The following is a 51931-nucleotide window of genomic DNA, read 5'->3' as shown; positions in this document are numbered from 1 at the left end:
TGCTCAGTGGAGTGTGGGATGCCGTCTATGAGAACTGGCTCCAGTCAAAACCGACCGTCGGCGACCTTATCAATTTGGAAACAGCGTGATGCAGGACTCGTCGAGCGCACCAAGCGGATCGCACCCGCCTGGCACGTTCCTACCGTAGCAAGTTTCATGCGGAGTTACCGCATCCTAAAATGGATGCGTTGGTCGAATCGCTTTCGCAATGCTGGGATACCGGGGAGAAGGCTCTGGTTTTTGTCCGCCGGGTCGCCTCCGTTAAGGAGTTAAAGCGAAAACTGGATGACCGCTATAACGAATGGTTGATGAATCGTCTACGCGCCGAACTGCCTCAGCGGATGCAGGAACCGTTGGAGTCCCTGTTCGAGACTTTTCGACAGCAGCGGCTCGCTGCAGGAGCCAAACAACTTGATTCCTCCGCTGATGTTCCTTCGGACCGTGGCAAGGGTTCGGATTCCGGAGGATTGGATACGTTTTTCGCGTGGTTCTTTCGTGGCGAAGGGCCTGAGAACGTTGTTAGCGGCGCGAATATCCAACGTCGGTTTATTCAACGCGGTACCGTCTTGGCTACGTTCTTTTCCGACAACTACGTTGCCGATGTTATGAGATGCGAACCCGCCGAGGTCGAGGGTCGACTCGGCAAGTTGCTTGGGCTCACGCCAGCAGCACTTATCGAAGTGCTGCAAAAGGCGGCTGGTCGATTCCTCAGCGGCGGGGCGAAAAGACAAACTCGCGCTGATCGATTTGAAGCTGTGCAGGCAGCGGCGATTGAATTGCTAAAGGATAAGAAGTGCCATTTCCAAGAGGAAGCGCGCGTTGCATGGCACGAACGTTTTGAACGGCAAGTTCACGCCAACCCCGCTGCGCAAGCGTCTGATATTGACGGTTTGCTTTCTGTCGAAACATTCTTCACCAAGCTGCGCCAACGCCCCGAACTTCGCGCTGCTCTGTGGCCTGATCCGGTCGACGATTGCGCTACGAAACGGTTTCGAGAACGTGAGTGGCGGGGAAGTATGCTTGCGTCGGTGGCTCGGTTGGGTCACGCGTTTATTGATCTGTATGTTTTAGTCGCAGCCCGTCTAAAAAGCCTCGATCAACAATCACAGCAGCGCGGATCCGAAGATGATGTGGCATCCAACACGGACCAAATTTCTGAATATCTCGATCTTCTTGAACAACAGCGGATAACGGATCGAAACGCTAGGGGCTGGCGAGCGTTCGATGAATTGGTCGCTGTTGCGGCGAATTTTGACTTGATCGTCGATGTCAACGCGCCAGACGTTCGTGACCAGCATGTCGATGATGCGGCCAGGGACTTTGGCGGGCTGCTGGGTCGCCAACAGCCTGTAGGCGGAATGTCGGGAAAGGTAAATGAAACATTGGTCCGTCAGTTTCGCATGCCAGGGTATCCGCTGGTCTTGTTTTCTACGGACCTGCTGCAAGAGGGTGAAGACCTTCACACGTTCTGTTCGTCAATACACCACTACGGAATCTCATGGACTCCGTCTTCGATGGAGCAACGGACCGGGCGAATTGATCGTGTTCGCTCTCATTCGGATCGGCGTTTTTCCGACCTGCATGTGGACAGCCTTTGTGGCGACGAGAAATTGCAGGTGTATTTTCCTCACTTGGAGGACACAGTGGAAGTCTTTCAGGTCCACCGGGTGCTGGATCGTATGAACGTGTTCCTGCGGCTCATGCACGAAGGTCTCACTGTCGCCAAAGTGGAACAACGAACGATCAATACGAGCGATGAATTTGCGAAAGCACGGAAACCTCCGGAGCAGATTCGCGGCCGATTGAAAACTGCGTTTCCCGTCCGAGAATCACATTTGATCGGGACCAGAAAAACGCTAGCCGCTACCAATCGAATTCAGAGACAGATTCACGAACGATTCAATGGTCTCGCGCGCCATGAGCTTTCGGGCCTGACGATTCAATGGGAGCCAGCGGTTACAGCAGGTGTGCTAATGGGGACAGCGAAGCTGAAGCAACGCATTCAACCTTTCACTCTTATCCTTGACTCCATCGACCATTTTCCATGCGTCCGGTGCATTAGTCCAGTTGGACGCGTTGATCCCGGATGTGAGATGGAGGCGGTTCTGCACGCCGCGTCTACCAGTCCGATGAAGATTGGGGCAATCGTTAGGAAAGACGATCGCAGCTACGATTTGACGACCGAAGGTGAAGTGCTTCTGGGCGGCAACGATTCGGCGAATCGAAAGCGGGTGGCAGATCTGATTTGTCGAGTAGTGCATGACGCAGATACGCTTGAGTTCGAGCTACTGCCGGGACGAGATGAGTCGCTAGACAAATTTCGAGAAGAACTTCGTAAGGAGATGTCTCATGACGACTGATTGGGTTCAGATGTCAAAGCCGGCAGACTTCAGCATCGAAGGTAGCCAAGTTGAAGTATCGCTCCGTGACGGTCGTAAGCATCGCGTCGAGGTGATTGATAGGGACGGCGAACTCGTACTTAGAGCATTCGTTGTGAAGCAGCAAGTCGTCAAGTCGTCGCCTACGTTACCGTTGACAATTTGGAAGCGGAACAGAAGCGTATCGTTGGTCGCCTTCCGCATCGACCGTAAGAACCGATTGATTGCTGAGTGCCGGGCGCCAGCGTCTGGGCTCACGCCGGAAGAGTTTCAATTCTATCTCCGCACCATTGCGGTCGAGGCCGACCGTCTTGAATTCTTGCTAACAGGACGAGACCAAGAATGACTGCGATTGATGTTTTCTACCGACGCGGACGCTATGCTTTCCTCCAAACCGACCCACATGCGCCAGCAATGGGATTTTAAAGTTGAATGGACGATCTATACGCATCTTTCTCGTCGACGGTGACGCGTCAGGCTTGCTCACTGCCGAGGTTATGAACTGGAGTGGCAAGTTGCTGGTTTCGCCACGAACGAAATTGGCCGAACTGGCCAAGCGTGAAGAGATTACGCGAACAGGCATCTACATTCTCGCGGGACCGGATCCTGAGAATCCGATCGGTGAGGTTGTCTACGTGGGCGAAGGCGACAACGTTTTCACGCGGCTGGCTTCTCACGATAAGGATGAACGCAAAGAATTCTGGACGCGCTGCGTCGCCGTGATCAGCAAGGACTTGAATCTGACCAAAGCCCATGTTCGATACCTGGAAAGTCGCTTGATCTCCTTGGGCTACGCCGCCGGCCGCGCCAAGATCCACAACGGCACCGCGCCGCCGCTGCCACCAATGCCGGAAGCGGACGTCGCCGATATGGAGGGCTTTCTCGAGCATATCGAGTTGGTGTTGCCGGTCCTTGGATTCTCGTTTCTGAAGCCAAAGCCGACGGTTCATTTCACTTCCCCAGGCAAGCCTGAACCAACCGACAGCTCGCCAGTCTTCGAGTTCGCTTCGGGCGAGGCATCAGCAAGAGCGAAAGAGATTGATGGCGAGTTCGTTGTTTTGAAAGGTTCAACCGCGACGCTGGAACCGCGAGCAAGTTGGACAAGCTATCGCGAGCTACGAGCACAACTGGTCGAAGACAAAAAGCTGGTCGAAATTCCTGACAAAAGACTGCTCCTCTTCGCCGAAGACGTTTACCTCAGCAGCCCGAGTGCTGGAGCCGCCATCGTCGCAGCCGGCAACACCAACGGGCGTGCGGCCTGGAAGACAAGCGACACACGCCAAACCTACGGCGACTGGCACCAGGCACAACTGCCAAGCGACGATAGCGAATGAAGATTTATCTCGACGATGAACGAACTACGCCTGACGGCTACACGCGAGTTTACTGGCCCGCCGAGGCGATCGAGTTGCTGACAACCGGTGCGGTCACCGAGATCAGCCTGGACCATGATCTTGGTGGTGACAACCGTGGCACCGGCTACGATGTCGTCCTTTGGATCGAAGAACAAGTGGCGCTACATGGCTTCGTGCCGCCGGCGATGAAGGTTCACTCGGCGAACGTGTCGGCGAGGACGAAGATGGAGAGTGGCATCCGGGCGATCGAGGCAATGGTGAAAAAGCGAACTCCTAATCAAGATTCCCGACCGGCCCAACCAAACCGCCCACCGTCTTGCGATCCTGCGTGCCCGGTTTGCGGTGTGCGATTGATCGACATCCGCGCCAAGTTGCAGTGCTCGGTATGCCACCGGATTTGCGAGACCTGCTGCGAAGGTGATCGCGGCTAGCGATGATGCGTTGTTGACGACGACCTGACGATCCGATCATGCGGTGATGTTGGTCAGCGTCGCCAGTATGACGGCGATGGTTGCTGCTCATGCTCGCGTCGTGACAGGTGGCCGTCCGCTGGCAATGAACTTTGCCGACAGCGTTGACTGCGGTCGTCGATTCTTGTTCAAAACAACATTGACTGCTGGTCGGTCGCGAAGGCCGATTCCGGCGACTCCCCGTTTTTTAGCTCGAGCACGTAAGCTTCGATCTCGCCGACGAAGGGGAACCATCTCGGCATCAGTTTCTCGCTGGTGGATAACCTCCAGGCGTCCGTTTGTTGGATTTGCTGTGCTAGCGAACGGAGCTTCGCGCGGTAACGCCGCTCTTGCGTGATCGCCTCTTCGTCATCCACCGGGTGAATATATTCGATCATCAATTCGAATGGGCAGCCGCACTGCAGCTCGCGCCGGCGACTGGCGACATCGGTCGATCTCCCGACCTTCACGAACTTCGCGCCGAAGCATTCACACGTGATGAAGTAAACCCCTGAATTTTCCAAACCGACGCCTCCAAGTTCTCGACATAATCCAGGCCCATTGTAGTTGCGGATTGGTTTCGGGTGGGATTCGCGCGTGATCCTCTTGCCACGCCGATTCGCTTCGAGTTCGGGTTGGATGGAGACTCCCGTGCCACCATTAGTTGTTCCATGTGATCGTGAACTGCAGGACGCTCGCGATCGTGACCCAGATGAGGTACGGGATCTGGGCAACGGCGATCCAGCGATGGTGCGGCCAGATGGCTTTCATGGTCCAGAGGATCGTGATCCAGACGAACGCGATATCGAGCGCAGCGAGGGGCAGGTTCCGCAGGCCGAACTGAATCGGCGTGAAAGCGATGTTGGCGATCAGGTTGATGGCGAACGGGATCGCGACGGGCCACGGAATCTGCCTGCGGGCGACTCGGTAGAAGACGTACGCGAACGTCACCAGGATGACGGGGTAGAGAATCTGCCAGATCAGGCTGATCGTTGACGGCTCGGGCGTCCAAGCCGGTTTATCGAGGGCGTCGTACCAGTCTCGTCAAGTCATGTTTGGAAGTTTGGAATGAGAAGGGCGGGTAGAAGTTGGAAGAGAGAGGGGTGAAGGCTGAAAGATTGGCCACGAAATTTTACGGATGGTGGTCACTGCCGGTCTGTGGTTGATTGGGCGCCGTATCAATTGGTTGAGGTTCGAAGAGTGGGATTGTGCGGTTGCCATCGTTTACTTGCCCGAGATGGCTCGCTCGATCTCGGCTGGAGCCGGCTCGGTTCCACTTTGAGTCTTGGACATAAACTTCATGGCTCGTGCATGCAACTGTTCCCGATCGACATTGCTTAGCCGGTCGCCCATCATCGCGAGCGTCTCGGTCTGAGCGACCGTTGCTGCAAGCGTTGCGTTGATATAACTATTCAGTGAAACACCCTGTTTGCTGGCTAACTCTTGTGCCTTTGCTTTCAGGTCATCTCGCATTCGCAAGGAAAGCGTTGCCATGGTCAATTCTCCAGGTCGTAAAGTGTGGTGAACCCAAGCGGCGTCATCACGCCCCATCCGTGCTTAACGAGATCCAACGGCGTGAAATCGCGAACGTTATCGGTGACGATGATTGCAGTAGCGGCGATGGCAGCCTCGATGAACTTGTTGTCCGCTTCATCGAGCAGGTTCGGTCGCCAACTAAAATGGAGTTGAGTTTGGTGCGACAGCGAAATGAGATCCAAGATCAAATCAGCGTTCTGCTTCACCGTCAGTCCGGTCAGCTTTCTTACAGCCAGCCGCCCCAAAACGTCTGCATACTCAGCCACAATCCCTTCGGTAAGCATGAGTGGAACTTGACGGCCAAGGGCAGCCATCAGCACTCGGTATGCCAAGCCGCCTTCATGTCGACACGCTCCTGCGACCAAAACGTTCGCATCAAGAACGATGGGAGGGTAGGCGTTTTCCAACTTTGAACCTCAACTGCAGCTACCACGCGTGATACCACATTGTGCTACATCAGATTCCTTCCATCAAGCAGATTTGGCGGTAAGCATGCGACGCATGCGTTGCCACCGAATCTGCGAAACCTGCCGCAAAGGCGGTTGCGGCTGAGCGTTGGGAAGCTTGAAGAGTCAGGGGTGAAGTGTGAAATCCTGGGTTATGAAGTCGAAGTATCGCGTGGTGTGCAAGCATTCAGGAGGGGGCGAGAAAAGAACCGTGGCTAACGCCAAAACGGCTAATTTAGGGATGCGTTTACCACATTTTCATAGGAGGGCGGCCAAAGTTCCTTTATGGATAACTTTGTGTGGATAGACCTTTTGAAAGGAGTTCGGTTCCCGCAACTTCTCTGAAAGTTCCAAATGCTTTCAGACCCTGATGTGAACGAAAGGTCGGCATACTCAGCATGCCGGCCTTTTTTCGTTTTCACCCAGTAAATCGCGGTGTTTTCGCGTTGCCGACCGGTCCGCCGCGTTCTTCGTTTCTTGACCCGCGTCATTACCCTGGGTTATGGGATCGGGAACATTTCGGCCACTTTGGGCCGTTTTCTCTGTTTCTTCGTTTCTCTGTCTGTTCGGGTTAAGAGCCGTCCGACTCTCCCAGACGGTCCGGATACGGAAAGGATCTAGCCGGCAAAACGTTGGGTTTTTGGTCTGCTATCGTTTGAGGGGGTAGCCGCTTCCCCGTTTTGCGGCGGTCGAGTTGAGAACGGCTGGGTAATGTGATTTAGAGAAACAGAGAACGAGTTGTTCGACTCACTTGCGGTTCTTTTGGCGGTCCAGATGCAAACCCAATCGATGAAACTTCTGGGGCTCACCGCATTGTCCGACTCGTTCTTTCGATGCCTCGCAAACCCGCTTGGCGAAAACGCAACGCGGTAAAATCGCGTTGCGATTCACCGCTGGCGATTACCCCGCAAACGTCGAGTTGCCAACGCGAATCCCGTGTTCAAGAAAGCTGTCCCTTTCTGTGAAAGATTCTTGATCGCAGTGAGTCTTCTTCGTAGAGGAGCACCTAAGTGCTCAGTTCCTTGCCCTACTCGGATACCAGATGACCGCTAGCCCACCCGAAACGCGAGCCAGCCTCATTCTGCGATTGCAAGATGCGGCTGACATCGCGGCTTGGGAGGAGTTCGCGGAAATCTACGCCCCGGTCATCTACCGGACGGCGCGACGCCTGGGGCTACAAGCAGCGGACGCTGATGACGTTGTCCAGGAAGTTTTGTCGGCCGTCGCTCGCAGCGTCGCTGGCTGGCTGGAGCGAGATGATCGCGGAGCGTTTCGAGCATGGCTGTTTCGGATCGCCCGAAATTTGTCGATCGACTTCTTGACGCGTCGAAAGCATCGGCCATGGGGCGTCGGTGGCGACGATGCTGAGAAACACTTCGACGAAATCGAAGCAGCTCGGGATATTTCAAGCCATTTCGACGAAGAAGTGCAACGCGAAATTTTCATGCGTGCTTCGGCGGTCGTCCGTTCACGCGTGAGTGACGTAACTTGGCAAGCCTTTCAACGCACGGCGGTGCTGGGTGAGTCTATTGAGGACGTCGCAGCAGATCTTGGTATCAGTAAAGGCAGTGTCTATATCGCTCGCAGCCGGGTGATGAAGCGATTGCAAAGCGTGGTCAAATCTCGTAGAGACAATTCTAATGATGAAGTGTGATGACATCGTGTTTGCGGACGTGCTCGACGCTGACGACGACACCGAAACGCATGCCCCGAGATTGCCCACCATTTGGAGCATTGCAAGGTCTGCCAAACTCATCTGGCACACTTGGCCGCCAATGACGAGCAATGGGATGCGGCGCAGCGCTGGCTGTCAACAAGCGAAGAGTCGAACGTTGACTACGCCGAATCAATCGAAGCTCGCGAAAGACGGAAGCGTCCGCTTGCATGGACGGACACGATGGCCGAATCGCTTCTGTCCGACGCCAGCCATCCTGAAATGATGGGAAGAATCGGTCGCTACGATGTCGAACGCTTGATCGGTAGCGGCGGCATGGGCGTTGTTTTCAAAGCGTATGACACCGAACTGAATCGTCCCGTGGCGGTGAAGTGACTGGCACCGTACTTGGCCGGCAGTGGTGCGGCGAGGAGCCGGTTTGCTAGGGAAGCTCGGGCTGCTGCTGCAGTTGTCGATGATCATGTCGTCCCGATTCACAACGTCGAAACAGATGAAGAACACCCGTTTCTTGTTATGAAGTACATCGCTGGCGGTTCGCTGCAACAGCGACTCGATCGTGATGGTCCGCTGGAAGTTTGCGAGGTGCTGCGCATCGGCATGCACGCGGCCAAAGGACTCGCGGCGGCCCACAGCCAAGGCTTGATTCATCGCGAAGTGAAGCCGTCGAACATCTTGCTAGACGAAGGCGTCGAGCGAGCCCTTCTGACGGACTTCGGTTTGGCGCGGGCGACCGATGACGCCAGCCTGACCCGCAGTGGTTTTCATCCCGGCACACCACACTACATGTCACCCGAGCAAGTTCGGGGCGAAGCGATCGACGGACGGAGCGATCTTTTTGGACTTGGTTGTGTTCTCTACGCAATGTGTACCGGCCACCCGCCCTTCCGCAGTGAAACGAGCTATGCCGTTCTGCGAAGAATCACAGACGACACGCCGCGCGGAATCCGCGAAAGCAACTCGGACATTCCGGCTTGGTTGGAATCAACCGTACTGAAGTTGCTGTCCAAAACGCCTGATCAGCGGTTTGAGTCCGCAGGAGGTGTCTTTGGCGAGTCGTTCCAATTCCGCGATATCATCATCAGAAAGCTTTTCGGACTGCACGAGATTGAACAACAGTGTGCGAGTGGCTCCCACGAGATGAGCTGTCGAAGTGAATCGAAACAAAATCGAGACGTCGAACATGCAGGTCTTCCCACACATAGAGACCTCTGTCGAGACTCCAAGTGCAGAAGCATCCGCATATTTTCATCGCCGGAAACGCTCGTGCTGACGGATCGCGGACAATTTTCGCGTTTAGTCAAACCGTGCCTTGAGTAACGCCAAGTCGGCCATTTCATTTCGTTGGGGGTGGAGCCGAGTGTGCACAGTCTTTGCTCATCCTCGACGGTTGGATCGCCAAACGGGTCCATGAGTCGCGTTGGATTGCACTGCTTCGAACGGCCGTCTAGCGGACAAGCGGACAATCGGAATCGGGCTGATTGGCCTCGGCTCGAAGCACGGTCGCGTGCTCGCTGCGGGGGGTGCCGGCGGCTACGAGCGTGTCGCTCGCGTTAGATCAGTACTGCGCTTTCTGCGAAAAATCTTCGATTCTCTGCAACCTTTCTATCGCTGAAGCAACTTCCTATGGTCATCGGGACACGCCGGCGATAACGCGATAGCCAGATCGAGTAAGCAATTGACCGCATCTTTCACGCCCGGAACTGCAGAACGCCTCCGCAGGGGTGATTCCGAGGCGATTGAGTCGGTCGTCGAAGCATTCTTCGCGCCGGTCTATCGGTATTTGCTGTGTCGCGGATGCTCACAACCGGAGGCCGAGGAATTGACCGCGGAAACCTTCTTCCAAGTCCTGAAAAGCGTCTCTGGCTTTCGCGGGGGTGAAGATCAAATTCGTGCATTCGTTTACGCGACCGCGAGACATGTTCGCGCTGGCCACTATCGAGCGTGTTCAAGAACGGCGGCGAGCGATGTGACCTGGTCGACCATGGAATCAGATGGGGAATCGCCGCAGGATTCGCTGCTAAAGGATGAACAGAAACTGCAAATCTCATGCGCGATCGCAAAGCTGGAAGAGCCAACAAAAGAGGTCGTCATCCTTCGCTTCATCAATGAGCTTTCCATCAAAGAGATTGCCGCAATCTGTGAGATGCCGATTGGCACGATCAAGAGCCACCTTCATCGCGCCAAAATTGAACTCAAACAACTCTTAGCTGATTCAGGACCAACGCAATGACCCGCCATAGCGAACCAAGGGACGACGACGACCAAGCTCTCTCCGAGGAGTTTCGGGGTCTCCGAGAAATGGAACCGCCGCCGGGTTTGCGTGAAAAGTGCCTTGCCGCCGCCAATGAAGCCGCTCCGGCAACGCCTCATCGTTCGGTCAATCTCATCGCAACGGCGTGGCCGAGGGCGGGCATTCTTGTATCGGCTATCGCTGCATCTTTGCTCGTAGGCATCGGGATCGGCTGGAGCCTGCGAGGAGAAACCAACGCATCTGGCACGAACGAGCAGGTCGCCCAAGACTCTGATTCAGCTCCCTTAGGCGAAGTCGCGAGTGCCATGGCAACGAGCGCCGTGAACTACGACGAGACGTTAGACAAAACGACCTTTCGCCAAGAAGAAACCTACCTGTGTGGGGTGGGCCGGATTAAATCGAAGTCGATAATTCAACTCAGTGGAGAATGAAAGTGAAACGATTCAGCAGTTTGATTGCAGGTTTGACAGTGTTGGTGACATCGTCCTCTGTCGTTTTGGCGGAGGACTCCGTAGCGAACAAGGATCCCAGTTACTTTCCGACCCTGAAGGTCGCCATTCGGTCTTGGGACCCAGAGGACGTGAAGGCAACTTACCGCCAACATAGCTCGGGCTCATGCAGCTACGGCGGGACTGTCGGAATTGGCGTCGGCGGAACAAGTGGATTCAACGCAGAAATCCAATGTTTGCCAACGAATGAACGTATCGCCGCGGCGGTGTCAATCGAGCCCTCGAAAGCGAACGCTGGAGCCAAGGCAAGCAAGTCTGAAGTTGATGTGTCTGACATGCGGCCGGACTTCATCGAGGTGACGAAGACTGGTGACGGCCGCGTCTACTTTCTGATCATCGCACCGGAAATGGTCAAGATTCAACTACCGAAGGCATTTACCGTCGATGATCTTTCCCCCTTTGATTGGGATTTTCCCCAGAGCCCAGTCGTACTGAATGACAACATTTATGTCGGACGGGTTGGGATGGGCGGTGGTTCACTCATAGGCGTCACCATCGCTGGCGTCGCGGACCTGGAGTTCTCACTACGCGAAATCAAGAACTCCAAGCCAATCGGGACGCTGCAGTCAGGCACATTAACGATCAAATACGGCGACGATCAAATCACAATTTCAGGCGTACTCAATGGTGCCGACAAAAAAACGCTTGAAGGACCGTATAAAATTTGGGTGCGATCCACCGATGCAGATGTCACGGGCGACGAGTACAGGCGTCAGATGACCGAACAGGTGAAAGTCATTCAAGAGATGAAGGACAAAGGAGATGTGACCATCACTGATGACATCATAAAGCAATTCAAATCCTTTGTTGACGACAACCGTCCGATGTTGATTGGCTCGTCATCGAGGGAAGTCCAAGATCGTGACTTGGTGAAGTAGGATCTCGGATCGACGACGAACCAGCCGGAGTCAACACTCCCAAGCATATCGCATTGGCCCGGCCAGTGACTGAGCGGGATCTAACTTGACGCTCAGTCCTGAGAAGCGTCGATCACAATATCCCCGAGGTCGCGATCTTCGCCTGGTTTGATGACCAGGGAGCGGAATACGCGGCCGATCATTCGATTACCCCTGCTGACGCGAGCTGAGTACTTCCACTCGGGCGATAATCCGAGCACCTCGAAGCGCCCTTCATCGTCAGGAACAATCTCCGACGGCATGTATCGCTTTCCTTCGACGCGAGCCCATGTCGCGGTCTCGTCGTCACGCCGAAAGTCGCCATGCTCGATCATCATTTCGACGCCGGACAGCGGTTCACCGTCCGCGTCGACGAGTCGACCGTGAGCTCGTCCTGCTGCCGACAATTGGATTTCAAATCGCTTTCCTTCGCCATGTTCGACAATGGTGCCCCCGATCAAGCCGCGGCTTCGATCAAACGCGAAGACTTTTCGGCGTTCATTGGGCAGAAGATCTTCGACGACGAAGTCTTGTGGTTGTTTGTCTTGCCAGCCCCAGCGTTCATTGCCCCCGTAGAGTTCCAATTCCTGAGTCGCCGGATTCCCGTCAGGATTCAAGATGGTTACTGTAATCGGCTTTGCCTTGCTGAGCGGCAGATCGACTTTGGCGACTTGCTCGTCCGATTTCGGGTCGACAAGCGCTAAACGGTTGTAGTTCGTAGGATGCAGATAGCTTGGTGCGGTATCGTAGTAGGGAAAGCTCCCATCCGGGCTTCGGTACTTCGCGATTTCGATTTCACCATAACCCCGCGAATAAGAATTCATGCGTGCATGATCGCGGTTGCCAGTGCTGAAGGCGATCACGCCGGCGGTCGGCAGAACCGGGACGCGATAGTTGCCATCCGCATCGGTGTAGTTTTGGCCATCAATGTAGGCCCGAATCTTTCCCGGATAGGTGTTCTCCAGATCGCGATTGCGAAACCAGTAATACGTGATCGTTCCTTGGAACGGCTCATCCGTTTCCGCTTCGAAAACTTTCCCTTCGGCCCATAGCCCCCGCTTCAACTGAAAGTCGACTTGGTAGGTGCGTCCCTTTGGCATCCCCGTCGATTCGCTGGCCACGGACGTGACTGAGATGTAGGGTTCGTCGCGAGGTCCATGAACAATCAAGCGGTTTCCGTCACCGGCGGGCAATCCGTCGATTTGGAATTTGCCCTGGGCATTCGTCCGGGTCATCCAGTGTTGGCGCTCACGAGTACTGGTCAATCGCTGGTTGTTGACGAAGTTGGTTTTCACGACAGCCCCGCTGATTGGCAGTCCAGTATCCGCGTCGGTTACCGTTCCCATCACGATGGATGACGGCCCGATGACCGCTTCGAATTTGCGTGGATACAGCTTCGTGGGCGGATTTTGATCAAACCCTTTCTTTCTAGGAACGGTGACAACCTCTTCGCCGCCGTCGTTGCGAACGACCAAAGTGGTTGATTCAAAACCCTTGTGTTCCACAAGCAATTCAAAGAAGCAGTCTGCGGGGAGTTCCCTCAACTCAAAACGGCCCTCGGCATTCGTCGTGGCCATCGGCAAGGCGTCACGAAGCGGTACATGCTCGATCGAATTGACAAGGCTGTGAACATCCCGGATCAAGTCTTCTTCAGTATCACTTTCCGGTTCACGAGTGATGAAGAGGTCGAGCAACCCACTTTGCTGCCGACCACGACGCTTCGAAAACCATCGAATGCGAACCCTGGCATCATCAATCGGCTGACCTTCGATGTCGACCAGTCTTCCAGCAACGGTTGGTCCTTGCGGCATGAGATAGAATGGTTCGGTCGGCGCTGGAGGCGGGCTCTTCATCCCTGGCCAATCCGGATCCATCGAAATCGCTGCTCCAAACTTTCGCGGATTTGTTCGCTCGAAAGCATGTCCCTCCGCCCGAACAACCATATCTTCTCGCATATCCCAAATCCCAACCTGGCCCGGGTCCGGGGCGGTGCGTTTGAGTTCAAATTTGCCGTTCGCATCCGTTGTCACTTGAACGGGCTTCATTGGGTTGTCGTCGTACGCGCGACTTCGCCACCAGTAGACATTTGCATTCGAAAGTGGCCCGTTGCTACCAAGAATCGTGCCGCGAATGATTCCCAATGGCACTTTGGCGGTGGACTCAGCCACGGCTGGCAAGTCCGTTTCAGCCTGGTCATCGCTCGTTGGCGGCAATGACACATCTGATTCTGGTTGAGGGGTCGAAGATTCGGTCGGCGGCCCGCCCGCGGTGATCGTTGTGGGCGTGAACATGAGGCCCGCGACCAGAATGGCAGCCGTCGAGATGGTTGCCGCTGACAGGACTGCGGTGGTTCCCGCTCGCATGGAAAGCCGGCGGCCGTCTTCCATGATCCGCTGGACCCGATGCTGAAGCGTGCTGTTGCCCGATGCGATCCCGACGGCGGAGCCGAGTGGGAAGTCGCAACGTTCGGCCAAGTCGACCAGGCGACTCGCGTAGGACTGGCGCGCCGCGCCGAGTTCCAAAACGAAGTCATCGCAAACGTCTTCGGCGGTGCCCTCGATCCAATCCACCAATCGCCACAGCAGTGGTTGGAAAAACAGCAGCGACAGCACCGCGTGATTCACCATCCGCACGATCAAATCATGACGCTTCAAATGGGCGAGTTCATGGGCGAGGACATCGCGGACTTCTCCGTCATCACTGGCCTCCATCATGCCGACGTCGTCACTGCACAAATGAATGACTGGACTCCATACGCCTGACAGGAACGGACTCTCGAAATACGGGCTGCAAACGACTTGAGGTGAATTCACTTGCAGGTTGCTGGCCATTTGATCGCAAAGAGCTTGGATCTCAGAGCTTGCCGGAACGCTGCGTTTGAGTGATCGCCTCAGTGCCAGGAAAGCTCGGCCGTGCCGGATCAGCAACGCCAGCGACACGACTAGCCAAGCCGCGACTGCAATTGTTTTGCAAACAAAGAACGCTCCAGGGTTGGATCTCGCTCCGGCATCACTTGTCTCCGATGCCTTGGTCTCGACAGCGGCTTCGGCATGGGCAAGTTCGCTTGGTGGAACATCAGACACTGGCAGCGAGTCCGCAGCAGCCAGCACGACCGGTTTATTGAGCATCAAGTCGTTGCCGATTCCCTGTGGTCGAACGTCGCCGGTGCTCGCAAAGTCATTTGGCATCGGGATCACTGGTGTGGAGTACGATACACTCGCCTCGGCCGACGCTTTCAGACTTGCCGTGGCGGGCCACCAGCCGTCGATTTCCGCTTGCTTCATGCCGACGGTCACGATGGGCGACACGACGACCGCCACCATGGTAAAGCGATAGATCATCGACAGCACCGCAGCGTCGCGCATGCGGCCAAGACGGGCAACTGCCATCACGCCCAGGATCAGAATCGTGGACTGCACTGCGTACAGCATTCCGATTTGCCAAACAGACTCAATCCAAATTGAAACGCTCATCACGATCCCTTCTTCTTGGCTTGGCGGTTGATCAGTTTGCGAAGGTCAGCGAGTTCATCCGCGGAGACGTCTTCGCTTTGCAGCAAGTGCGCGACTAACCCTTCGACGCTGCCTTGGAAGACACGGGTGAGCAAATCTTGGGTCGCCGATTGCTTGAAGTCCGCCTCGCAAATCAACGGAAAGAACGTGAAGGTGCGTCCCTCGGTTTCATGGTCAACCGCTTTCTTCTCTTCCAAGCCTCGCAGCAACGTTTGCACGGTGCTGTGAGCGATCGGTTCGGACTCGTTGATTCGCTCGGTGATCTCACGAGCGGTCGCCCGCTCGCTCTCCCACAGCACCTGCATGATCAGCAATTGCACTCGTCCCAGTTGCGTCGTGTTCATCGGCACCCTCGTTTGGCCTCGGTCGTTTACCTAACTAAATCTATCGAGGTAAACACCCGGCGTCAATCGACATCGCAAATTTTTTTCACGAAAACGCTTGACTTGCCTACGTCGCGTCGGCAACAATACCTACGCACAGTAGGCATGCAGAACTTTCAGGAACAGAGAACATGGCAAAGCCGGGCACGACACCGCTGACGCAGGCACAGCGGGAGATCATGGAGGTCGTTTGGGACAACGAGGAAGTCACCGTCTCGCAAGTGCGAGGCGAGTTGGCCAAGCGTCGCGAGGTCGCTCGCAACACGATCCAAACGATGATCGTCCGCCTCGAAGAACGTGGCTGGCTCAAACACCGAACAGAAGGCCGCACGTTTTGGTATTCCGCCAACCGGCCTCGCACGGCGTCACTCGGTGCGAAAGTCGCCCAAATGGTGGACCGGCTATTCGCGGGTTCGCCGGAGGAGATGGTGACGGCGTTGATGGAGTACCGCGGTCTGTCGGCCGATGAAGCCGATCGGATTCGCGAGATGATCGACACGGCGGAGACGAAGTCTTCCAGGAAGGCCAATCGAAAAACGAACAAAAAACGTGGAGGTCAATCATGAATGTGTTTTCTGACCAACTGGTCCTGTGGGTGATCAACGTCCTGATTCACTCGACGGTTTTGACAGCGGTTTTATTGTGCGTCGCGACGTTGTTTCGCAGGCGAGCCGCCATGCGATATTGGATTCTGTGTTGCGGTCTGTTGCTGGTGTTGGCAAGCCCCGCGGTCTCGGCACTGGTTCAATCACGAGGCATTGGCTGGTTGGCGCTTGCTTTGCCAAATGAAACCGTTCCAGTAACCTCGGTTGCCGCAACCAAGCAGCCAACACCGGTAAACGACGCGCCGATGCAAAGCTTGCCGACACAGCAAGTCGATCGAACCATCATGCCGCCGGTCTTGGACGCGAGCAGCATGGAAGAGGTTGCCAGTGCGCCCCTCATGAGCAAGCCAATGATGGCCGCCGACGTTCCAGCAAACCCTTCCGTAGCCACGCCCGCCGTGAAAGACTCTCGTTCACCGATGCAGTGGCTGGCGATCATCGTGACCATCGCCACGGTCGTTTGGGCAGTGGGAGCCATGCTGTTGCTGATGCGAATGACGATTGGCTGGATCCGGCTGGCAGGGATCCTACGCCGAGCGGAACCCATCACCGATCCTGACTACGTTGCAGCGCTGACGAAAGCCTCTGCGGCGGCCGGTTGCCATGACGAATGCAAGCCACGGTTGGTTGCGTCCGACGAAATCTCCGGCCCACTCGCGGCGGGCATCTTCGCTGGCTCAGTCGTCCTTCCCAAAGGCTTGATTGCCAAATCGAACCCGACCGAGCTAGCCGAAGTTCTCGTTCATGAAGTCGCTCACGTCGTCCGGCGAGACCCCATCGTCGTCTTGTTGCAAAACCTCGTCGCCGCGATCTACTGGCCGCATCCGCTGGTGCGAAAGCTCAACCGCGAACTCGCGAAAGCACGCGAAGAGGTCTGCGACAATTTTGTGTTGGCAACCACTGACGCACCGATCTACAGCCGCACGCTGCTGTCGCTCGCGCAGCTCGTCCAGCAGCCCGAAACGATTCCCGGCAGCGTCGGCTTCTTCGCGTCACGTTGGAGATTGGAACAGCGCGTGGCTGGACTACTCGATGAGGCCCGCGACACGCAAACAGTGTTGAGTAAACGAGGATGGGGCTTCGTGTTGGTATCGGCGACTGCGCTACTGACCGCCATCTGCGTTGGCACGCTCACGATCGCAACGGCGCAGAACGCAAGTCAGGATTCGGCAACGGCGGCAGGGGATGGAAGCGACTCAGTGACGATCAGCGGAATCGTTCGAGCCCCAGACGGCGAGCCGGTCGGCGGAGTCCGCGTCGTCGCCCTTCAAAACTTCCGAGCGAACACGGCATGGACCACCGACAGCATTGTTTTGGCAGAAACCCAGAGCAACCAAATGGGCCGCTACCAAATGCAAGTGGAACCAGATTCGGATCGGTTTTCCAATGGGATGCACCTCGAGAAGGAGCATCTCTCGGTCCTTGCGACCCTTGCCGGGTTCGGCCCCGACGAACAGACCTTCTTTGACGATAGAACGAAGGTCGATCTTCAGTTGGCAAACGCTCGACAAGAGGTTGTCGGGCAAGTCGTCAACTTGGAAGGCAAACCAATCCAAGGTGTTCGAGTTCGATTGATTGATATTCAGCAACCTCCTTCGATGGTGAATCGATCCGAAGTGGTCGACAAATGGGTGGAAGCAGTGAAAAGCATTTCGGCCGGCGGCGATAAGGAGTCGGATGACGACCCATTTGGAGGTAGCACCCGGACGCCGCAAATGGCGTTCTATCCCTCTGCCGAACACTTCCGCGGCATCGCCGCCCTGAACATCCAAACGCTATCCGATGACGAAGGCCGTTTTCGTTTCGCGGACATCGGCGACGATCGTCTGGCGATGTTACAGATCGACGGCGCTGGGATCGCCTCCTCCCTGATCCCAGTTGTCGCTCGAGAGATGTCACCATTGAACACACCGTGGATGGGACCGCAATATCGAACGGGAAAAACGTTCGGCAATCAGTTCAGGCTGTCGGCGGAACCCGAACAGATCGTTCAAGGTGTCGTGAAGGATCGCAAAACCGGTGAGCCGATCGGTGGGGCTAGCATTAGCCTCTATCAACTTCCTGATGACTTGCTGGTCATCAACGGATTCCTGTCAACAACCAGCGACGCCGAGGGTCGCTACGTCCTTTCTGGCATCCCGCGCAACACCAAACAATCCGGTGGCGAGATCAAGATCAAAGTCCACCCACCGAGCGATCAGCCGTACTTCCGAAGCGAGCACAGCGTTCCGGTGATCGGCGGTTTGGAACCGATCCGGTTCGACATCCAGCTCACACGTGGCATCTGGGCAACCGGAAAGGTGACGCAATCCGATTCGGGCGAATCCGTGACAGGGCTCGTCGGCTACCACCCGTACATCGACAACCCCAACGCTGCCGATCACGAGGCTTTCAATGCCGGCATGACCTCGATGGGATATGAAGAGATGTTTGCGACCGACGCTGACGGATCGTTTCGCGTTCCTGCGCTTCGCGGAAAAGGCGTTCTGCGAGCGATCGCAGAAAACGACGATCATTTTGAACTCGAAACCGTTCCCGGCACCCGCATGAACACGGTCGGCAACGTCAAGCCAGGAGAACGAATGGTGTATCACAACATCATGCCGGGAAACGGCGTGGTGGAGATTGATATCGACAATCAAGCTGACTCCGCGAAAGCCAACATTTCACTGAAACCGGTCAGGAAACTGATGGTGAACGTGGTGAATCCAGACGGCACACCCGCGTCGGGCTTCCGCGTCGCCGGACGCCATATCAGCAAACGAATGACACTTTCGGGACGGGGCAAACGCTACTGGGACGACCGCCCGTCTTCATCGTCCACCGTGACCGTCTTGCTGGGCAATGAAAAAGAACGCGATCGACCGCTGGTCATCTCCGACAAGCCAAACAATTCCGGAGCCGTTGTGTGGCTCAACCAAGTCGATGACACCCAATCCATCCTCACGGTCACGTTGAAAGCGAACGCAAAGATCGTCGGCAAACTGATCAGTCAGAAGCCATCGGATTTGGACGAAGCGTATCTGCAAGCGGGTGTTGGCGATGCCGGAACGATCCGAGCGATGTTCCCAACCGAAGATGGCTCCCAAATCAAAGTCAACAAGAACCTGCCATTCGCTCTGAACGGCGTTCTCAACCTGGCTGAAGACGGACAGTTTGAATGGTCCGTTCCGCCGAGTGAGCGTTGTTCGTTGTTGCTCCGAGATTTTCCGGGCGAGCCATTGTTGCTCGACAATCATTCCGCACCGCCGGGATCGACGATCAATTTGGGCACGATTGATCTCAGTGCCGATCCGAAGACGTGGCCAACGCCAGTTCAAATCCAAACGAATTCCGATTCTGTCAGCGGCCAAGTCCTCGATCCCAACGGCAAGCCAATCGAGGCAACGCTTTGGTTCGGTGGGCCAGCCCGATCTGGCGGCTGGTCCCAGACCCGGACGAGTGTCACCTGGACTCAGGTCGGCAAGTCGACAGCAGACGGTCGATTTCAGATCTCTTTACCGAAGTCAATCACTAGTGAGGTGAAGTCTGAAACACTGACCTTCCGAATTGCCGCGACGGCAGAAGGTCTGGGCTTTGCATGGGCCAATGTCACACCGGGAAAGCTCGCGGACGATGTCACTTTGCAGTTGGCCAAAGATACGCCGATTCGCGGTCGCATCGTCACACTCGATGGAACTCCGGCCGCCGACGTCCGACTCGATGTCGTCTCGGTTTTTGCCCCTGACGCGTTGCCCGAATCAGCAGACCTCATCGCGAACGCACCACTCAGTTCAGGCGTCTACACCAACTGGCCGAGCTGGTCGGGCGGAAGTCCGCTAACAAAATCCGTCGTCACCGATAACGATGGAAAGTTCCAACTCTCCGGCTTGGGAAGCGAGCGTCGCGTGCGATTGCAGGCACTAGGCGACGGCTTGGCGGCAACTCGACTTTCCATCGTCACGCGAGAGAAACCGAGCGACAGCGCAGACGGCGTGATCGCCGTTCGCACTGGACTCAGCGAAAGCAGCTACTTCACTGAGTTCACGCATGTCGCTGTTCCCGGACGAATCGTTCGCGGCACGGTCGTCGATCGAACCACTGGTCAGCCGATACCCGATGTGAGCATCATTGAACCAACATCGTGGACTTCTCGCGCGAAGCCCGCTGTAACAGACGCGGAAGGTAAGTTCGTCATTCGACACGTACCCAAAGCGACACAGTACAAGCTGCAGTTGTCACCCAAAAATGCCACCCATTTTCGATCAGAGCTGAACGTTCCCGATACGACCGGCAGTGAACCACTCGACGTGGAGCTGACACTAACGACAGGCATTCGACTTCGAGGCCGTGTTGTGGATGAAGTTAGCGGCGAAGGCGTTCGAGCCGAGATCATCTACAACCCGCTGTTTCCGAACGACGCGATCGAGCTGCTTGGCGTTGAACGTGTCGCCAACCCGCTTTCCAAAGTGCAGACCGAAGCGGACGGTCGCTTCGAGATTGCTGTCCTCGATGGCCGTGGTGCGATCAGTGCCGAGGTCAGCGGTGAAGAGTACGCGACCGTGCTACTGAAGGAGAAGGATTTGCGAGAGATCTTTCCCGATGGTGATCTTGAGGCAAGGCCGGACGCAATGGGGCAGTTCAACTACCTGCCCACGGCGGGTGGAGGACAAAGTCGCGGCATCATGGGACTCTCACAAGTCCAAGCCGTCATGCTTCTCAATCCAAACCGAGACGATGCCGGCAAGGAGGTCAAGTTGTTACTTCGACGAAGTCGCACTGTGCAAGGAGAACTCTTTGATCCGCAAGGCAAGCCTGTTTCGGGAGTCACGGTCATAGGCCTCGGCCCTTCACCTGTCTCCATGACCGATGAGCCGTTAGAAACCAATCGGTTTTCGGTCACGGGCTTGCTGCCCGATAGCGTGCGGACGTTGCTGTTTCTACATCCCGAGCGTTCTCTCGGTGCCGTCGTGAACGTCAATGGCGACGAAACCGACACCGTCAACGTCACCTTGAATCCAACCGGTTCGGTTTCTGGATCACTCTTCAATTTGGATGGCGATCCGATCACGCGGGGCTACGTCAACATGAGCCATCGCAAAATTCGTTTGCGAACCGGACTATGGGAGGCAACGATCGATGATGAGGGCCGATTCCAAGTCGACAACGTACCCGCCGGCGAAGCCTTCTCGCTGTTTGCTCGCACCGATGCTCAACGGATGGAGATGATTGTGCAAAGCGATGTTCGCGCTGAAGCCGACGCGAATTCCGAGCTTGGAGCGTTTCGACAAAAAGACAAGTATCGTTTTGAACCCGATGAATTGTCAGGTGAACTTGGCGAGAAGGAATTGCAACCGTGACTGTCGCAAGCCAAGCAGCGTGGAAGCGGTATGTCCCGACCGAGTCTCGTCCTTGGGATTTGCGTTGCGTTCACCATTTGCATCGGCGTGCCGGGTTCGGTGCCGACTGGGGGCAATTGCAACGGGACGTGAAAGAGGGGCCGGACGCTGCCATTGACCGCATGCTGGGCGTAGCGGAACTCGTCAAGAGTTTCGACGTTGATGATTCAAATGCAGAGCCGAAAGTCTTGACGACTTCCGCTACGGATTTTGAATCACTTCAGCAACTGATTGGTGACGCAGCGGTCAGTTCCGGTGACATTAATCGGTTGAAAGCTTGGTGGTTTTACCGGATGCTGTATTCAGGTGATCCGCTGACCGAACGGATGACGCTGATGTGGCACAACCACTTCGCCACCAGCAACCTGAAGGTCGCCAATGTCGCGATCATGAAACGTCAGAACGACTCGTTGCGCAAACACGCGATGGGCAAGTTTGGCGACCTCTTGCGAGCGGTCATCAAAGACGCAGCCATGATGGTCTGGCTGGATGCGAAGGCCAATCGAAAGGGCAAGCCGAACGAGAACCTTGCTCGTGAGTTGATGGAATTGTTCACGCTGGGCGTCGGTCATTACAGCGAAACGGATGTGAAGGAAGTCGCTCGTGCTTTGACGGGATGGACGGTCCGCGACGGTGTTTTTGAGCAGGTGGCGTCGTACCACGATGGCGGGACGAAGCAAATACTTGGTGAGCAAGGCGATTTCGATGGCGATGATGTGCTGACCATTCTGCTGAAACAGGAACCGCTTGCTCATCGAATCGCGATGCGTTTGTGCGAAGTCTTTTTTGGCGAAGATGTCATCACGGATGATGCGATCGACGAACTCGCCAGCGGTTTGCGCAGGCATGACCTGGACATTGGCTGGGCCGCTGAAACCATCCTCCGTAGTGAAGCGTTCTTCGCCGACGACAACATCGGCAACCGTGTGCTCGATCCGATTCAGTTCATGATCGGTCCGCTGCGAGCGTTGGAAATGCTGGATCCGCCGCCGAGTACTTTGTTGCTGGCGGAGTGGGCGTCCAAACTCGGCCAAGACTTGTTCTATCCGCCCAATGTGTTTGGCTGGCCCGGCGGTCGGTCGTGGCTAACGACCCGAACAATGATCGGCCGTGCGAACTACGTCTCAGCACTCTGTCAGGGCGAGTTGCATCGCCCGAGCAGTCCACCGGACATCGAGGCGTTGGCGACGAAGCACGGTTTCTTGACACCGAAGTCGCGAGCCAAGTTTGTAAGCGAGTTGCTGTTGGGGCATGAAAATGAAAGTGGCGACACGGAAGCGAACCTGCGGCGACCGGCGTCGCAACTTGGTTAGCTGAATCCACGAAAACATGGGAACAAACGATGAAGACAAATCGAAGACGCTTTCTTGGCCAGAGCTCCGCCGTCTTGTTGGGAACATTGCCGTCATTGGTGAGCCGGGCAGTCGTGGCAGACGACCGGGCTCTGACGGACCATGACGGCAAGATCTTGGTCGTGATCCAGATGAGCGGAGGCAATGACGGAATCAACACGATCGTTCCCTACGCCGATGAAGGTTACGCAAAGCACCGCAAGAAACTGCGATTGCCAACGGATCGGCTGTTGAAGATTGACGACTCGATTGGGTTCCATCCGTCGATGCGTTCTGCGGCAGACCTGCTTGAACAAGGAAAGCTTGGAATCGTCCAAGGCGTTGGCTATCCCAACCCGAGTCGTTCGCACGACACCAGCATGGCGATTTGGCACTCCGCTCGAGTTGGTGGCGAAGACGTGCTGCGATCTCATGGGTGGCTTGGCAGAACGATGGACGCCGCCCGCAATCAAGCAGATGCCCCCGATATGATTCTGGTTGGAGACGAACCCCAACCGCTGGCCATTCAGAGTCGCCGCTCGACCGCCGTCACGCTCTCCGACGTGACGGATTTGCGTCTCCGCGTCCCGCAAAGTGAGCCGTCGGCTCACTCGGGTGCAGCCACTTCCCTGACCCGATTCGTCGAACAGACGATGCAAAATGCAACCGCGACCGCGAATGTTCTCGAACGCAACATCGAGAAAGAAACGGATGCAAGTGCCAAGTACCCGTCCACAAAACTCGGGCAGCGTATGCAAACCATTTCGACCATGGTCAAAAGCGGTTTTCAAACGCCGATCTATTACGCGATCCAAGATGGCTACGACACCCACGCGGCCCAGTTACCGTCGCACTCGCGATTGCTACGCGAGTTTTCCGATGCCACCAAAGCATTTCTCGACGACGTCGAAGCATCGGGCCTGTCCGATCGAGTCTGCGTGATGGGATTCAGCGAATTCGGACGGCGAGTCGCCGAGAACAATTCCGAAGGCACCGACCACGGAACAGCCGGCCCCGTCTTCCTCGCCGGCAGCCAAGTCCGATCCGGGCTGATCGGACCAACGCCAAAGTTGACCGACCTCGTCGACGGTGACTTACGGATGACCACCGACTTCCGCAACGTCTACCAGGAAGTCGAGCGAGACTGGTTGGGATGTAAGCAGGGATTGCAAACCCCAGAATCTGCGTCGTCATTGATGCTCTTCGACGTGTAAGGCAACGCTGGACGAGCTTGGGTGCGATGGAGGACTCGGGCGGCACGGCCAACGGTCGTGTGATCGCCGACTATGGAATCACCGCCTTCCCCACCACATTGCTAATCGACAAAGAGGGAAAAGTTGTGGGGCAGATTAATCTCAACAACCCTGATGGTGTTAGAGAGCAGTTCGATCAGCTGCTGAATTAGCCTGTTGAGACGTTGCGGCAATGCAGACTTTGCTTTAGCAACCTCTGTGGGGAATGATTAAGTTCTGGCCTTGGGGCGGCTCGAGTCAAGGCAGGACTGCAGCCACAGAGATTCGCTCTCGCCAAGAACCAGTTGCTCGACGGTACCGTCGGTCACGTCAACGGCCGTATTCCAACCCATGTCACCCCCGCGGAGTGTCGCGGTGCCTGTCCTACGATTACGAGTGAAAATCCACTGTTCGCCAAACTGGTTCTCAAAGTAACCGACATATTGACCGCGGCCAGTTCCGTCGATAATCGGTGGGTCACCGCAACCGGCTGCGTGGTGATTCCGAATCGTAAGAAGTGGTGCAGACATCAAAATCAAGCGCCGTCAATGGCTAGTTGGGGGTACCGAACAATGATCGCGAGTCACTGCGAACACCGACGTGGAATCCACGTGCTCTTAGCGAAGCGGTTTTCCGAAACTAGCGAGAGGATCAGGCACGGGCAAGTTGTTAACGAGCTTGCCTTGCTGTTTTTCTTCAGAAACAACCGCCGATCTACATAACCGAGTGTTCCAACCTGGGGTCAAGTGAGGGAACAAAACCGTAGTCCAATGTTTTGACCCTGAGGTTATTTCTGATAAGCGTCAACGAGCTCCAATCATTCTCATGGGTATCAAATGCGGAACAGCCAATTTGCTATCGACAAACTGTGAAACGAAAAATGGCTGCATTGGATTGTCCAATGCAGCCGTGGCGGGAAGTCCGTTTTGTTGACGACTACTCTTCGTCGTCTTCGTAGCTTGGTGGCCAGTTGTCGAGGATGCCGGGGTACTTGTACCAATCCTCGCCCCAACTGCCGGGATGCACGACGGGGTAGTCGGGCATGCTAGGATAGGCTGAACCGGGGTGACCGGGCGGGAGGCTGTCGGGATACGAGTGTCCCGGTGGCAAGTGATACGGATGGTCCTGTGGGAGCCGCGGCCAGAGGTGCGGTGGCAACGGAGACTCGATGATCACCGGTGGTTCGGGCTCGGGTGGCCAGAAGAGATCGTCGGGCCACCACGGCGGCCGTGGGCCGGGATCGGGCGTGCCGGGCGGATAGTCGTCGGGCCAGACCGGAGGCTCGGGTTCGGGTAACGGTGGGAACACGTAGGGTTCGTCGCCTTCGTCCTCTGCCTCGTATGGCAGTTCACTGCCGGGCAGATTAAACGGCGGCACGAATGGATACGGTGGCACATCGGGTTCGTAGGGGTGGCTCATTGCAATGCACTCCGTTGCAAAGGATCGGGATGGGTGAAGGCGGTGCGTTTTCTAGGGCAGAGTCCGCACTGGGGGATCGGTTTTGGTGGCGAGGAGCGTTTGCAGTTCTTCGTCGGTGGCCGTCGGTGAACACACTCTGTAGTCGCGGAAGAGTTGCCATTCGTGGATGTTTTGCAGCTTTAGCTTGGACTCGAGTTGGGCGAAGTACGAGAGCGCCGGGCATTTGAACAATCGAGTTTGGCAGAGCTGCGAACAACCGTAGGTGGCGCAGCGCTTACTTACGGCTATTTTCTATCATCCCTTTCGGGATACTTGTGGGCAATCGACAGGGAACGGCACTCCGGGGAATTCGGTGGCCTTTGGCTAAGGTGATTTCCTGAGATTGCGAGAGTCTCGGTTTTTGGCTTCTTCTGGCTGCTATTTGTGGCTTGTTCATCTCAGCCGGATGCGTGTCGGCCCACTCAGCGCGGAGCCGCCGCTTCCCAGTAATCAAAAACGCCGGATCTCCGATGACGACCACTGGGTCGCCATCATCGCTAAGCCGACGATCGCGACGACTTTCAAAATCCGGCGAAGTACGTTGTGCTGGATCAGCGACAAGGCGACGGTCATTCTGACTAGTCGATAGCTCGCCAACCATCCAAGATCAGGTGGTACAATTGGGTCTGTCATTCATTCTTCCTGTAAACCCCTTCGCCAAATGCCCCCATCTATCAGTCACTGGATCGAACTGATCAAGCAGGGTGATTCCGTGGCGGCGGACCGGATCTGGAACCACTACTTCGATCGGCTCGTTCGTTCGGTGCGAGCGAGACTGCGGGGCGGCAACCGGGCGGTTTCCGATGAAGAGGACGTCGTGCTAAGCGTGTTCGACAGTTTCTATCAGGCCGCCGAAGCTGGGCGGTTTCCGGACCTGGCTGATCGCGATGATCTGTGGCATTTGCTACTCCGCATGGCGGCCCGAAAGATAGTCGACAAACGTCGTCGCGATGGTCGAATCCGCCGCGGTGGTCAGGTTCGGGTTCAATCCATTGATGCACACGGCGACGACGGTGTCCGCGTGATCGAAGCCATCGGTGACGCCCCCTCGCCGGAGATGATCGTCATGATGCAGGAGACGGCCGAGAACTTTTTTTCCAAATTGGGTGTCGGGCCACTGCGTGATTTGGCGGGTGCCAAGTTAGAGGGTTACTCGAACGCGGAATTGGCCCGGCGTTTTGATTGTTCGGAGCGGACGATCGAGCGGCGGTTGCATCTGATCCGCGAAAAATGCCAACAAGAAATGATGCCAGAAAATGAACATTCGCCAAGAACCACTGCCGATCGCGATTCTCGAACGAATTGACGATCAATGTGCCGCATTTGAAAAGGCTTGGCAGACCGGCGAGCGTCCTTCGATTCAAGATTCGCTGCCGGAGGACCTGACCGGTCGGCCCCAGGAATTCCTGCTGGCGGAACTGATCGCGCTCGACATCGACTATCGAAAGCGACGGGGCGAATCACCGACAGGACAATATTATGCAGAGTCCTTCCCACAGCACGAAACCTTGATCGCAAACGTCTTCGCCGAAGCGGACCGTTCTCAGCGACCTTTTGAACCGGCGTCGATCGAGCGTGTTGCGGAGCTGTTCCCCGAACTGAGAATCATGGAACTGCTGGGTGCCGGCGGCATGGGGGCGGTCTACAAAGCGAAACAAGAAGGCCTCGATCGCGTCGTCGCGTTGAAAGTGCTGCCGAGCGAGTTTGCTCATGACGCTAAGTTTTCATTGCGTTTTACTCGCGAAGCCCGAACTCTGGCCAAGTTGAATCACCCCAACATCGTCTCCGTCTTTGAATTTGGTCACGTCGATGAAACGTATTTCTTTCTGATGGAATACGTCGACGGACCGACGCTGCGTGACGTCGTGACCGCCGGCGAATTGTCACCGCCGCAAGCTCTCGCGATCGTGCCGCAGCTTTGCGATGCGTTGCAATACGCGCACGAAAACGGCGTCATCCATCGCGACATCAAACCGGAAAACATTCTACTGACCCGCGACGGCACGGTGAAGATCGTCGACTTTGGGTTGTCGCGGATCCTGGGCGGTTCCAATGCGGCGACGAACCTGACGGCGACGCACCAAGTGATGGGCACACCTCGCTACATGGCCCCCGAACAGTTCGAAGGCGCGCACTCGGTGGACCACCGCGCCGATATTTATTCGCTCGGCGTGGTGTTCTACGAATTGCTGACCGGTGAGTTGCCGATCGGACGTTTTGAGGTTCCGTCTAAGAAAGTCGCGATCGACGTGCGGTTGGACGAAGTCGTGCTGCGGACGTTGGAAAAGGAACCGAACCGTCGCTACCAAGCCGCAAGTGAAATCAAATCAGACCTGCAATCGATTCATCAAGGCGATGATATCGATCTGGCGGTGACGGTCGACCAATCATCTGCGGCGTCAACGCGGGACTCGCAACCGTCCGGTATGGAAGATCAAGAACTCGCAGCTCGAATGCTGCTCGGCCGACGCGATCTGATGAATCAGGTTCGCCAAACGATGCGACCGTTGGTTCGCTGGCAGATCGTTCAAATCGTCATCGGGGTCGCGTTGATCGTGCTCGGCGTTTACGGCTGGTCCGGCAGCGGCGAATCCATTGCTCGCTTTGCGTCCGGCTTAATCATGCACGTTTATGGCATCTTGCTTGTCATCGCGGCGATCGCAGTCATCGTGCGGATCAAGCAAATCGACTACTCGCAGCCCGTTTCTGCTATCGGCCACCGCTTGCGTTCAGCAAGGTCGCTGTACTTCCGATTCGGTCCGCCGATCGGATTGGCGTGGTGGTGGCTTTGGATACCGGCCGGACTCGCAGCGGGATTTTTGCAGCTCCTTCATCCGCATGCCATGGTACCATCACTGATCGTCGGCGTGATCGGCTTTTTTGGTTCGCTATGGCTGTTCCGCCGCGGCCGTCGATTGGGAAATATCGACGGCATGTCATGGGAAGACAGAGTCGGGGGTTCCAGCTTCCGCGAATCCCTGAAGCTGCTCGGCGAGATCGAGCGTGCAGAGATTCAATGACCGGATACGGGTGTGACCGGCGGAACGCCGGTCACACCCGATGAGACGCAGTGTCGGCCGAACTGAACAGCTGCGATGAATCCACGCTGATCAAACCTTCGTGAGTCGCAGGATGTTGGCTTCGACCTCACCGGTTCGCATCAGGTGGATACCGGTTAAGTACGTCTGGGGAAGTCTTTCCGCATATCTCAATGAGCCGATGGGCGTTAGCCCCGGTTTGCTACCGCCGAACGCGAAGCGTTGAAGGAACCGGGGCTAGCGCCGAATACCGCTTACTTTAGTTTGCGAAGCGGTCTTGGTAACCCGACGCGTGAGTGAGGATGATCTACTGACCACGCAAAGAACGGCATTTTCCTCGCTAACGCATCGGGTTACCTACCTCGTTATGTCCTCTCCAGGGGCCAAAGTAAGTGCCATTCGGCTAGCGCCCACCGGCTAATAGGCCAGAACAACTCCCTCGACGTGCTTAGCAGGACGCGGAAGACGTACAACAGTGGCTTGACCCGGGGCGGCGATTCCTTGCTAAACAGCTTCCACTGCGTCGCTGCGAAACCCGGGTAGTGATGGGCATGGTGCTTGGTGATGCAGTTCGCTGCAATCGACTGGAGCTCTTCGTGGTCGGCGCCTGCGAAGACGACCAGCGGCGAGAAGATCTGTTCGAGTACATAGCCGTTCCGCTTCAGCATCAACGTGAAGAATTTTTCAGCATCGTGCGTGACGAGGTCGATTTCGAGTCCGTCGTAGATGCCCTCCTTTTCGACCGTCTGTTCGCCTTCGTCGAGCCCCACGACGGTTTCGAGCGCCTCGAAACTCTGAAGCCCGCAAAGCCGACTCCGTCGAACTGTAACGTAGGATAGGCATCTTGCCTGTCGAAATGACAAACTCAAAGCGTATCCCACACCCAAACGCCCGTGGCGGAGCAATCCCTCACAGGCGTTTCTCGTTGTCGCATAGAATTGAATCCATGAAGACTGCCAAATCACTCATTTTGATAATCAGAGTTCTCAGCCTGTTCCTGCGTCATCAACCCTAGGTCGTTGGCAGGAAGCTGGTCGACGCGGTGCCTCCGAGTTACTCGATGTTCCCGGAGTTGTGGATGCATATTCGTATCGAAGTCGGAAACGTGCTGAAGAAATCGGCGGATGTTTTGATCTCGACCGCGAACCCGTGGTTGAATCTTTCGGGAGGCGTCGATGGAGCGATCCTTTCGGCGGTCGGGCCGGCCATTCAGGATGAACTTCATCGCGATGATCCAAGCGGTTCGTCCTGGTGTTGAATTGAACAAGGCACAGCGGTTGATTCTGGAGCAAATTAGATGAACCACGACGCGATTATCGGCTGCATCTTGGGCACCGCCGTCGGTGACGCTCTTGGGCTGCCGTACGAAGGCGTTTCGTCCCAGCGTGCGCCCGGACTTCTCGGGCCGCCCGATCGTTACCGGTTCTTTTTCAGGCGCGGCATGATCTCGGACGACACCGAACACACCTGCATGGTGGCCGGGTCGCTAATCGAAGCGAACGGCGATGTGGATCTTTTCGCACGGTGTTTCGCGAGTCGGCTGCGATGGTGGATCCTGGCTTTGCCGGCCGGCGTCGGCAAAGCGACCGCTCGTGCGGGCATCAAACTCTGGTTAGGAGCAAAACCAAACAACGCCGGAGTCTTCTCGGCGGGAAACGGTCCGGCAATGCGAGCGGCAATCTTCGGTGCGGCGATCGACGATCTTCCTAAGATGCTGCGGTTCGTACGTTCTTCATCGCGGTTAACGCACACCGATCCCAAGGCGTAATACGGCGCGATCGCGGTGGCACTCGCCGCCCGACATTCTCGTAGCCACGATTCGCTAGCTGCGAACCTGTGGCTGTCCGATGTTGTCGATACCCTGGGCGGCGACGGATCCGAACTGACCGAGCTGCTGCGCCGGTCTGTCGACAGTGTAGCGGCCGGAGAATCAACCATGTCGTTTGCAGATTCGCTGGGGTTATCGCAAGGCGTCAGCGGCTACACCTACCACACGGTCCCGGTCGCCATTCACGCTTGGTTGTCTCACCCGAGAGATTACCGGCAAGCGGTCACGGAGATCATCCGGTGCGGAGGTGACGCCGATACGACCGCAGCAATCGTGGGCGGGATCGTCGGTGCTGGGGTCGGTGAAGACGGAATCCCGCGGGCATGGATCGATGGCATTTGGGAGTACCCACGCAGCGTCTCTTGGATGCGATCACTTGGCGAAACACTAGCCGACACAATTCATGAAAAGCGTCCAGCCAAGCCACCCACCGTCAATCCGATCGCTGTCTTGTTTCGCAATGTGCTGTTTTTGTTCATCGTCCTCTTCCACGGCTTCCGCCGTCTTGCTCCGCCATACAAATGAGCTGATTCACAGATGACTGGGAACCGCAATGAAATCGAAGGCAACCTTCGTCTGCATGTCGATCGACTTGCGGGGTTGATCGGCCCGCGCACTTTGCAAAAGCCGCAGACGATTCAAGCGACGATCGGCTACATCGAAGGCCAATGGGCCGAGATGGGGTACACGAACGATCGCGAGTGCTATGACGCTCTCGGCGACGAAGCCACAAACTTGATCGTCGAACAACCCGGATCAAACCGTGCCAATGAAATCGTGCTGCTGGGTGCCCATTACGACACCGTTTGCTCAACTCCGGGTGCCGATGACAACGCATCCGCCGTGGCGGTGTTGTTGGAAGTCAGCCGTTTGCTGCGGGAGCACACCGGCAAGCGGACCGCCCGCTACGTCGCGTTCGCCTGCGAAGAGCCGCCGTACTTCAACGTTGATGCAATGGGTAGCCAGCACCACGCCCGCCGCCTGCATCCTGGCTGGCTTGTTTGTATGGAACATCCGGACGCCAGCCTGAATCAGTTGCCGCCAATCTTGTTCGGTTCCCTCCGCATCGACCTCGACCAGCATTCCTTGATCGGTTGCGTAGCGGATCAAGTTCAACGTTTCGGGATTCGTGGGGTCGTCTCTGTTTACGTTTACTTGGATGCGTGAAGGATCGAACCGCTTGCGAATATCATCGAACTCCATGATTTCTCTGAAGTACTGATTCACACTCGGCTTCAAATCGGCCTTGAAAACAGCCTCGCCCGCTGAATCTGTGGGTGAAACAAAGAAAGAAATCACCTTGTGCACCGAGAATCACGGGATTTGCGATGGAAACCGCAGATTTTGAAAGTGACATCGTTTTTTTTACCCGGGTTGCTCGTCTCAGCGTGGTGGATTTTGGGAGGTTCTGGCTCCTGCGTCCAATGGGCAAAAGGAGCCCTCAGCGAGAAACATCACGCCGAGGGTTCACCGCCCCGCCTGCGCGCTATCGACCGAGTTATCCCTTCCAGAGCCCGCGTCCCCGCAGAGCTCCAGTCGAACGGCGTGGACTTAAGCAGATTTACTCGAGTTTCACGGGCATCTGTTTTCGCTTCCGTCCGGCTTGTCCGGGCGGAGTGGCAACTGCGAGCTACCTGCAAAACTCCCTCGCCAGATCGATCTCCGCTCCGGGCTTGTCCCGGCGGAATCAGCGAATCAAGTCGTGTGACCGCCGGGGCAAGCCCGAGACAAGCTCGACGGAAGGATGTTTCACAGGCGGCAATCGCTTGTGTCCACGCCATTTGAGCTCCAGTCCGTTTCCCCCGGCAATACGATTGGAACGCAATGCCATGTGAAAACCAAAATCATTGGACGCAGGAGCTCAGACCTCTCAAAATCCAACATCCTTGATGGGATTTGCAGAGCGCGGCGTGCCTGCACGGTTAGCGATTCGATTTCACCCACAGATTCTGCGGATGAACCCGAAAGATGAGATCGCGTGGCGGCCACCGCTAGTTGGCCCAAGACGACCTTCTCGATCCCGGCCAATCTCAGTTTCACTGCGTCAAGTGCATTTCTCTGGCTCCTAGGTCGGGCCGTCTCGCCCTCGATCAGCCGAGAACAGCCAGGTGACTTCGCACAGACAAACCGAAACTGGCTGCGGTCCCGGCCTGTTGGTGTCCCGATATCACGCGGATTCTGCTGTTTGGTCGATGCGTTGTTCCGGTGCCTTGTGACATTTTACCACAGTGCCATTCGCCGGACGATTTTTTACTCATGCAGGTGCACGTGTAGTCAAAATTGGAGGACATGATCCATTCGGCTGGAGTCTCCACATGATTGCTCGCCCACGCCTGGTATCTGCGAGTGCGACGTTTGCGAATCCTGACGTTCCGCGTTTGGAGTCGGGCTTGACGTTGGCTGACCGGCCTGTCGATTTAATCGATGTGGGCTCCGCGATGGTGAGCCGAGGGCCGTGAGGCCAATGCCATCGATTTTGCCTCCGTTCGGGGCATCCTCACGATGGTAACCCGACGCGTCAGCGAGGAAAATGCGGTGTTTTGCGTGGCGAACAAGTGATCCTCGCTGACGCGTCGGGTTACCAAGACCGCTTCGCGGTCGAAAGTAGATGGCATTGGCCGTGAGGCCCCGGGTAACGCCGCCCACCCGGCCGCTTACGCGTCTTAGATCAATTAATCGACAACCCGGCCAACGGCAGGGGACGCTTGTGATCATGGACTCGTCGCCTCCTGGTCATTTCCCACAAGTTTTCCTACGCCGCGGGCGTTGATGGATCATGCACGCCGCTCGGCTCAGTGCTCTGCGGGATGCTTTAGCGTCGGCAGGGCCGTTTTGATTGCGATGGTAAAGACCATCAGCCCGAAGGCCCAAATGCCGACGGTGACTTTCCATTCGAGTTGGCTGGGTACATACTCGACGACCTCATGCAGCGTGCTGGGGATGAAGCCGGGGACGATCAGGCCCATGCCTTTTTCGATCCACGCACCCACGAAGGCCATGCAGCAGGCGGCAACGAGTAGCGGTCGCCAGCGCAACTCGAGCAGGCCCGGCCACAGGAATAGTAATGCAGCGGTGATGTTCAGTCCGATTGCGGTCCATGTCCACGGAACGAGCGCGGTCTTGCCGTGCAGACCGAAGAACAAATACTTCGCCGCGCTAACGTGACTGCCGCCGGTATAAAACTCGGTGAACAATTCGGATGCGACCATTAGCAAGTTGATCAGGATGGTGACACGGACGATCCTGGCCAGCGTCGCGATCGGCTGGTCCAGCCCGCTCACGCCGGTCAGTTTTTTGATCAGCACCATCGCCGCGATAATGAATGCGGGGCCGGACACGAATGCCGAGGCCAAGAAACGCGGTGCGAGCAAAGCAGTATTCCAGAACGGTCGTCCGCCCAGGCCGCAGTACAGGAACGCAGTGACTGTGTGAATCGAGATCGCCCAGACGATCGACAGCATCACGAACGGCACGTACCAAACCGGGTTGGGTTTGCGACCGAGGAACCGCATGTAAAGCAAATAGCCGCAGATGTGCAGGTTCAGGATCAAGTATCCGTTGAGGACAATCACATCCCAGGTCAGCATCGAGATTGGCCAGTTGAATTTGCCGATGCCCGGCAACATGTGCCAGAACCGATCGGGTCGGCCGAGGTCAGCGACGACGAATAGCAAGCACATGACGATCGCAGCAATGGCCAGCAACTCGCCGATGATGACAACGTCGTGCATCTTGCGATCATGATACAGATACGCCGGAATCACCATCATCACTCCGCCGGCCGCCAATCCGACCATGAAAGTGAAATTGGCGATGTAGAGCCCCCAGCTAACGTGGTCGGTCATGTTGGTACCGATCATGCCGCCAGCGACTTGGTTGGCCCAGGCGTTCGCGCCGACCAAAAACAATGCGGTCAGCACCGTCATCCAGGCGTAAAACGCGAGCGAACCCTCGGTGGCCAGCCACAACGATCGAGCGATGAACCTTGGATAGCTCGTCACGTGCGACTCGTGTTCCTCAGGCGGACCGGTGGACTGCGGCGATGCGGTGATGCTGCTCATGGATCTAATCGAAGTAGTAGAAAAATGCCGGCTTGGTGCCGAGTTCTTCTTTGAGGATGTAGACTCGTTTGTTTTCCAAGATCCAACGGATGTTGGAATCTTTATCCAGGATATTGCCGAAGACGCGAGCGCCGGTCGGACACGCTTCCAGGCAGGCCGGCAACTTGCCACGGCGAGTTCGGTGCAAGCAGTACGTGCATTTTTCGACCACGCCGACCGGGCGAACGCGGTTGCTCAGATAGCTTTGATTGGGATTGATTTCCTCGGCGGGCACTTCGGGTTTCTTCCAATTGAATCGCCGGGCGTGATACGGGCATGCCGCTTCGCAATAACGGCAGCCGATGCACCAGTTGTAATCGACAACGACGATGCCGTCCTCTTCCTTCCATGTCGCTTTGACCGGGCAGACGTCCACACACGGCGGCTCGTCACACTGTTGGCACTGCACGGGCAGGTAGAACTTGTCGTCTTTGGGGACGGCGCCGGAGTAAGTCGTCGAGCCCTGTTCCATGTCCATCGTGCCCTTAGGCATTTCGATGACGCGGATGTACGACTGATTCGTATCACGGTCGTGATTGTTTTCCTTGTGGCATGCCTCGACGCATTTGCCGTTGCCGTTGCAAACGCTCAGATTGATCGCATAGACGAATTTGGTGCCGGGGATCGGCCGGTCATCGGCGATCGTGACGTCCGCACCGTACTGTTCTTTCGTTTCGGCCTCCAAGCGAGCGATCACGTCGGCCTTTTGATCCGCCGACAGCTCAGTGTAGTGCTGCTGCATGAACTCGGCGGCCGACGAGTTTTTGGCCGCTTGGCGTAGCGGCGAGATCGCGGCGACGAACGCCCCCGCACCCAAAGTCGCGAACGCACCTTTCACAGCGGCCCGGCGACCGAAGTTTTCGACGATCGGCAGAGAACGTTTTGTCGACGGTTCAGTGGTCGTCATGGGAGGCCGCTCCTTCGTGGTGGTGGTCATCGGTAGGCGGTTCGTTGAAACGATCCTTGGGTTTAAAGCCGACAATCATCTTGGGATAGCTTGGCGAGTGCGGATCATGGCAGTCAATGCAGTTGTTCTTCATCTGTGGACCGCGGCTTAAATCCCAGTGACCATTCATGCCGCCATGAGCCCCGTGGGCGAATGATTCGGCTTGCTTGCTATGGCACTGCGAACAAAGCGTCATGACGTTTTGGTAGGAAACCTTTGTCCCGTCGGCCAACCGCAGCGAATCTGAACCGCCCGGATCGTGGCAAGAATAGCAGGCGATGGCGCCGTGATCGAACGTCATCCCTTGGTGGAACTCATCCAGCGTCGCGGCCGTTTTATTCTCCAGGTTCGGCTCCCGAACACTGTGACACGTCGAGCAAGCGACGCTACCCGTTCGACCTTGCGGATCGGCACCGGCGAGTTCGATACGCGGTGGGCCAGAAGGTTTGCGGACGATGACGGGATACGTCGTTTTCGCTTTATCGGATAACTGGGCCACAGACGATTGGGCCACAGACGACTGGGCTACAGACGACTGGGCAGACTCTTCCACTCCGGGGGGCGTATTCGCATCCGTGCCAGATTGCCAAACGGCCACCGACAGCATCGAAGCGATCAAACACACCACGCCGGCGAAAATCAGATTTGCGATTCGCGGCATATGATTCTGTATCCAAATGAGGTTCCGCTGACGACTCACAATGTATACACTGAGGTGTCTCTTAGCGATACCTCAGATTTACACTCGCATTCAGTTTTCAGGAGCGCAGTCGCGGTGCCTATCAGCGGACTCGTCGTCACCTTCCAGTCGTCCGTCGCCGAACACGCAGACAGCATCGACCAGATCGCTGATCTGCCTGAGGTGGAAGTCGGCGAATCGGCTGGCAGCAAGCTTGCTATCGTAGTCGATTCGGCAACGAAACGCCGCGATCAGGAAATTTGGAACGCAGTGTACCAATTGCCTGGGGTGATCGACTTGGCCGTCGCCATGGTCGCGTTTGACGAAGACGCCGAGACCAAACCATAGGATGCAATCAGGAACGAAACATGATGGACACGAAGCGTCGTAATTTCTTGAAATCCGCCGCGATGGCGGCCGCTGGTTCGATGGTCGCCGGCAACATGTCACTGCCCGTCGTGCAGGCCGATCAAGGCGTCAGCGACTTGCCCGACGGTGACGGCTTGTCGTGGAATAAAGCGCCCTGTCGATTTTGCGGCACCGGCTGTCACGTGCAGGTCGGTGTCGAGGACGGCCGCGTCGTTGCAATCGCCGGCGACAAAGCCGCCGATGTCAACAAAGGCTTGCTGTGCGTGAAGGGGTACCATGTCGGCGGCATTCTGTACGGCAAAGACCGGCTGACTCAACCGCTGCTCCGCAAAGACGGCCGGCTCACCGAGATCGAGTGGGACGAAGCGATCGAGATCATTGCCAAACGGATCTTTGATTCGCCCGAGACGTTTGCTTTCTACGGCAGTGGTCAGTGGACGATTCCGGAAGGCTACGCCGCCCAGAAGTTCATGAAAGGTGGACTCAGTAACAACCACATCGACCCCAACGCCCGGCTGTGCATGGCGTCGGCAGTGACCGGATTCCTGGCAACGTACGGTGTCGACGAACCGGCTGGATGCTATCAAGATCTTGATGAATGTGACGTGCTAATCTTGTGGGGCAACAACCCGGCTGAAATGCACCCAGTGCTGTTCTCGCGTGTGACCGACAGGCGATCGCGTGGCGAAACCGTCCGCATCATCGACATTGGCACGCGTCGAACTCGAACCACCGACGCGGCGAATGATTATCTCGAGATGAAGCCGCACGGCGACGTCGCGATCTCGCTGGGAATCATGCATCTGTTGATCGAGAACGACAACTACGACAAGTCGTTCGTGGAGAAGCATTGCAACTTCCGTGGCGATGAAGCGGACACACCAACGCTTTCGGGTGAACCAATCAGCGAAGACGAATTCCGCAAACGGATCGCCAAGTACACGCCCGAGCGAGTCGAGGAACTATCGGGTGTCCCGGCGGACGAGATCCGCATGTTGGCAGACCTGTTTGCAGATCGCGATATCCGCATCACGTCGCTGTGGTGCATGGGCATGAACCAACACACGATGGGCACCGCGATCAATTCGTTGGTCCACGGTGTTCACTTGCTGTCCGGTCACTTCGGTCGGCCCGGCGATGCACCGACGAGCCTGACCGGCCAACCTTCGGCCTGCGGGACTGTTCGGGAAGTCGGCACGCTGTCTCATGCGTTGCCCGGCGGGCGCGTGATCGCGAACCCCGAACACCGCGAACAATGCGAAGGTTTCTGGAACGTTCGCGACGGCAGCATCAACGAGGTGCCTGGCTATCATACGGTGGAGATGTTCGAGCGTTTCACCAAACCGACAGCTGAGGGTGGTGATATCACGACCATGCTCGTGCAGGTCACCAACCCAGGCCAGACGCTGCCGAACTTGAACGCTTTGTTCAATGATAAAAAAGGCCTCGAGGACAAATTCCTAATCGTCAGCGACGTGTATCCGACCGCGACGACCGCACTTGCCGATTTGATCCTGCCGGCGGCGATGTGGGTAGAAAAGAACGGCATGTTCGGCAACAGCGAACGACGAACCCAGCAGTGGTTCAAAATGGTTGACCCACCGGGAGAGGCTCGCGACGATTGCTGGATGACGATCGCCATCGCTCGCAAGCTGTTCGAGATGGGCCACGAAGGGATGAAGGACAAGGACGGCGACTTCATCTTCGCGGTCAAAGACGACGACGGCCAAGAGATCCCGATCTGGGAGTTCGATCGCTACTACGACACCAATGTCGACAAGCATCTGTTTGAGGAGTACCGACTCTTCACGAGGATGAAGCACAAGAACTTGGCTCCCTATGAGGAATACGTCAAAGCTCGCGGACTACGATGGCCGGTGGTCGAGCAAGAGGACGGCTCGTGGCGAGAGACACGGTTCCGCTTTTCCGGATTCGATGATCCGTTCGTCGAGGAAGGTCAAGAGTTCGATTTCTATCATTCAACGTCGAATGACGGCCGGGCTCAGATTTGGTTCCACGAATACCAACCGCCTCCGGAAGTGCCCGACGATGAATATCCAATGTGGCTTTGCACGGGCCGAGTGCTTGAGCATTGGCACACTGGCACGATGACGCGCCGACTCGCGCCCTTGAATCGGGCCATGCCGACGGCTTATGTCGAGATGCACCTCGAGGACGCCAAGGCTGCCAATATTCGCCAAGGTGAGGTAGTCACGATCGAATCACGACGCGGCGTTTGTGATTTGCCGGTCTGGATCGATGGACGCGGTCGGCCGCCGCGAGGCACGGTGTTTGTCCCATTTTTTGACGAATCCAAGCTGATCAACAACGTGACACTCGAGGCCTACGACCCGTTCTCGAAGCAACCCGACTATAAGAAGTGTGCTGTTCGTGTCGTGAAGAAGTCTGCTGCGAAGGTGTCCTCATGAACCGACTGACGATGATCTTTCTTTCGCTGGTGATCGCGGTCGCCGTGATCGGATACTTCGTCGGTATCGGCGATGGTGTGCCCCAACCGGATGGTTACTACGAATCCTCTTTGGTCGACGCCGAGTTGTCTCGAACTCCGGCAGACGACGCAAAACTGATTCCAGCGATCAGCTACGCCGAAATTGCCGACACACCGATGGGCCCAACCAAGTCATGGCAAACGATGCCTCAGGCACTGCCCGATGCGGACTACGATCTCTACACCCAGATCGAACCGAGCGAGGCTGACAAGGAAGCGTCGAGCAAGTTGCGGGCGTCACGCCGCGCCTTTAACGGGGCACCGCCGGTCATTCCTCATCCTGTCGAAAACACAACCGATGCCGCGTGCTACGCATGCCATTCGGGTGGCGTGAAGATGGCCGGCATGAAACCCAGCGTCATGTCGCACCAGTTCCTGGGTAACTGTGTGCAGTGCCACGCCCCGATGGCACCGGCACCGTTTCAAGACGTTGACGCCGACGTGGCGACTAACTTCGTTGGTTTGCCAGCGCCGAAGCAAGGCGAGCGTGCCTACCAGGGAGCTCCACCTACCATTCCCCATTCGCAATGGATGCGAGAGAATTGCAACGCTTGCCACGGCGGACCGAACGGCTGGGCCGGGATGGAATCGACTCACCCCTGGCGGACGAATTGCACACAGTGCCACGCACCGTCAGCGACACTTGATCAAATGCCCGATGCGGAATTATTCACCCCTCAGGACGTACCGATGCTACCGTCGCTCGATGTTGTGGAGAATTGATGTGGGGATGGTTGGGTAGAAAATTGCGAGTGGAGAATTGGTGGTTCGTGAGTTGGATCCGCCATCAATCTTCTACCCCCGATCTTCAGCCGCGAGAACGCGATAGCACTCCGAGGCTAAATCGCCGCGACCTGTTGCAAGGCCGTCTTTGGAAATTAGTCCCGACTTCCAAATTTCCGCCGCTGGTGATGCGGTACCCCAAACCGGTGCCAGAGGACGCACCGCCGACCGACAATCAACCGCGTAGCATCGGCGGAATCAACATCGACCCGGTTCCAGCGACGGATCTCAAACGCAAGTCCGTTCCGCCAACGGTCCCGGTCTTTCGGCCGCCCGGAGCGATCGCCGAATCTCAATTCATGTCGGGCTGCACGCGCTGCGGCGACTGCATCACGGCCTGTCCGTATGACGCGATCGTTAAAGCACCAGAGCGACTCGGCAGCGTCGCGGGCACGCCGATCATCGAAGCCGACACGGCTGCCTGCATGATGTGCGAGGACTTCCCTTGCATCGCGTCATGCGAGCCCGGCGTGTTGGTCGATTCCATCTCGCCGATCATGGGCACCGCCCAAGTCACTGAGCACCTGTGCCTCGCCCATCACGGCACGACCTGCACCGTGTGCAGCGAACGTTGTCCTGTCGATTCCGCAATCTCGGTCACCAATGGGAAACCGACGGTCAACGAACAGGTCTGCACCGGATGTGGAGTCTGTCGCTACGTTTGCCCCGCACCGGAAAACGCGATCTTGCTCATGCCCGCTTTCACTCGCCCCGGATTACCCCACCGATGAGCTCGCAAAAGCTGAAACTCGAAGACCTCGAAAACAACGAACCCCTTCCCGAGATCCTGCAAGCCGAATGGGCCAAGGATCAAGTGCTGCAGCTGTTCGCCGACCTCGCCGCCGGCGCGGACGTGCAACACGTGCAGTTGCGTTCCTCGGCCACCGATGCAACCGTCCCACTGGCGGCCGCCGAAGAAGCATTCGCAACCGGCGACGCCCAAGCAATTCAAGTGCGATACGTTTTCGAGGGCGAGATGTGGTGCGATACCATCATGCCCGGCGATCCGACCACCAAGATTATCCGCAATCGGCTGCCGACCCTTTGATGGGCAAACCCTGAAGACGTTTCCGGTCGTGTTCACTTGAACTCAAACCACGGCTATTTTCTAAAACACCTTCGGTGCCAAATAAGGTTCATCCGACGGACGCGTGCGCAGAGCACAGCGGAAGGTATTTTGAGGCATGGCTCCAGTATCCAATGATCGTTCAAAAATGCGTCCCTGACGAACAAACGCTCGCCAGGGACCGACAACACCATTGGCGTACCGCTTTTGCAGGGAAACGCTGGCGACCGAGATATCCCTTGCCAAGCCAGCGTTGCTGGGAAGCACCTTGTCTGGGATTACTCAGTCGCACATGAGCCGAAAGGTGACTTCGGCTGGCGGCGGACGCGTCCGCCGCCAGCATTTATTCTGTGACGGCATCGCTCATTTCGGACGCCACCGCCATGCCTCTAAAATTCAATACGCTGGCGTTATCCACGACAAACCCGGATGGGCAAGATAATTTGCGAGTAAACGACATTGCGATCACCGCTGGTTCGTGGCGCTGCCGGCGGCGATCCAGCCTGTCGATTGCCGTCGGCTCTGAAGAGCAATGCGGAGTAGTTGCGCCCGCCGAACTTGGCACACTAAGGGCTTGGCACACTGAGGAACGGGGGAGAAGTCAGTGTCGTATTGGACGAAGCAGCGAGCTGTTCAATACCCACAAGTATCCCGTCAGGGATGATAGAAAATAGCCGTTCGTTTGAGTGCAAGCGAACACCACCGGATAAGACGCGAGACTCAAGAGCCAACGCCGAATGGAGCTGAAGATCATTCACGACGGGAGCTGCGCCCCACTTCAGGGTCGACGCTCCATCGTCGCCGAACAACCGTAGGTGGCGTTGCGATGACCGCATAGGCATCAAGTTAAGGATTGATCTATAAAAAAAGCGGAAAACCGTTCATAAAGTGACTTGAATTGCAACCTCGTCACCTCGGAGAACGGAGTTTCCGCATGGACAGAGTAACAGCGCTGGCCGATTTACTACAGACCACTTTTTCGACCGTTGCCGTTGAGGCCAATGATGTCGCCAAATGCGTCAAACGCGTTAGGAAGTTTTCACCCGTTTCTTTAGCTCAGGCGTTCATCCTCGGATCTGCTCAGTGGAGTGTGGGATGCTGTCTATGAGAACTGGCTCCAGTCAAAACTGACCGTCGGCGACCTTATCAATTTGGAAACAGCGTGATGCAGGACTCGTCGAGCGCATCAAGCGGATCGCACCCAGATTAAGGTGTCCGAGCAAGATTAAGGTGTCCGGTACCGTTTCTACAGGCATGACAAAAGCAGGCTCCTTTGGGCGAGCTTTGTGTGGGGTCAGCGACGGACATATAGAACGGAGGGCCACCCACTTTTCAGCTCGGGCTGAGGCTTGTTTTTCGGCCGATTTAGCTACGATCCGCTCCTCGCAGAATGCCGCCACCGAGCATCGGGCTGATTCTGATCCGATTCCCCGATATCGGCGCAGCAGCGACCCCGGAGGGAATCAAAGTGGAAGGTTTTCCGAAGACGGTCAGGCCGAAGATATCCCGAGTGGGTTGTTACGGGCGCAGAGCCAACCTTGACCGCGACGGCCGGCTTCCTCGGCGAGGTGTTCTGGGCTACCCGCTGCTCGCTCGAACACTCGCCCAAATCGGCTCACGACGTCGCACCAGGCATGGGTATTCAAGCCAATGCGATCCTTGGCTCCGGTGTATTTGCTTGATTCAGGGGTTTCCGCCATGGCGGCACGAATCGGGTTGAGATCCACGTAGGCCGCACACGCCAACAAACTCGCTTCATAGAGGAGCACCTGTGCCCGAAAACGCCCTTCCCAAAAGTGGCCGGTAACGGAATCCTCGGCGTTGCTGCGGCGGACAATATTCTCGGCGAGACAGCGCCTGTGCCAGCTCACGTCAGAGAATCGCTGACGCCGCGAGGCTAGAACCTCCGGCTGATTCAGGATCGTGTTCAGTTCCGCCGTCGTTGGCACGGCAGGGCTGCCGTCAGAGTTGCGACACGCGGGGAACAGCCGCAGCCAACGCTGGGCGACCTCCTCGTCCGACCATGCCGCGACGACGTCCGGGCGACTTCTTAGGACGAGGTACAGGTGATTGCTCATGATCGAAAACGTCAGGCAATCGATCGCGAACCCGGAGGCGAGGAACTCGATTCGGTCGCGGATCCAGCCCCTGCGGTGCTCGAAACACTCTCCCGTAGCGGGATCGGTCCCGCAGAGCCACGACTTACTGACGCACTCCGCGATGCAGTGGAGTATATGAACCTCATTCGGATCGATCACTTCCCCACGAGCTTGCTTGGGCATCTTCATCACCTCCGTCAGCGTCACGGTTTTGAGTAGCGGAACCATCGGCAATGGTACGCAAGCCGCGATCGAAGGCAACTATTCATTGCCTGTCCCTAATCTACTCCAAGCGTTTCCTAGCGTCCCCGAACACTCTATGCTAAAATACGACATTCCACCGGAGGCAACTAATGACCGTAGAACAAGCAATTAGGGATATTTCAGCCCTTTCACACCTCGACCAACTGCGCGTCGTGCAGGCGATATGGAACAGGTTGCCAAGCGATGTTGGAACAGAGCTTTCATCCGCGCAACGTGACGAGCTAAACCGGCGTTGGGATGAGTACAAGGACGACCCAGCGTCAGCGCTATCGGAGGATGATTTTAGGGAACAAGTTCGATTGGCACGTCGTCGATGAAGGCAAAGCTTTCAAAGTACACGAAGACTGATCTTTTAGATGGAATTGACTGGTTCGACGGTATATCTTTCGGTTTGGGGGACAAGTTTGAGGCCGAGTTCTATTGCACGCTTGAGCGAGTGAAGGCAAACCCCAGTTTCTTTGCGCCCGATCATACGGGATAGAGGCCCTGTCGGTTGAAACGCTTCACGGCGGTTCTATACTTTCGCTTGGACAGCGATTTGCTGATAGTGGTTGGCCTATTCACTAGCGGACAAGACGAAGGCGAACTTCAGAATCGCAAATAACAATCGCATGAACGTGCGGACTGGCAAGGTCTGATTGACTGAGCAACCAGGGAGAACCAGAGGGACATGGCACTTTGTCGACCGAGTCAATATTGGCTTGATTGGATTAATGGCCAATGGCGGCCGAGGCGACGATTGGTCAGCTCGGGCGCACAACAAGTGCCGCTCGGATCAACTTGCCTAGCCTACTTCAGCGCGCACTTTTTCTATCTTCGGTTCCCTACCGCCGATTTCTGCATCCGAAGATGGGTGAGAGTCGCTAATCGGCTGTCAGCAGTTCACGGGCGCGGCGGCGAAGGTGATAGCGACGGCACGTTCGATGACATCGCATTGAGTCGACACATTCAGGACGTCCCGCCACGCAGCAGAACAGACGCCCAAAGTCGCTCACCAATTCACACCAAGTCGTCCGGTCCAGTCCCAGCCGAACCAGTATCGGCGGGATCTCTGCAGGCGTGCGGCCACGCTTACCGGGCGCGGTCTGTCGGGCCGTCCAGTCCAGCAGTTCCAAGTAATCCTCGATCGGCATCGCCAAGAATCCTTTGTCGCTACAGGGTTTCAGCCATCGCCGCCCAAATTGGATTCAAGTCCACGTAGGCAGCACAGGCCAGCAACGAGGCTTCGTCGGCTAAACGCGTCGCGTGATATCGATCTTGGAAAAACCGGCCCGTTTGGTCATCTTCGCGATTGGCTCGCATCGTCACACGCTGGCACAGCAACCGCATCCACCAACTGAAACTACTCAGCCGATGGCGGATTTCCTCGCGTTTGATGGGACATCCGACGATGGATTGGATCTCAGGATCGGTCGGAAGCATGGGCGTTCCATCCGCTTTCCGGCGATGGGCGCACAACATCAACCACCGCCGCGCCACTTCCTCATCCGTCCACGTCGCCACGACGTCCGGGCGCGATCGGAGGATTAAATGGAAGTGATTTGAGAGAATCGCAAAGTCGATCAGGTCGATCCCAAAATAGGCTGCGAATTGCTGCAAATATTCTTCAACCCAGACTTTCCGGTGGTCGAAGTTCTTCCCAGAGTCCGGATCATCGCCGAGAGGGAAACATCGGCGACAGACGCGGGTGTAAACGTGGGCGATCGCTACTTCCTCGGGGTCAAAGACCTCACAACGGACCATCCGACTCATCACTCACCTCGCATTTTCAGGAAATTTGCCGCAAGCGTCAAATTTAACCTGTCCCCTCGCCTAAGCGAAGTCAAATTCGTTAGCAAGGTGCTGTGTCCCTCGGGCTCTTCCCGTCGAATCAGCTCAATTTCAAGCCAAAATTCAGTCACAAAGCGGGCGATCGCGAATGTTTTAGTACTGCAAAGCCAACTCCGCGCACTTCTGACCCCACGATCCCACAAAAACAGCCGTCACCGGGAACTCCTGCAATGGTGGACTATTTGCGCACGATTCTTTCCTGGGAAATCTCGATGTCCCGGATAGCGTCTGTGAGTATTTTCATGAACTTAGAGAATACGAATATCGCATTCCGTCACAAATATCGTTCGAAGATGAAGTAAGCAACAAAAAAGGGATACGCGAAGCGAATTGCGCGCTAGAGTTCTCACGACAAGCTATTTAGTTGTACTTCAGGTCTACCGTGATCCCGAGGAGCTTGCCGGCAGCAGAATCGTCCATCAGCTCAAGCTCTACTTTCGAGATAAGCAATGACTCATATTCCTTGTCATCCATGATTGTCTTCATGGCAGCCAAGTTGTCTTCGTTCAATGATGCGATGTATTGACAGTCATACTTTTCCGAAAGCTCACTTGCGACGCGAAAAAGCTCAGCCCGTTGCCGTGGATCGATACCTGGATAGAGTCGATTATCGTGCATCAGGAATTTCATTGAGTGATTCCTCCCTTCAATTAGAACTGTCATGTCAAAGCAGAAGATTTTTGATTCAGCAGTTCCATCAGAAGCATCGCCTTCAATCCTCGCGTCGATATCAAATCGTATTTGGTTGTCGCCGTCATTGTTTTCGATCACCAGTCCTGACGTTTTCTGAGGCCATATCCTCCGTGCCATGGAACGGAACCGATCGCTTAATGCATTAGTAATCGCATCGGCAGCCTCAAGGTATTCAGAAGTGCGAATTGCCTCTTCACTCATTTCCAACTTATTGCGTTGCCAGCGTTCGTCGCACGATTTCTTAAGCCTTTGAAACTCAGTTAGTCTCGCAGCAACCTGACGACGATCCGCAAGCGTGTTCAGCAGTGTTTCATATTCCTGTAGTGCGCCGTGAGACCCAAGAAACTTGAAGTACTCGTCTTTCTTTTGGTTCAGCGATTCAATTAGTGCCTCTATATCAGATATGCGACGCTCGACGCTGTGCTTCTCCTTTGTAAGTCGAACAGCTCTCATCGCAGTTAGTTCTTCATGGAATACTTCGACATCGTGTAGTTGCTTGACTACTGATTCAGGGAGTGAGACTTCCGTTGCCTCGTAGACGCGAGCGACTTCTTCAAGCGAGACATCAGGCTGCTCCTTCAGCGATTGCTCAATCTGCCTGCGAGAACTCTGCAGAGAATCAAGTTCATTACTTGCCTGTTTCCATTCACGACGTACCGCGTCGTGCTTCGCTGTCACTTCTTCGTAGTTGTCCGCCACGCGAAAATCGCTTGCTTCGATTTCAAGTTTCTTGATATCTTCTTCAAGGTCACGAAGCTCCAAGCCAGCATCTCGCTCTCCATGGAAGTAGTCCCTAAGCAACGAGTCCTTCTTAAACTGCGATCGAATCGACTTGATTCGGTCTTTTTCGTCTTTTAGATCACGCTTCCTGTCTACTAGTGTTTCGTTCAAACCAAGCAGATAGGCGGAACGCAGTTGCTTCGAGTACTGCCGTTCATTCTTAGCTGTTGATTCATACGAGGCGTACGCTGGTTTTCCCTGACGCAAAAAAAGGCTAACCAGAGTTCGGAAGGTTAGAAACTTAATTGGCTCTTCGCCAATACCAAATACGTCTTCCCCCAAGCTAAGTTTGAACTCGTCCAACCCCTTGGTCTGGCCGTTCACCACGACCTTACTTTGAACATTTGTTGCACGTGTAGCTGCATACGTGTCCGATCCTTGCTCGTAAGAAAGGGTAAATTCCCAGCCAGGAAGGTGCTCCGTCAGTTGGGGATTCTCTGCCGCCCCCAAACAAAAGTTGATCAGATATAGCAGCAGCGATTTTCCAACACCATTGGTGCTGTGCTCACGTGACCGGTCATCTGGGTCTGATTTTTTTCCAACGATAAGCGTCAACCCACTGCGATTAAACTCAACCGCACGAAAGGACTCTTTGTTGGCTGTGAGGCTAATTAGACGCATGTTCAAGCTGCCCGCGTTTGTTGAGTTTGACTGCTCCAACGATATAGAGAAAATCGATTGCCAAAACGATTGTGTCGAGTGACACCGAACCGTGCAGCCGTATTTTGATCGCTTCAGTCTTCTGTACGTCACTCCATACCTCATCTAGATATTTCGGACGGTCGTTAAGCGACTTCAGAACTACTGCTCCAATTCCGAGCAGCGACTCTGAAGGACGGACATGCTTTTGTGGTAGCAAATGGAATGTCATCGCAATGGCTCCTCAAAGACATCGCACTTCTCGAAAAAGTATGCAATTAAAACAATCGTGGCATCCTGAACCGCTCTGGTGTTATCGGGAGCTATATTATGCAGCAGATCAAAAAACACACAGTCTCCAACTGCAAGATGTGAAGAATCTTGTTCAGCAACCATGTGTTTCGAAGACTCGTAGCTCTCAGAGAGACGATTGCGTATATCTGTTTTGGTGAATTCACCGTGCTGATTGAAAAACTGCTCGACAGCAGCATTCTGATAGCTTCCGACGGTCAGCAGTGGAGTCGTAGATTTAATATCGTTGAATTCAATTTTCTCATAGAATTCAGGTGCACTATTCATGGCTTCATGATCCACGGGTTGCTGGTTTTCAACAAGATGCTGAAGCACGTCCGTCAAGACTCCGAAATCGATGTCTGCAATGTCATGTGCCCGGGGTATGACGGCCTGCAAAACGGCTTCCATCTCAGACTTCCGCAGCTTACAGAACTCTGCCTCTAAGTCTTTCGCCAGAAATGCCTTGGACACCGTCAGTGAATGCGTTTTCTTAATTTTTGCCAGTTCGTGCTCAATATCTGGAAACGAGCCTTTGAATTTGTCGTTATGGACAAAGCGATAGTCTGTGATCGGAGCATCTTTTTCCCAGTGCTTTTTCAGCTTTCCAAAGTCATCCTTTGCTTTTTTTGCAGCTGTTGCGATTTTCGACTTTGCATCTTCTGGTGCATAAACCTGGAAGTACTTCCCATCTTCCGGAATATACCCGTCATTGCCCTGGTCTCCTTTTTGTCCTTGCGGCTTAACTGGACGAAAGCGAACGTCGCGAAGTGTCATAACCTCCACGAACAAGTCCTGGTAACGCTGGCCATCCGATTGGTAGATTTTGCTCCTGAACATTGCGCGTGAGTACAATTGCTGCTCTGGTGTCAAGCTGTCGTAGGAATCGCTCATTGCCGTCATGGACTCGGAAATCAGTTTTTAGTTTGTCGGTAGCAGGTAGTATCGAAGCACTCAAGAACGGATCAGGTCAAGAAACACGTTTTGGTGTGTCAAAAGCTTATCCGTTCAACCAGATTGCGAGTTGCTCTTCTGCTTGTGCGGTCGTAAAGCTTCGTTGTCCTTGCGTCTGCGTGCCCAGCAAGCTCTTGGACCGAAGCAATGTCAACACCTTGGCTGATCAAATCAGTGATTGTGGCAACTCGAAGGCTGTGAGCTGAGAGTTCGGTGCGAATTCCTGCTTGCCGAAGCTTTCGTTTTACCATGCGGCCAACGCCATTTGCTTCCACCTGCCTATTCTGCAATCGCTCTTCGCGACGAACAAGTGGACGAAAGAGGGGACTGGCTGGATTCGCCTCGCCCAGACCCGCCTGCCTAATGTACTCATTTACCCAGGCTTCAAGATCATGACGCACTTCAGCACTTTGGTTGTTGCTGCCCTTCTCTTGAAAACGAAGAGCCCTCTGACCGGGTCTGCCGTGAAAGTCACTTCGCCGTAGGTTCGAAATAGCCCCTTTGCGACAGGCAGTATAGACGAGAATGCCGATTGCCGCTCGATCACGAACTTGGCTGAGGCTATTTCCTTGAAGCGTTTCAAGTACCGCTCTAATCTCACCCTTCGCGATTTCCGGTGTGCTGCCTTGATTTACTCGCAGCTTTTCAGTTTTCACGGATGCAGGCGGGTTGATCAGGCAAACGTGCCGTTCTACGAGCAAGTCTAAAAACTGCTTGATGACCGAACGATGCTGTTTTTTGATACTCGTTGCCCCGGGGTGCTGCCTCAGGTAGGCGCCAACATCTGCCGGGCGAATTTCGACAAGCGCAAGGCCTTGAGCGGCAATCCAAGTCAAGAACTGCTCCACTGCACGGCAGTACGCTCGCTGCGTGTTGGCATTTCCTATTTGGCCGAAGAAAAAATCGCGAAAAGGGGTCGCCGCTGGATGCCCCGGTGAAGCAATGAAGGATGGAATTTCCGTTTCCCGAAGCTCCTTGGAGCTGATCACAGCTAAATCGCGTCCCATTTGCCTGGCCTCCTTTTAATGCCTGATAACTCCCTTTATCATGCCCTAAATGGCGGGGGGCTGAAAAGACGGGAACGAGCACATTTGATAAACGGACGCCCCCTCGAAAGTACGCTACAGAAAACACAGGGCGACGAGAGCGAACGCGATGAGTGTTTTGCCGCGCTACGTGTTTCTAACATTCAAATGCCAGATAACGACGAAGGGGAAAGATGCACAACGGTGACAAACTTAGCCAACGAGCGATCAACGCAATAGAACTTGTCGTTTCAGGCAACCCAACTGCATCAGGCGACGTTCTTGCCCCGTATCGGTCTGGCCCAAAGCTGATTGACTTCTTCGCCGATTTTGGATGCAACGACGTTTACGGAGGAGGGTTCCCTTCACGACACGTCTACGCCAAGGACTCGCTCCGGGCACTCGACAAAGACACGCAGTGGAAAGCGGTCGAGGCGGCGGTGGACCCTGCCCATTTTCTTGAATTCGACGGCGGTGTTGAGCAAGCAGTGGAGTACATCAACAAGTACCTGGCGTTTGACGGGCTGCGACTGGTTTCGTCTCGCAATCGCTATCGGATGGCTCGTGCTGATGATTCACTTGTTGAAGTTGAAGATATCACCATTGCCGTCGACCCTCTGGCTCAAGAGTTCGTCGAAGAGCAACTTTACAAATGCCGAGTCAAGATCCGCGACGAGGATTACGACGGTGCCATCACCAACGCAAGATCCTTGCTGGAGGCGGTATTGTCCGAGATCCAGGTTCGACTAATCGCTGAACCTCAGAAAGCAGATGGTGACCTCGGAAAGCTGTTCAAACGAGTTCAAAAAGCGTTGAACCTGGAACCGAGCCGTCCAGACGTCGCCGATTCACTGAGACAAGTTCTCGCTGGTCTATCCAGTATCGTTAACGGCATTGCACCAATCAGGAATCGGATGAGCGACGCTCACGCACGCTCGTTCAAGCCAACTCGCCATCACGCAAAACTAACGGTGAACGCGTCTCACACCGCCGTCGATTTCCTCGTGGAAACGTACAGCTACCAGGTGACAAAAGGAGCCGTTCATCCTCTGAGCTAGCTCAATTGCAGTCAGGTCGTTTTCCGTTTCCCTTCATCCCGATGGCCTTCGCAGAAACCGGAAGAAAGAGGGCCACCCACTTTTCAGCCCAGGCTGCGGCTTGTTTTTCGGCCGATTTAACTACGATCGGGGCCTCGCAGAACGCCGCCACCGAGCATCGGGTTGATTCTGATCCGATTCTCCGATATCGGCGCAGCAGCGACCCCGGAGGGAATCAAAGTGGAAGGTTTTCCGAAGACGGTCAGGCCGAAGATATCCCGAGTGGGTTGTCACGGGCGCAGAGCCAACCTTGACCGCGACGTCCGGGCGACTTCTTAAGACGAGGTGCAGGTGATTGCTCATGATCGAAAACGTCAGGCAATCGATCGCGAACACGGAGGCGAGGAATTCCATTCGGTCGCGGATCCAGCCCCTGTGGTGCTCGAAACACTCTCCCATAGCGGGATCGGTCCAACAGAGCCACGCCTTGCGATACAGTGGAGGATCTGAACCTCATTCGGATCGATCATTTCCCCACGAGCTTGCCTGGGCATCTTTATCGACTCCGTCAGCGTCACGGTTTCGAGTAGCGGAACCATCGGCAATGGTATGCAAGCCGCGATCGAAGGCAACTATTCATTGCCTGTCTTTAATCTACCTACTTCTAGCCACCGAGAAACACGCATGCCAACCCCGAATGCGGGTGCAGATCGTCCACGACGAGGTCTGCGACCCACTTCGGGGTCGACGTTCCACGGCCAACGATACACCGCAGGTGGCGCTGCGCTGACCTACGGCTATTCTCTTCAATCCCTAACGGGATACTTGTGGGTAATGACAGGGTTCCCAGCGGCCATATCCGCTGGACCTTTCCAGGCAGCCCGAACAGACAAAGTGTCCGCTATCGAGTGCGTGGAGGGTTCGGTTTGCAAGGCATTGCCGGTATCCAATACCGTGAGGAAGTTGGTTCGCGGCATTGATCAGTCTGGTGCGGCAGCAGCAATCTCAACGGACGCGTCGCGTAAGACTCGATCGAATACCGGCTGAGGTGATCCCGTGGTCAAGAATCCCACGTTCTGATCGCCGTCTGTATACCATCGAGCAGAATAGCAGTGGAAGCAAATCACATAGTCAACTTGTTGGCCATCGACGCTCACCCGGATCCCATGACGTGGATCAAAGCAGGCGGAAACCATCCCGTCGTTCTCTGCAATCCCGGCTGCAAGAGCATCCGTTAGATTGGAAAGTGTCTTGGCGTCTTTTACCGTGGTCTTCCCAAGAACCTTCCAGCCATGAAAGCCGGTGGTTTTGTCGAAATCAGTTCGCTCCGTCGGATCGAGTGAATAGAGCTCCAGCGACGTTGCGTCACGCAGTGGCTCAAGTGGGGCCGACGACCGAGAACAACCGGCAAACGCGGCGACGAAGATTAACGCAGTGATTCGCATCATGAGTTTGTCGACCAGGCGAGTTGTGAACCATCGGCTTTCCAGGCTGTCGCATTCGTGAGCCGAGACGCGAAAGGAAGGTTCATCCGACGGAAGCGTGCGCAGAGCACAGCGGAAGTTTTTTTGAGGCATGGCTCTCGTATCCAATGATCGCTCAAAAAT

General features: G+C 55.8%; 44 protein-coding genes and 4 pseudogenes. 27 read left to right on the top strand and 21 right to left on the bottom strand.

Annotated elements, in window-relative coordinates; genetic code table 11:
• The first annotated feature begins 308 nt into the window (after window positions 1-308).
• From CA85_RS13045 to CA85_RS25705, 4 genes are all read left to right on the top strand, one after another.
• Window positions 309-2360, top strand: coding sequence for a C-terminal helicase domain-containing protein (locus CA85_RS13045; RefSeq protein WP_186774918.1), 2052 nt, complete (start codon window positions 309-311; stop codon window positions 2358-2360).
• The gene (locus CA85_RS13040) at window positions 2350-2724 is read left to right on the top strand and encodes a YbjN domain-containing protein (RefSeq protein ID WP_146391748.1); all 375 of its coding nucleotides are present in this window, start codon (window positions 2350-2352) and stop codon (window positions 2722-2724) included. Before CA85_RS13045 ends, CA85_RS13040 begins: the two co-directional genes overlap by 11 nt.
• Before the next feature lie 82 nt (window positions 2725-2806).
• Entirely contained in the window at window positions 2807-3712 is a 906-nt protein-coding gene (locus tag CA85_RS13035; protein ID WP_146391747.1) for a GIY-YIG nuclease family protein, read from the top strand.
• On the top strand, window positions 3709-4164 hold the full coding sequence (locus CA85_RS25705) for a cyclic-phosphate processing receiver domain-containing protein (protein ID WP_246112756.1): 456 nt from the start codon (window positions 3709-3711) through the stop codon (window positions 4162-4164). Before CA85_RS13035 ends, CA85_RS25705 begins: the two co-directional genes overlap by 4 nt.
• A gap of 167 nt (window positions 4165-4331) precedes the next feature.
• Here the strand turns inward: CA85_RS25705 and CA85_RS24925 are convergent, their stop codons facing one another.
• The 4 genes and pseudogenes from CA85_RS24925 to CA85_RS13010 all read right to left on the bottom strand — a co-directional run bounded on the left by CA85_RS24925 (window position 4332) and on the right by CA85_RS13010 (window position 6125).
• Window positions 4332-4652 (bottom strand): GIY-YIG nuclease family protein, encoded by a 321-nt coding sequence (locus CA85_RS24925; protein WP_222435445.1) that lies wholly within the window; start codon window positions 4650-4652, stop codon window positions 4332-4334.
• 190 nt (window positions 4653-4842) lie between these two features.
• A pseudogene (locus tag CA85_RS13020) lies at window positions 4843-5211 on the bottom strand (TspO/MBR family protein); the annotation flags it as partial.
• Between the two features lie 195 nt (window positions 5212-5406).
• A complete protein-coding gene (locus tag CA85_RS13015) occupies window positions 5407-5676 on the bottom strand; it encodes a toxin-antitoxin system HicB family antitoxin (RefSeq protein ID WP_186774916.1) in 270 nt (89 codons plus the stop codon).
• A 2-nt stretch (window positions 5677-5678) separates the two neighbouring features.
• Window positions 5679-6125 carry a PIN domain-containing protein gene (locus CA85_RS13010; RefSeq protein WP_146391744.1) on the bottom strand — a complete coding sequence of 149 codons (447 nt, stop codon included), beginning with the start codon at window positions 6123-6125 and terminating at the stop codon, window positions 5679-5681.
• 1081 nt (window positions 6126-7206) lie between these two features.
• Between CA85_RS13010 and CA85_RS13005 the strand changes: the two genes are divergently transcribed.
• The 6 genes from CA85_RS13005 to CA85_RS12985 all read left to right on the top strand — a co-directional run bounded on the left by CA85_RS13005 (window position 7207) and on the right by CA85_RS12985 (window position 11477).
• Window positions 7207-7818, top strand: coding sequence for an RNA polymerase sigma factor (locus tag CA85_RS13005; protein ID WP_146391743.1), 612 nt, complete (start codon window positions 7207-7209; stop codon window positions 7816-7818).
• A gap of 243 nt (window positions 7819-8061) precedes the next feature.
• The gene (locus CA85_RS25405; RefSeq protein WP_222435444.1) at window positions 8062-8214 is read left to right on the top strand and encodes a hypothetical protein; all 153 of its coding nucleotides are present in this window, start codon (window positions 8062-8064) and stop codon (window positions 8212-8214) included.
• Between the two features lie 12 nt (window positions 8215-8226).
• The gene (locus CA85_RS13000) at window positions 8227-9156 is read left to right on the top strand and encodes a serine/threonine-protein kinase (protein ID WP_222435443.1); all 930 of its coding nucleotides are present in this window, start codon (window positions 8227-8229) and stop codon (window positions 9154-9156) included.
• 358 nt (window positions 9157-9514) lie between these two features.
• Window positions 9515-10069 carry an RNA polymerase sigma factor gene (locus CA85_RS12995; protein ID WP_186774915.1) on the top strand — a complete coding sequence of 185 codons (555 nt, stop codon included), beginning with the start codon at window positions 9515-9517 and terminating at the stop codon, window positions 10067-10069.
• Window positions 10066-10521 (top strand): hypothetical protein, encoded by a 456-nt coding sequence (locus CA85_RS12990; protein ID WP_146391741.1) that lies wholly within the window; start codon window positions 10066-10068, stop codon window positions 10519-10521. The genes CA85_RS12995 and CA85_RS12990 overlap by 4 nt, the downstream gene beginning before the upstream one ends.
• A 2-nt stretch (window positions 10522-10523) precedes the next feature.
• Entirely contained in the window at window positions 10524-11477 is a 954-nt protein-coding gene (locus CA85_RS12985) for a hypothetical protein (protein ID WP_146391740.1), read from the top strand.
• Between the two features lie 92 nt (window positions 11478-11569).
• Here CA85_RS12985 and CA85_RS12980 read toward each other — a convergent pair whose 3' ends face one another.
• Both CA85_RS12980 and CA85_RS12975 read right to left on the bottom strand, forming a co-directional pair.
• Window positions 11570-14968 carry a M56 family metallopeptidase gene (locus tag CA85_RS12980; RefSeq protein WP_146391739.1) on the bottom strand — a complete coding sequence of 1133 codons (3399 nt, stop codon included), beginning with the start codon at window positions 14966-14968 and terminating at the stop codon, window positions 11570-11572.
• Window positions 14968-15351: a BlaI/MecI/CopY family transcriptional regulator gene (locus CA85_RS12975; RefSeq protein WP_146391738.1), complete on the bottom strand. Its 384-nt coding sequence runs from the start codon at window positions 15349-15351 to the stop codon at window positions 14968-14970. The genes CA85_RS12980 and CA85_RS12975 overlap by 1 nt, the downstream gene beginning before the upstream one ends.
• A 170-nt stretch (window positions 15352-15521) precedes the next feature.
• Here CA85_RS12975 and CA85_RS12970 point away from each other — a divergent pair, with 170 nt between their 5' ends.
• From CA85_RS12970 to CA85_RS24920, 5 genes are read left to right on the top strand one after another with little or no spacing between them, the layout of a single operon-like run.
• Window positions 15522-15956, top strand: coding sequence for a BlaI/MecI/CopY family transcriptional regulator (locus CA85_RS12970; RefSeq protein ID WP_146391737.1), 435 nt, complete (start codon window positions 15522-15524; stop codon window positions 15954-15956).
• Window positions 15953-21334, top strand: coding sequence for a M56 family metallopeptidase (locus CA85_RS12965; RefSeq protein ID WP_146391736.1), 5382 nt, complete (start codon window positions 15953-15955; stop codon window positions 21332-21334). The genes CA85_RS12970 and CA85_RS12965 overlap by 4 nt, the downstream gene beginning before the upstream one ends.
• Window positions 21331-22686, top strand: a complete 1356-nt coding sequence (locus tag CA85_RS12960) for a DUF1800 domain-containing protein (protein ID WP_146391735.1) — start codon at window positions 21331-21333, stop codon at window positions 22684-22686. Before CA85_RS12965 ends, CA85_RS12960 begins: the two co-directional genes overlap by 4 nt.
• A gap of 29 nt (window positions 22687-22715) precedes the next feature.
• Entirely contained in the window at window positions 22716-23918 is a 1203-nt protein-coding gene (locus CA85_RS12955) for a DUF1501 domain-containing protein (protein WP_146391734.1), read from the top strand.
• A 26-nt stretch (window positions 23919-23944) separates the two neighbouring features.
• A complete protein-coding gene (locus tag CA85_RS24920; RefSeq protein ID WP_186774914.1) occupies window positions 23945-24109 on the top strand; it encodes a TlpA family protein disulfide reductase in 165 nt (54 codons plus the stop codon).
• 57 nt (window positions 24110-24166) lie between these two features.
• On the opposite strand, the gene CA85_RS12950 is transcribed toward CA85_RS24920, so the two are convergent.
• The 3 genes from CA85_RS12950 to CA85_RS12940 form a co-directional block, all read right to left on the bottom strand.
• Entirely contained in the window at window positions 24167-24466 is a 300-nt protein-coding gene (locus tag CA85_RS12950) for a hypothetical protein (protein WP_146391733.1), read from the bottom strand.
• A 406-nt stretch (window positions 24467-24872) separates the two neighbouring features.
• Window positions 24873-25355, bottom strand: coding sequence for a hypothetical protein (locus CA85_RS12945; protein WP_146391732.1), 483 nt, complete (start codon window positions 25353-25355; stop codon window positions 24873-24875).
• A 489-nt stretch (window positions 25356-25844) separates the two neighbouring features.
• Complete coding sequence (locus CA85_RS12940; protein WP_186774913.1) at window positions 25845-26027, bottom strand: hypothetical protein; 183 nt, start codon at window positions 26025-26027, stop codon at window positions 25845-25847.
• A gap of 28 nt (window positions 26028-26055) precedes the next feature.
• Here CA85_RS12940 and CA85_RS12935 point away from each other — a divergent pair, with 28 nt between their 5' ends.
• Complete coding sequence (locus tag CA85_RS12935; protein ID WP_146391731.1) at window positions 26056-26700, top strand: ECF-type sigma factor; 645 nt, start codon at window positions 26056-26058, stop codon at window positions 26698-26700.
• The gene (locus tag CA85_RS12930) at window positions 26651-28414 is read left to right on the top strand and encodes a serine/threonine-protein kinase (protein ID WP_146391730.1); all 1764 of its coding nucleotides are present in this window, start codon (window positions 26651-26653) and stop codon (window positions 28412-28414) included. The genes CA85_RS12935 and CA85_RS12930 overlap by 50 nt, the downstream gene beginning before the upstream one ends.
• Window positions 28415-28878: 464 nt before the next feature.
• Here CA85_RS12930 and CA85_RS25700 read toward each other — a convergent pair.
• Window positions 28879-29214, bottom strand: a pseudogene (locus CA85_RS25700) (nucleotidyltransferase domain-containing protein); the annotation flags it as partial.
• 296 nt (window positions 29215-29510) lie between these two features.
• Here CA85_RS25700 and CA85_RS12920 point away from each other — a divergent pair.
• The 3 genes and pseudogenes from CA85_RS12920 to CA85_RS12910 all read left to right on the top strand — a co-directional run.
• Window positions 29511-29690: a macro domain-containing protein gene (locus tag CA85_RS12920; RefSeq protein WP_246112754.1), complete on the top strand. Its 180-nt coding sequence runs from the start codon at window positions 29511-29513 to the stop codon at window positions 29688-29690.
• Between the two features lie 39 nt (window positions 29691-29729).
• Window positions 29730-30785 (top strand): annotated as a pseudogene (locus CA85_RS12915) (ADP-ribosylglycohydrolase family protein).
• 12 nt (window positions 30786-30797) lie between these two features.
• A pseudogene (locus CA85_RS12910) lies at window positions 30798-31241 on the top strand (M28 family peptidase); the annotation flags it as partial.
• A 1811-nt stretch (window positions 31242-33052) separates the two neighbouring features.
• Here CA85_RS12910 and dsrP read toward each other — a convergent pair.
• Genes dsrP through CA85_RS12890 form a run of 3 tightly spaced genes read right to left on the bottom strand, consistent with a single transcriptional unit; the run spans window position 33053 to window position 35967 of the window.
• The gene (gene dsrP / locus CA85_RS12900) at window positions 33053-34321 is read right to left on the bottom strand and encodes a sulfate reduction electron transfer complex DsrMKJOP subunit DsrP (RefSeq protein WP_146391728.1); all 1269 of its coding nucleotides are present in this window, start codon (window positions 34319-34321) and stop codon (window positions 33053-33055) included.
• Window positions 34322-34325: 4 nt separating this feature from the next.
• The gene (locus CA85_RS12895) at window positions 34326-35267 is read right to left on the bottom strand and encodes a 4Fe-4S dicluster domain-containing protein (RefSeq protein WP_146391727.1); all 942 of its coding nucleotides are present in this window, start codon (window positions 35265-35267) and stop codon (window positions 34326-34328) included.
• Entirely contained in the window at window positions 35254-35967 is a 714-nt protein-coding gene (locus tag CA85_RS12890) for a cytochrome c3 family protein (protein ID WP_146391726.1), read from the bottom strand. The genes CA85_RS12895 and CA85_RS12890 overlap by 14 nt, the downstream gene beginning before the upstream one ends.
• Window positions 35968-36081: 114 nt before the next feature.
• On the opposite strand from CA85_RS12890, the gene CA85_RS12885 reads away from it, so the two are divergent.
• The 5 genes from CA85_RS12885 to CA85_RS12865 are packed head-to-tail and all read left to right on the top strand — an operon-like array spanning window position 36082 to window position 40694.
• Entirely contained in the window at window positions 36082-36333 is a 252-nt protein-coding gene (locus CA85_RS12885) for a chaperone NapD (protein WP_146391725.1), read from the top strand.
• Window positions 36334-36353: 20 nt separating this feature from the next.
• Window positions 36354-38783, top strand: a complete 2430-nt coding sequence (locus CA85_RS12880; RefSeq protein WP_146391724.1) for a molybdopterin-dependent oxidoreductase — start codon at window positions 36354-36356, stop codon at window positions 38781-38783.
• Complete coding sequence (locus CA85_RS12875; protein ID WP_146391723.1) at window positions 38780-39586, top strand: diheme cytochrome c precursor; 807 nt, start codon at window positions 38780-38782, stop codon at window positions 39584-39586. The genes CA85_RS12880 and CA85_RS12875 overlap by 4 nt, the downstream gene beginning before the upstream one ends.
• 47 nt (window positions 39587-39633) lie before the next feature.
• Window positions 39634-40377, top strand: a complete 744-nt coding sequence (locus CA85_RS12870) for a 4Fe-4S dicluster domain-containing protein (protein ID WP_246112753.1) — start codon at window positions 39634-39636, stop codon at window positions 40375-40377.
• Window positions 40374-40694: a hypothetical protein gene (locus CA85_RS12865; RefSeq protein WP_146391721.1), complete on the top strand. Its 321-nt coding sequence runs from the start codon at window positions 40374-40376 to the stop codon at window positions 40692-40694. Before CA85_RS12870 ends, CA85_RS12865 begins: the two co-directional genes overlap by 4 nt.
• 1508 nt (window positions 40695-42202) lie before the next feature.
• Here CA85_RS12865 and CA85_RS12860 read toward each other — a convergent pair.
• The gene (locus CA85_RS12860) at window positions 42203-43039 is read right to left on the bottom strand and encodes a hypothetical protein (protein ID WP_246112752.1); all 837 of its coding nucleotides are present in this window, start codon (window positions 43037-43039) and stop codon (window positions 42203-42205) included.
• A 125-nt stretch (window positions 43040-43164) separates the two neighbouring features.
• Between CA85_RS12860 and CA85_RS12855 the strand changes: the two genes are divergently transcribed.
• The gene (locus tag CA85_RS12855) at window positions 43165-43392 is read left to right on the top strand and encodes an addiction module protein (protein WP_146391720.1); all 228 of its coding nucleotides are present in this window, start codon (window positions 43165-43167) and stop codon (window positions 43390-43392) included.
• A gap of 546 nt (window positions 43393-43938) precedes the next feature.
• On the opposite strand, the gene CA85_RS25695 is transcribed toward CA85_RS12855, so the two are convergent.
• The 6 genes from CA85_RS25695 to CA85_RS12830 all read right to left on the bottom strand — a co-directional run bounded on the left by CA85_RS25695 (window position 43939) and on the right by CA85_RS12830 (window position 49269).
• The gene (locus CA85_RS25695) at window positions 43939-44208 is read right to left on the bottom strand and encodes a hypothetical protein (protein ID WP_246112751.1); all 270 of its coding nucleotides are present in this window, start codon (window positions 44206-44208) and stop codon (window positions 43939-43941) included.
• A 19-nt stretch (window positions 44209-44227) separates the two neighbouring features.
• The gene (locus tag CA85_RS24915; protein ID WP_246112750.1) at window positions 44228-44827 is read right to left on the bottom strand and encodes a transposase; all 600 of its coding nucleotides are present in this window, start codon (window positions 44825-44827) and stop codon (window positions 44228-44230) included.
• 438 nt (window positions 44828-45265) lie between these two features.
• Entirely contained in the window at window positions 45266-46999 is a 1734-nt protein-coding gene (locus CA85_RS12840; RefSeq protein ID WP_246112763.1) for a DUF2326 domain-containing protein, read from the bottom strand.
• Window positions 46986-47249 carry an ABC-three component system middle component 6 gene (locus CA85_RS24910; RefSeq protein WP_186774911.1) on the bottom strand — a complete coding sequence of 88 codons (264 nt, stop codon included), beginning with the start codon at window positions 47247-47249 and terminating at the stop codon, window positions 46986-46988. The genes CA85_RS12840 and CA85_RS24910 overlap by 14 nt, the downstream gene beginning before the upstream one ends.
• On the bottom strand, window positions 47246-48202 hold the full coding sequence (locus CA85_RS12835) for an ABC-three component system protein (protein ID WP_146391718.1): 957 nt from the start codon (window positions 48200-48202) through the stop codon (window positions 47246-47248). The genes CA85_RS24910 and CA85_RS12835 overlap by 4 nt, the downstream gene beginning before the upstream one ends.
• A 98-nt stretch (window positions 48203-48300) precedes the next feature.
• Window positions 48301-49269, bottom strand: coding sequence for a tyrosine-type recombinase/integrase (locus tag CA85_RS12830; protein WP_146391717.1), 969 nt, complete (start codon window positions 49267-49269; stop codon window positions 48301-48303).
• Between the two features lie 212 nt (window positions 49270-49481).
• Between CA85_RS12830 and CA85_RS12825 the strand changes: the two genes are divergently transcribed.
• Window positions 49482-50345, top strand: a complete 864-nt coding sequence (locus tag CA85_RS12825; protein ID WP_146391716.1) for an abortive infection family protein — start codon at window positions 49482-49484, stop codon at window positions 50343-50345.
• Between the two features lie 959 nt (window positions 50346-51304).
• On the opposite strand, the gene CA85_RS25690 is transcribed toward CA85_RS12825, so the two are convergent.
• On the bottom strand, window positions 51305-51901 hold the full coding sequence (locus CA85_RS25690) for a hypothetical protein (protein WP_246112749.1): 597 nt from the start codon (window positions 51899-51901) through the stop codon (window positions 51305-51307).
• Window positions 51902-51931: the final 30 nt, after the last annotated feature.

This window comes from Allorhodopirellula solitaria, assembly GCF_007859855.1.
Taxonomy (GTDB): domain Bacteria; phylum Planctomycetota; class Planctomycetia; order Pirellulales; family Pirellulaceae; genus Rhodopirellula; species Rhodopirellula solitaria.
The sequence above is the reverse complement of the archived record's forward strand: the minus strand, read 5'-3'. Positions and strand labels throughout refer to the sequence as shown.

Coding starts and splice junctions, on each gene's coding strand:
- CA85_RS12965 (WP_146391736.1), top strand. CDS start 15,953: ATGAATGTGTTTTCTGACCAACTGGTCCTGTGGGTGATCAACGTCCTG.
- CA85_RS12825 (WP_146391716.1), top strand. CDS start 49,482: ATGCACAACGGTGACAAACTTAGCCAACGAGCGATCAACGCAATAGAA.
- CA85_RS13015 (WP_186774916.1), bottom strand. CDS start 5,676: ATGGCAACGCTTTCCTTGCGAATGCGAGATGACCTGAAAGCAAAGGCA.
- CA85_RS12835 (WP_146391718.1), bottom strand. CDS start 48,202: ATGAGCGATTCCTACGACAGCTTGACACCAGAGCAGCAATTGTACTCA.
- CA85_RS12980 (WP_146391739.1), bottom strand. CDS start 14,968: ATGAGCGTTTCAATTTGGATTGAGTCTGTTTGGCAAATCGGAATGCTG.
- CA85_RS12895 (WP_146391727.1), bottom strand. CDS start 35,267: ATGACGACCACTGAACCGTCGACAAAACGTTCTCTGCCGATCGTCGAA.
- CA85_RS12990 (WP_146391741.1), top strand. CDS start 10,066: ATGACCCGCCATAGCGAACCAAGGGACGACGACGACCAAGCTCTCTCC.
- CA85_RS12855 (WP_146391720.1), top strand. CDS start 43,165: ATGACCGTAGAACAAGCAATTAGGGATATTTCAGCCCTTTCACACCTC.
- CA85_RS12865 (WP_146391721.1), top strand. CDS start 40,374: ATGAGCTCGCAAAAGCTGAAACTCGAAGACCTCGAAAACAACGAACCC.
- CA85_RS24920 (WP_186774914.1), top strand. CDS start 23,945: ATGGAGGACTCGGGCGGCACGGCCAACGGTCGTGTGATCGCCGACTAT.
- CA85_RS12840 (WP_246112763.1), bottom strand. CDS start 46,999: ATGCGTCTAATTAGCCTCACAGCCAACAAAGAGTCCTTTCGTGCGGTT.
- CA85_RS24915 (WP_246112750.1), bottom strand. CDS start 44,827: ATGAGTCGGATGGTCCGTTGTGAGGTCTTTGACCCCGAGGAAGTAGCG.
- CA85_RS25705 (WP_246112756.1), top strand. CDS start 3,709: ATGAAGATTTATCTCGACGATGAACGAACTACGCCTGACGGCTACACG.
- CA85_RS25690 (WP_246112749.1), bottom strand. CDS start 51,901: ATGCCTCAAAAAAACTTCCGCTGTGCTCTGCGCACGCTTCCGTCGGAT.
- CA85_RS13045 (WP_186774918.1), top strand. CDS start 309: ATGAATCGTCTACGCGCCGAACTGCCTCAGCGGATGCAGGAACCGTTG.
- CA85_RS12945 (WP_146391732.1), bottom strand. CDS start 25,355: ATGAGCCACCCCTACGAACCCGATGTGCCACCGTATCCATTCGTGCCG.
- CA85_RS13005 (WP_146391743.1), top strand. CDS start 7,207: ATGACCGCTAGCCCACCCGAAACGCGAGCCAGCCTCATTCTGCGATTG.
- CA85_RS12920 (WP_246112754.1), top strand. CDS start 29,511: ATGCATATTCGTATCGAAGTCGGAAACGTGCTGAAGAAATCGGCGGAT.
- CA85_RS12975 (WP_146391738.1), bottom strand. CDS start 15,351: ATGAACACGACGCAACTGGGACGAGTGCAATTGCTGATCATGCAGGTG.
- CA85_RS25695 (WP_246112751.1), bottom strand. CDS start 44,208: ATGCCGATCGAGGATTACTTGGAACTGCTGGACTGGACGGCCCGACAG.
- CA85_RS12950 (WP_146391733.1), bottom strand. CDS start 24,466: ATGTCTGCACCACTTCTTACGATTCGGAATCACCACGCAGCCGGTTGC.
- CA85_RS12955 (WP_146391734.1), top strand. CDS start 22,716: ATGAAGACAAATCGAAGACGCTTTCTTGGCCAGAGCTCCGCCGTCTTG.
- CA85_RS12970 (WP_146391737.1), top strand. CDS start 15,522: ATGGCAAAGCCGGGCACGACACCGCTGACGCAGGCACAGCGGGAGATC.
- CA85_RS12935 (WP_146391731.1), top strand. CDS start 26,056: ATGCCCCCATCTATCAGTCACTGGATCGAACTGATCAAGCAGGGTGAT.
- CA85_RS12890 (WP_146391726.1), bottom strand. CDS start 35,967: ATGCCGCGAATCGCAAATCTGATTTTCGCCGGCGTGGTGTGTTTGATC.
- CA85_RS12880 (WP_146391724.1), top strand. CDS start 36,354: ATGATGGACACGAAGCGTCGTAATTTCTTGAAATCCGCCGCGATGGCG.
- CA85_RS12875 (WP_146391723.1), top strand. CDS start 38,780: ATGAACCGACTGACGATGATCTTTCTTTCGCTGGTGATCGCGGTCGCC.
- CA85_RS25405 (WP_222435444.1), top strand. CDS start 8,062: ATGGCCGAATCGCTTCTGTCCGACGCCAGCCATCCTGAAATGATGGGA.
- CA85_RS12930 (WP_146391730.1), top strand. CDS start 26,651: ATGAACATTCGCCAAGAACCACTGCCGATCGCGATTCTCGAACGAATT.
- CA85_RS12860 (WP_246112752.1), bottom strand. CDS start 43,039: ATGGTTCCGCTACTCAAAACCGTGACGCTGACGGAGGTGATGAAGATG.
- CA85_RS12940 (WP_186774913.1), bottom strand. CDS start 26,027: ATGACAGACCCAATTGTACCACCTGATCTTGGATGGTTGGCGAGCTAT.
- dsrP (WP_146391728.1), bottom strand. CDS start 34,321: ATGAGCAGCATCACCGCATCGCCGCAGTCCACCGGTCCGCCTGAGGAA.
- CA85_RS24910 (WP_186774911.1), bottom strand. CDS start 47,249: ATGACATTCCATTTGCTACCACAAAAGCATGTCCGTCCTTCAGAGTCG.
- CA85_RS13040 (WP_146391748.1), top strand. CDS start 2,350: ATGACGACTGATTGGGTTCAGATGTCAAAGCCGGCAGACTTCAGCATC.
- CA85_RS12830 (WP_146391717.1), bottom strand. CDS start 49,269: ATGGGACGCGATTTAGCTGTGATCAGCTCCAAGGAGCTTCGGGAAACG.